Raw genomic sequence first — 54,609 nt, 5'->3', positions numbered from 1 at the left:
TGGGCGACATCCAGCGGGCTTGAATTGCGCAGGCGCGCCAACGTCACATGCGGCATGAACTTGCGCGGGTCGGCGGGAATGCCGAGCCGCTGGCAGATGCGCTCGATCTCGCCCTGGAGCGCGTTGAGGTCCGGCGAGGGGACGGCGCCGGCCCACACGGCATGCGGCTTCTTCTGGCCGAAAGCACCGACGCCGGACAAGGTCAGCGAGAAGGAGGGGCGATGGACCCGGTCGAGCGCATTGGCGATCTCGTCGGCGACATGGCCCTCGACATCGCCGATGAAGCGCAGCGTCAAATGGTAGTTTTCGACATCGATCCAGCGGGCCCCGGGCAGGCCGCCCCGCAGCAGGGACAGCGAAAGGGCAGCGTCACGCGGAATTTCGAGGGCGGTGAAAAGACGCGGCATGAAGAGCCTCCCTTCCTCGAATCGAACTGTCACCCATAGCGAATCATCGATAGTCAAACGGAGCAAGAGGTATATTGGTCACAGGCTTTGCTAAATATTTCCCTTAGGGAAGGAAGTTTTCTCCGGTTTCACGAGCCTCCCGGCGCCGCCGTGATGAGCTTCTCGACCGTCGGCAGGATGCGCTCGACCATCAGGTCGACCCCCTTTGCGTTCGGATGCAGGCCGTCCTCGAGCTGCAAAGCGGGCTGGCCGGCGACACCGTCGAGGAAGAACGGGTAGAGAGCGACGTCGTATTTCTTGGCCAGATCCGGAAAGACGGCGTCGAAGGCGCTTTGGTAATCCGCGCCGAGATTGGGCGCGGCGCGCATGCCGGCGAGCAGCACGGCAATCTTGCGCTGTTTCAGCTTGCCCAGCATCTCGTCCAGGTTCTTCCTTGTGATGTCGGGCGAGATGCCGCGCAGCATGTCGTTGGCGCCGAGTTCGAGGATGACCAGTTGCGTGCCGTCTGGCACCGACCAGTCGAGCCGCGCCAAGCCGCCGCTCGACGTATCGCCCGAGACACCGGCATCGCTGACGGAGACGTCATGGCCCTTGGCGCGCAGCGCTGCCTGCAGCTTGTCGGTAAATCCATCGCCGGGCCCGAGGCCGAAACCCGCCATCAGGCTGTCACCGAAGCCGACGATCTTGAATGGCCCGGCCCGCGCCGACGAAATGGCGCCGCAAATGGCAAGGAAAAGGATCAGGCCTGCGGCAAATCGGCGTTTGAAAGACATGCGTCAGGCCCCATATGACCAAGAGATTCTTTCGGGCGGCGGCTTCCGGTAAGCAACGCCTTCATCCTCCATATAGGACGCTTTCATTTTGACAGAAGCGGTCATCGCGCTGAAAGACGTATCGCTGACGCTCGGCGAAGGCGCTTCGTCGGTCCATGTACTGAAAGGCGTCAGCCTCGAGGTGGCGCATGGCGAGGCAACCGGCATCGTTGGCCCTTCGGGCTCCGGCAAGTCGACTCTCCTGATGGTGCTGGCAGGACTGGAAAGGGTCGATTCGGGCACGGTACGAATCGCTGGCGAGCTGCTCAACGGCAGGAGCGAGGATCAGGTCGCTTCGTTTCGTGGCCGAAACATTGGCATCGTGTTCCAGTCCTTTCATCTCATCCCCAACATGACGGCGCTGGAAAATGTCGCGGTGCCCTTGGAGCTGGCCGGCCATGCCGATCCGTTTTCGGTGGCGGAACGGGAACTGGCGGCGGTGGGCCTGAGCGACCGCGTCACCCATTACCCCGGCGAATTGTCGGGCGGCGAACAGCAGCGCGTGGCGATCGCCCGGGCGCTGGCGCCTTCCCCACGCATTCTCATCGCCGACGAGCCGACCGGCAATCTCGACCAGGCGACGGGGCGGCAGGTCGCCGACCTTCTGTTCGCCAAGGCGGCCGAACGTGGCATGACGCTGGTGCTGGTCACCCATGATCCGGCGCTGGCGGCGCGCTGCTCGCGCCAGGTTTCGATGCGCTCCGGCCGGATCGAGGCGTCGGAGCCGTTGAAGGTCACCGCCTGATGCCGTTGGCGCGGATGTTGAAGCTTGCCGTCCGCTTCTCGCTGCGCGAGATGCGCGGCGGCCTGTCCGGCTTCCTGATCTTCCTCGCCTGCATCGCACTCGGCGTCGCGGCGATCGGCGGCGTCAATTCGGTGGCCCGCTCGATCACCGCCGGCGTTGCCAATCAGGGCCAGACGCTGCTTGGTGGGGATCTCCGTTTCCAGATCAACCAGCGCGACGCCAGCCCGGCGGAGCGCGGTTTCCTCGACGGGCTGGGCGCTGTTTCGCGCACCGCAAGCATGCGCTCGATGGCGCGGCTGGCCGACGGAACCGACCAAGCGCTGGTCGAGGCCAAGGCGGTCGACGATGCCTATCCGCTCTATGGCGCGCTGGAAACTGAACCGAAGCTGACGAAGCAGGAACTTTTCGGCGAGGAATTCGGCGTCTTTGGCGCGGCCGCACCCGATCTGCTGTTCGAACGGCTGCATCTCAAGCCTGGTGACCGGCTGAAGCTTGGCACCGCCACCTTCGAACTGCGCGCCAGGCTGGTGACCGAGCCGGACGCCGTGTCCGACGGTTTCGGCTTCGCGCCAAGGCTGATGATCTCGACCGAAGGCCTGGCGGCCACCGGGCTGGTCCAGCCGGGCAGCCTGGTCGAAAATGCCTACAAGATCCGGCTGCCCGCCGATGCCGACGAGGCGCGGCTCAAGGCCATCCAGGACCAGGCCGCCAAGGATTTCCCCGAGGCCGGCTGGTCGATCCGCACGCGTAGCAATGCGGCACCCGCGCTGTCGTCCAACATCGAGCGCTTCTCGCAATTCCTGACGCTGGTCGGGCTGACGGCTCTGGTGGTCGGCGGCGTCGGCGTCGCCAATGCGGTGCGCGCCTATCTCGACGGCAAGCGCGGCGTCATCGCGACCTTCAAGAGCCTGGGCGCTTCCGGCGGCTTCGTCTTTGCCGTCTATCTCGTGCAGATTCTCATAATCGCCCTGCTCGGCATTGTCCTTGGCCTGGTGCTCGGAGCGCTGATGCCGTTCGTGGCAAGTGCCGCGCTGCAGTCCGTCATTCCGGTGCCGGCGCAAGGCGGCTTCTACCCCGGCGCGCTCGCCATGGCGGCGCTGTTCGGGCTGCTGGTGACGCTGGCCTTCGCGCTTTTGCCGCTCGGGCGCGCCCGCGACGTGCCGGCAACCGCGCTGTTCCGGGAGATGGGCCTGGAAGGCCGCGGCTTTCCGCGCCCGATCTATGTCGCGTCGGCGATCGGCATCGCGCTGCTGCTGGCGGCGCTCGCCATCCTGTTCTCCGGCGACCAGCGCATCGCCTCGATCTTCGTCGGCGCCACTATCTTCGCCTTCCTGGTGCTGCGCCTGGTCGGCGGGCTGGTGCAATGGGTGGCAAGGAAGAGCCCGCGCGTGCGCTTCGTGGCGCTCAGGCTCGCCGTCGGCAATATCCACCGGCCAGGCGCCTTGACGCCGTCGGTGGTGCTGTCGCTGGGGCTTGGGCTGACGCTGCTGGTGACGCTGGCGCTGATCGACGGCAATCTGCGGCGGCAGATCTCCGGCAGCCTGCCGGAGCGGGCGCCGAACTTTTTCTTCGTCGATATCCAGGGCAGCGATGTCGACGCGTTCTCCACGCTGATCGGCAAGGAGGCGCCACAGGGGACGCTGGTCAAGGTGCCGATGCTGCGCGGGCGGGTGATGGCGCTCAACGGCGTCGATGTCGACAAGGTCAAGGTCCCGGCCGAAGGCGCGTGGGTGCTCAAAGGCGATCGCGGCCTGACCTATGACGCCAGGCAACCGGTAAACGCGACGCTGACCGAGGGCAATTGGTGGCCGGACGAGTATACCGGCGAGCCGCTGGTCTCGTTTTCGGCGCGGGAGGGCAAGGAGATCGGGCTGAAGCTCGGCGATACCGTCACCGTCAATGTGCTCGGCCGCAACGTCACAGCCAGGATCGCCAATTTCCGCCAGGTCGAATGGGAGACGATGGGCATAAATTTCGTCATGGTGTTCTCGCCCAACACCTTCGCCGGCGCGCCGCATGGCTGGATGGCGACGCTGACCGAAAAGAGCGCCACCACGGCCGACGATGCCCGCATCCTCAATGCCGTCACCCGCGCTTTCCCGGCGGTGATCACGGTGCGCGTCAAGGACGCGCTCGATGTCGTCAACCGGCTGGTCGGCCAGCTCGGCACCGCGATCCGGGCGGCGGCCGGCGTGGCGCTGATCGCTTCGGTGCTGGTGCTGGCCGGCGCGCTCGCCGCCGGCAACCGGGCGCGTATCCACGATGCGGTGGTGCTGAAGACGCTGGGCGCCACCAGGAGAACGCTGATCACGGCATTCTCCCTGGAGTACATGCTGATCGGATTGGCCACGGCGATGTTCGCGCTGGCGGCCGGCGGGATCGCGGCCTGGTACATCGTCGCCCACATCATGACATTGCCATCGCATTTCATGCCCGAGGTGGCGGTGGCGACCATCCTGTTTTCGCTTGTCATCACCGTCGGCATCGGCCTCGCCGGCACCTGGCGGGTGCTCGGCCACAAGGCGGCACCCGTGCTGCGCAATCTCTGATTCGCCGGTCGGCGCGCCCTGTCTCGGGTTAAATCTTGGTAAGAATGCCGCCTGAAGGCACTGATGGAGCTGGATTTCGTGCTTTCACGAACCGTTACACGCCGTTACGGTCTTGTTCTCGACGCGAATAACCATCATATTTCGCCACAGGCATGCTGGAGCCCCGCCAGCGGCGCCTGGGTTCGGCGGATGTATATCCGGCAGGACCCGCACCGGACGGGGCAGAAGCAATAGAGGACTACAATGGCTGATCCCATTCGCAATTATCAGACGCGCGCCGTGCCCGGCGCCGCCGTCGATATCGACCAGGGCCTGCGCGCCTACATGATCAAGGTCTACAATTTGATGGGGCTTGGCCTCCTCATCACCGGCCTTGCCGCCGTCGGCACGATCATGCTGGCGACCACGACCGATCCGGCCTCGGCTGTCGCCACGCTGCCGAGCGGCGAGATGCTGACCTCGTTCGGCTACGCGATCTTCGGTTCGCCGCTGCGCTGGGTGGTGATACTGGCGCCGCTCGCCGCCGTGTTCTTCCTGTCGTTCCGCGTCCAGTCGATGAGTGTTTCGGCGGCGCAGACCACATTCTGGGTCTATGCCGGCCTGGTAGGCCTGTCGCTATCTTCGATCTTCCTGGTCTACACCACGGCAAGCATCTCGCAGACCTTCTTCGCCACCGCCGCCGCCTTCGGCGCGCTGTCGTTGTACGGCTACACGACCAAGCGCGACCTGACGGCGATGGGCTCGTTCCTGATCATGGGCGTGTTCGGCATCATCATCGCGTCGGTGATCAATATCTTCCTGCAGTCGTCGGCGCTGTCCTTCGCCGTCTCGGCGATCGGCGTCCTGGTCTTCGCCGGCCTCACCGCCTATGACACGCAGAACATCAAGGAGATGTATTTCGAGGGTGACGCTTCCGACGTCGCCGGCCGTAAGGCGATCATGGGCGCGTTGAGGCTCTACCTCGACTTCATCAACCTGTTCATGTTCCTGCTGCAGTTCATGGGCGACCGCCGCTAAGGCTTCGTCCGCGGTCCCACTGGACCATCGACTTCCGGAAGCGCGGCCCAACGGCCGCCCTTTCCTTTTGTGCCGGTCTTTGCTGTTATTGAAGGCAGATGAAAGGCTTGCATAAAAAATGAGCATTACCATGATTCGGCCGGCGACCGCGGCCGACCTCGACGCCGTCACCGAAATCTATGCCGACGCAGTAACCAACGGCACGGCGAGTTACGAGTTGGAGCCGCCCGGCCGCGCCGAGATGGGTGCGCGATTCGAAACGCTCGCGGCAGGCGGCTTCCCCTATCTGGTGGCGGAAAAGGCTGGCATCGTGCTCGGCTATGCCTATGCCGGTCCCTTCCGGCCGCGCCCGGCCTATCGTTTCATCGTCGAGGATTCGGTCTATATCGCGCCCGACGCCAAGGGCCAGGGGGTCGGTCTCAAGCTGATGCAAAGCCTGATCGCGACGGTCGAGGCGGTCGGCTTCCGCCAGATCGTCGCGGTGATCGGCGACGGCCATGCCGACAGCGCCTCGGTCAGGCTGCACGAAAAGCTCGGCTTCCGCCATTCAGGCCGCCTCGAAGGCTCCGGGTACAAGCACGGGCGTTGGCTGGACACGGTGTTCATGCAGTTGCCACTGAATGGTGGAGCGTCACTGCCGCCTGATCCGGCTTCCCTACCGGAGCGTAGATTTCAGCAGCAGAAATAAGGCATTGATTTCTTTACGCAATTCCGGACGGAAAACCGCTGCGCACTTTTCCTGGAATTGCTCTAGCTAGGCCTGCACCAGCTTCAGCTTGCCATCGAAGACGCCGAGCACGCGGCCAAGCTCCTGCCCGCGCTTGAGGATGCGCCCTCCCGCCGCGATGACGGCGAAGGCACCCTGCTTGCGGGCCAGCTTCGGATCCTTGACGATCTGGAACAGCGGCACTTCGCTGGCGCGGCGGAAGACGGAAAACACGGCTCGGTCGGTGAGATGATCAATGGCGTAGTCGCGCCATTCATTGGCGGCGACCATGCGCCCGTAGAGCCTGAGGATCTGATCCAGTTCCCGCCGGTCGAAGCGCACCGGCTGGTCGAGGCGGTCACGTCGCGCCTCGTGCAGCGGGATCAATATTGCGGATGCGTCACCATCCCCCGACCCGCCGCTGTCATCAGTCATGCCTCGATCCTTCAAAATGAATCTTTGCCAACCAAAGTTGGCCCCTTCGCGTTACAATTGCAAGAGCCGGCGAGGAGAGCGGCGATGCGCCTTTTTCGGACACGTCCAGTCACTTTTGTAATGCGTTCTGTTGGAATTGGTGATGCTTCGCCACATTTCTGCCTTTTTTTATCCGCGCTCATGCCCCAATGTCCGACGAATTTACCGGCGTTGCCTGAGACGGTTCGGTCCGGCACCGGCTCGTAAACCCCAAGCCCCCCGCCCACGGGTCTGCGTCGGATCGAACCAACCTCGGTTTTTCTTGGAGAAATCGGGTGCGACGATCCCAAAATACCTGAATAACCGGCGTCAGAAGCAAGCTGACGTCGGTTTTTTCATGCCCGTGGTTTGGCGTGCCGGTTCCGGTCTCTCCCGAACAGCTCAGACTCCTGTTGCAATCGGCAAAGCAATTCCAGGAAGTGTGAAACGGTTTGCGCCCGGAATTGCGTTGAAGACGGCGACAGGTTCAGCGTCTTCGTGAACCGATGAACCGTTCGCTAAGGCCGTCAGGGCCTGTGAATGAAAGCGGCACCCAGGATAGGCCCCGGCATGCCGTCCTTGCCGACGGACTGCAGCAGCACGGCGCAACCGCCCCTCTTGGAAATCTCGCTCAGCGGCAATTCATAGCGTTGCGCCTTGCCGTGCCACATGCCGGCCGTCTGGATGTCGGTGACCGCGTTCCAATAGGTCATCTTGCGGCCGGTGTTCTCGCCCTGGGCGATCTTGATCGTCTGCGGCGGCTCGAAATAGACGATGACGATATGGGCATCGCTGGGGCCGGCGCCGGCGTCGCCGGCGTCGATGATCACACGGTCGCCGCTCCGACTGACCTTGACAGGGACCCGAATGCCTTCGCCACCCCTGGCCATGCGGGCGAGCGCGCCATTGACCTCGCCGCGGTTGGCGCCGTTGACATGGATGCGGCCGTTGATGACCGCCTGCGGCGTATAAACGGACCGGCTGCCGAAGGCGCGCATATAGTCATTCTGCCGCTCGGTGTTTTCCTTGCGGCTCAGCGTGTCCTTCCAGCCGAGATAGTCCCAATAGTCGACGTGATAGGCGAGCGCGACAATGTCTTCCTTGTTGGCAAGTTCGGCGAAGAAGGCGTCGGCTGGCGGACAGGAACTGCAGCCCTGGCTGGTGAAAAGTTCGACCACGCCGAGAGGCCTGTCGGGTTGGGATTTTTCGGCCTGGACCCTCTCGGGTTCGCCGGCATGGCCGGCACCGGCAAACGCCGAGAAGGCCAGCGCAAAGGCTGCCAGCCACAGTGATCTTCGCCAGGCCATGACCATTCCAATTCCCGCCGGTGGTGCCGGCTTTGTTCTGATTTGCGGAAATATGTGGCAGAAGCGCAAGTCAACGGGAAGTCACGTTGCGGTGAAATTTTTTGCATCGCAGCCGCAGATAAGGCCGCAATAGGAGCGGCACTGCATTTCACGACGCGGTTCGATTCGGGGGTGGCATCACCACCACGTGCCAAACTCTCTTGCCCGCGTCGATCTCTATTGCGGGCGAATCAGGCCGGAACTTGGGCCGAGCCCGCTAATGCTTTGAGCAGTCTGGCTTTTATTGCAGGGCAGTAGGGCAGTAGGGCAGTAGGGCAGTAGGGCAGTAGGGCAGTAGGGCAGTAGGGCAGTAGGGCAGTAGGTACTGTCTTCCCTACTCCCTTACTGCCCTATTCCCTTACTGCCCTATTCCCTTGCTGCCTCAGGCAGCGAGATCGCGCAGCACGTATTGCAGGATGCCGCCGTTCTTGAAGTAGTCGAGCTCATCCAGCGTATCGATGCGGCAGATGATCGGCACGTTCTTCACCGTGCCATCGCCATAGGTGACCTTGGCGTTCATCGTCTGGCGCGGCTTGATCGCATTCAGGCCGTCGATCTCGACGAGCTCGTCGCCCTTCAGGTTGAGCGAGGCCCAGGAGGTGCCGTCCTCGAAGACGAAGGGGATGACGCCCATGCCGACAAGGTTCGAGCGGTGGATGCGCTCGAAGGACTGGGCGATGACCGCGCGGACACCAAGGAGATTCGTTCCCTTGGCCGCCCAGTCACGCGACGAGCCGTTGCCGTATTCGACCCCGGCGAAGATGACCAGCGGCACGCCTTCCTTCTTGTACTCCATCGCCGCGTCGTAGATCGATTCCTCTTCCTTCGACGGGTAGTGGATCGTGTAGCCGCCCTCGCGGCCGTTCTCGCCCAGCATGTGGTTGCGGATGCGGATGTTGGCGAAGGTGCCGCGCATCATCACCTCATGGTTGCCGCGCCGCGTGCCGTACTGGTTGAAGTCGGCAACGCCGACGCCGTGGTCGGTGAGGTACTTGCCGGCTGGCGAAGCGGCCTTGATCGACCCCGCCGGCGAGATGTGGTCGGTGGTGATCTTGTCGCCGAACAGGCCGAGGATGCGCGCCCCCTTGATGTCGCCGATCTTGCCGAAGCCTGCTGTCATGCCGGCGAAATAGGGCGGGTTCTGCACATAGGTCGAATTGTCGTCCCAGGCATAGGTCTGGCCTTCCGGCGCCTTGACGTTCTGCCAGTATTCGTCGCCCTTGAAGACATCGGCATATTTGCGGGCGAACAGCTCGCGGGTGACGTTCTTCTCGATGAACTCCTGGATCTCGGCCGAGCTTGGCCAGATGTCCTTGAGGTAGACCGGATTGCCATTGCTGTCCTCGCCAAGCGGCTCTGACGTCAGGTCCTTGGTGACGGTTCCAGCCAAGGCGTGGGCAACGACCAGCGGCGGCGAGGCGAGGTAGTTCGCCTGCACGTCGGGCGAGACGCGGCCTTCGAAGTTGCGGTTGCCGGACAGGACCGCGGCGGCAATCAAACCTTTATCGTTGATGGTCTTGGAGATCGGCGCCGGCAGCGGGCCGGAATTGCCGATGCAGGTGGTGCAGCCGAAGCCGACCAGGTTGAAGCCGATCTGATCGAGTTCCTTCTGCAGGCCGGATTTCTCCAGATATTCCGCCACCACCTGGCTGCCGGGCGCCAGCGAGGTCTTCACCCACGGCTTCTGCTTGAGGCCAAGGCGATTGGCGTTGCGGGCGAGCAGGCCGGCGCCGATCAGCACGCTCGGGTTCGAGGTGTTGGTGCACGACGTGATGGCGGCGATGACGACGTCGCCATGGCCGAGATCATGATCGGTGCCTTCGACGGCGTAGCGCTTGGAAATTTCCGCCGCCTTCCTGTATTCGGTGTCCATCGCCTTGGCGAAGCCGGCCGGAATGCCTTCGAGCGCGACACGGCCTTCGGGGCGCTTGGGGCCGGCCATCGATGGCACGACATCGCCGAGATCAAGCTCGAGCAGGTCGGTGAAGACGGGGTCGGCGGAACCTGCCTCGCGCCACATGCCTTGCGCCTTGGAATAGGCCTCGACCAGCGCGATGCGGCTTTCCTCGCGGCCGGACATTGTGAGGTAGCGGATGGTCTCGCTGTCGACCGGGAAGAAGCCGCAGGTGGCGCCGTATTCCGGCGCCATGTTGCCGATGGTGGCGCGGTCGGCCAGCGTCATGTTGGACAGGCCGGGGCCGAAGAACTCGACGAACTTGCCGACGACGCCCTTCTTGCGCAGCATCTGGGTGACGGTGAGCACGAGGTCGGTGGCGGTGACGCCCTCCTTCAGCTTGCCGGTGAGGCGGAAGCCGATCACTTCGGGCAGCAGCATGGAAACGGGCTGGCCGAGCATGGCCGCCTCGGCCTCGATGCCGCCGACACCCCAGCCGAGCACGCCAAGGCCGTTGATCATGGTAGTGTGCGAATCGGTGCCGACGCAGGTGTCGGGATAGGCTGTCGTTTCGCCGTCCTCGGTGTTGGTCCACACCACCTGGCCGAGATATTCGAGGTTGACCTGGTGGCAGATGCCGGTGCCGGGCGGCACGACGCGGAAGTTGCGGAACGCCTGCTGACCCCATTTCAGGAACTTGTAGCGTTCCTCGTTGCGTTCATATTCGAGTTCGACATTGCGGGCGAAGGCCATCGGCGTGCCGAACTCGTCGACGATGACGGAATGGTCGATGACGAGGTCGACCGGCACCAGCGGGTTGATCTTCTGCGGGTCACCACCGAGCGAGGCCATGGCGTCGCGCATGGCGGCGAGGTCGACCACCGCCGGAACGCCGGTGAAATCCTGCATCAGCACACGCGCCGGGCGATAGGCGATCTCGACGCCGGCGGTGCCCTTGTCGGTCAGCCAGCCGGCAACCGCCTGGATGCTGTCCTTGGTGACGGAGCGGCCGTCCTCGTTGCGCAGCAGGTTCTCCAGCAGCACCTTCATCGAATAGGGCAGCTGGGCGATGCCGGTGAGGCCGTTCTTCTCGGCCTCGACGAGATCGAAATAGGCATACTCCGCACCGCCCGCGGTCAGCGTGCGGCGGCAATTGAAACTATCCAGGGATTTTGACACGTGCGATCCGTCCTTGTCTGTTCAGCCTGAAAGGGAACGGACGCCGATGGCATGCAATCACGCGCAAAGGTGCGGGTACGGCCATTTCCGCTGTCCGTTCCCAAGCAACCCGAGCCGTTCAAGGCGGCGCGTGCGCTGGTTCGGCGCAAATTCTGTTCCCGCGCCGACCGCTGGCACGGATGCACCGCATATAGAGAATTTTCTGGAATAGTTCTAGACAGTTGCGGAGCAAATTTGTGCGACGCGGCAGCGGTCGCGAAACATTGTTTTCAGGGCAGGCGAGGGATGCGGCTTATCGCCGAAAATCTGGGCGGCGAACGCGGCGGCGAATCGGTTTTTTCCGGCATTGGCTTCGCGCTCGACCAGGGCCAGGCGCTGGTCGTCACGGGGCCGAACGGCGCCGGCAAATCAACCCTGCTCCGGATCATCGCCGGGCTGCTGCCGAAGGCCGAGGGCGGTCTGTTGCTCGAGGGCGGTGGTGAGGCGTTTCCATCCATCGCTTCGGCCTGCCATTATCTCGGTCATCAGAACGCGATGAAGACCGCGCTCAGCGTGGCCGAGAATTTGCGCTTCTGGCGGGAGTTCGATGGCAGCGGAGATGTCGGCGTCGAAGAGGCGCTGGAAACGGTCGGGCTGGGTGGCATCGGCCATCTGCCGTTCGGCTATCTCTCGACGGGGCAGCGGCGCCGCGCGGCGATCGCGAAACTGCTGGTCAGCCATCGGCCGTTGTGGCTGCTGGACGAGCCGACGGCGGGGCTGGACAAGGCTTCGGAAGCGCGGTTCGCGGGGCTGATGCGGAGGCATCTGGGGGACGGAGGGATTGTTGTGGCGGCGACGCATCTGCCGTTGGGTATCGAGGGGGCAAAGGCGCTGCGGATGGGGGAGGCCGGCTGATGTCCGGGCTCTACGGCGCCCCCCTCTGCCCTGCCGGGCATCTCCCCCGCAAGGGGGGAGATCGGCTGTCATCTCTGCTTTCGCCAATCGCTAACGCTGCAGAAAGAATACTCCCATCGAAGCTGCCAATCTCCCCCCTTGCGGGGGAGATGTCCGGAAGGACAGAGGGGGGTGTGACAGAACGCCATCGTTGGGATGGTAGATCCGCACGGGCGCTCCGCTCATGCTAGCCCTCTTCCTGCGCGACATCCGCCTCTCGATCCGCGCCGGCGGCGGCGCGCTGACCGGCGTCATCTTCTTCCTTGCCGTCATCGCCACCATTCCGTTCGGTGTCGGGCCGGACCTGAAGCTGCTTTCCCGCATCGGCCCGGCGATCCTTTGGATCGGGGCGCTGCTGTCCTGCCTGCTGGGGCTCGACCGACTGTTCCAGGCCGACCGTGAGGACGGTTCGCTCGACCTGCTGGTTCTCGGCAACGACCGGCACATGCTGGCTCTGACGGTGTTGGTGAAATGCCTGGCGCACTGGGCCGGAAGCGTGCTGCCGCTGGTGGTCGCAGCCCCCTTGCTCGGCCTGTTCATGAACATGGAGCCGCTGGCAATCGGCGCCACGGCGCTCACTTTGCTGGTCGGCACGCCGGCGATCACCTTTATCGGCGCCGCGGGGGCGGCCGTGGCGGTGGCGCTGCCGCGCGGCGGGCTGCTGATCTCGGTGCTGGTGCTGCCGCTGACCATCCCGGTGCTGATCTTCGGCGTTTCGGCGAGCTACGGCGCGACGGCCAATCCCGACCCGTTCCTGCAACCCTTCCTCATTCTTGCCGCGCTGACGCTGTTTCTTGCCGTGCTGGGGCCGGTCTCGGCGGCACTGGCCTTGCGCCATGGTACGGATTGAGTGACGTCGGCCAGGGGGTTTGCGCGACATCAATGCGTCGGGGCGGCGACCATGCAGGTTTGGGACCGCGGCGCGGCAGCCGATTGCGAAGCCACGGGCAGGCCGTTAAGGGAAAAGCATGATCGAGCGAGGTGAAACGGTCCGGCCGGAAAAAAGGACGTCGATGGAGCGGCCGGCATGAGCGCGCATGCCCTCTATGTCACCGCTGCCTATGGCATCACCGCCGTGGTCCTGGCCGGGCTGATCGGCTGGATCCTGCTCGACCAGCGGGCGCGCAGACGCGAGCTTGCCGAACTCGAAGCGGCCGGCGTGCGACGCCGTTCCGACAAGGCCGGGACACCGAAGTCATGAGCAGTGAAAGCGAAACACCGCCCCCCCGTCGGGGCCTGTTCGTGTTTCTGCCGCTGCTGGTCTTCCTCGGCCTGGCGGGACTGTTCCTGTCGCAGCTGCTGTCGGGACGCGATATTTCGGAAGTGCCCTCGGCGCTCATCGGGTTGCCGGCGCCGCAAACCAGCCTGCCGGCGCTGGAAGGGTCAAACCTGCCGGGGCTCGATTCGAAGGCCTTCGCCGGCAAGGTCACGCTGGTCAACGTGTTTGCCTCATGGTGCGCGCCGTGCCGGGAAGAGCATCCGGTGCTGCTGGCGCTGGCGCAGGACAAGCGCTTCGCCATGGCGGCGCTGAACTACAAGGACCGGCCGGAAAACGCCCGCCGCTTCCTCGGCGACCTCGGCAATCCGTTCCAGGCCATCGGTGTCGACGAAGCCGGCCGCACGGCGATCGACTGGGGTGTCTATGGCGTGCCGGAAACCTTCGTCATCGGCAAGGACGGCAGAATAGCCTACAAGCATGTCGGCCCGCTGACGGCGGAGTCGGCGAGGGATCTCCTGCTGCCGCAGATCAAAAAGGCACTGGCGGCGCCGGGTTAACGCGGCCCCTTCGGTCGTCATTCCAGGGCGAAGCAAGGAGCGAAGCGACGCGGCGCAGACCCTGGAATCCATTCCGTGACATTCGTTAGAAGTGCGGTTCGAAACGCGCACAAGTCCTGCACCGCAGTAACTCTCGAAAATCACGGCACGGATCCTTGGGTCTTCGCTCCGCTACGCGTCGCTACGCCCAAGGATGACGAACGTGATTGGCCGACCGAATACTAGCCGTAGATCTGCTTGTGGATCTGGTAGAGCATTTCCGAGCGGTCGGCGCGCATGTCGGCCAGATCGCGGCTGGAGAAGCTGTCGATTTCGGCGACGAGGCGGTTGTACTGCTTGCGCTTGGCGATGCTGGTGCGAGCGCGGGTCATGAGATCGTTGAAGATCATGGCAAGGTTCCTTCTATGCCGCATTTGTCGCGGCCGGTTCTTCCTCCCTTGATCGGTACGGAGCATGACATAGGAATGGTGCATTGCAAAAAGAAGATGTTGCAATGCACCATTGCGCGCAGCGCATAGCCGGTTAATGGCGTCCTAAAGCGTCCTCCGCACGTCGGACCCCGCCAGCGCGAAAGGCTGGCCCAATCCGTTTTGTCTTACAAATGCGAAATCCACGGCTTGCCAGATCGATCGCGGGCTGGCTTGATCCCGGCGTCACGTGATGCCGGGAGGAAATGCATGGCGGCCGCAGATTATTACGAAGTTCTCGATCCGCGCTTCGCGCGCCTGTTCAATGGCAGCGCGCAGGTGGAGAAGCTGTTCACCGGATGCCGCTGGGCGGAAGGGCCGGCCTGGTTCGCCGCCGGCCGCTACGTCGTCTGGTCGGACATCCCGAACAACCGCATGCTGCGCTACGACGAGACCGATGGCAGCGTCAGCGTCTTCCGCCAGCCCTCGGGCAATTCCAACGGCAACAGCGTCGACCGGCAGGGCCGGCTGGTCACCTGCGAGCATTCGGGCCGCCGCGTCAGCCGCACCGAGCATGACGGCTCGGTCACCACGATTGCCGCCAAATGGAAGGGCAAGCGGCTGAACTCGCCCAATGACGTGGTGGTGAAATCCGATGGTTCGATCTGGTTCACCGATCCGAGCTATGGCATCGACACCGACTATGAGGGCGACAAGGCCGAGAGCGAGATCGGCGCCTGCCATGTCTACCGCGTCGATCCCGAGACAGGCGAGATCGAGGCCGTCATCACCGACATGGTCAGGCCGAATGGGCTCGCCTTCTCGCTCGACGAGAGCCTGCTCTATGTCGTCGACACCGGCCGCACGCATAGCGCCGAGAATCCGGCGCATATGCGCGTGTTCAACGTCGGCAAGCATGGCAAGAAGGTTTCGGGCGGCAAGGTCTTCGCCGACTGCACCGCTGGCCTGTTTGACGGCTTCCGGCTCGACGCGGACGGACGCATCTGGACCAGTGCGGCCGACGGCATCCATTGCTACGATCCGGACGGGACGCTGATCGGCAAGGTCAAGGTGCCCGAAGTGACCGCCAATTGCGTGTTCGGCGGCGCCAAGCTGAACTGCCTCTACATCGCCGGCACCACCTCGCTCTATTCGGTGCGGCTGATGGTCAACGGGGCCAAGACCTATTGAGGCTACTGGAAACTTTTCTCTGGCGGCCTCTGCTGGCGTTTCTGCGCCTGTCTGCCGCGCCCGCCGCGCCACGGGTACCGGAACCACCGCCATGCGGTTTGCCGGAGCGAGTTTCGAAACAGTTGCCGGGCGGCAACCGGCAGAATCCAAGGGGAGGACGACATGCCATTCGTCAACATTCGCATCGTCAAGGAAGTGATCGCCGCCGATCCGGCCGGCAAGAAGGCTGACATCGCCAGGAAGGTCACGGCCGCCATCATGGACGCCACCGGCCTCGGCAATGACGATGTCTGGGTGGTCTTCGAGGAGGTCAACGCCCGCGACTGGTATGTCGGCAAGACCGATGTCGAGACGCTGCGGAAGGGGTAGAGCGGGTTACGTTCGAGTGTGGGGCCCTCCTTCGGTAACGTCAGGAGCGCCCTTCCGTTCGTCATCCTCGGGCTTGACCCGAGGATCCATTCCGTGACGTTCGACATGGAGTGCAGCGGCGCGGAATTCCGTAACCGTTGCAACGCATTGGCGTCACGGCATGGATCCCATGGTCTGCGCGCGTCGCTGCGCTCCTTGCTCCGCCCTAGTATGACGACGTTACGTTTTGCCCGCGGATAGAGCCGGCGAAAGCCCGCACGGCCTCGCGCATCGCCTGCCGGTTCGCCTCCTCATCGAGGATCATCTCTATCTCGGCCGGCTTCTTGCCGAGCAAGGCAATCTCCAGCCCGCCGCCAAACAGCGCGAACGACATGGTGCGCATGATCTCGGCCAGCGCCGCCCGCGCATAGAGCGAGCGCGGCGAGGCGTGCACCAGCATCGCCGGCTTGCCCACGGCGGCCTCGCCCGACACCAGCCAGTCGAGCGCGTTCTTCATGCCGCCGGGCATGCCATGCGCATATTCCGGGCAGGAGACGATGACGCCGTCCGCGCGGGTGATCATCTCGATCAGGCGTGCCGCTTCGGAAGGCGTGCGCTCGCCTTCCTCGTCGGGATTGAAGATCGGGAGCCGGCCGAGGCCGTCATAAAGCTGGACGCGGCAGTCCGCAGGCGCGTTGGCGGCCAAGGCCGCCAGTAGGGCCGAATTGGTCGAGGCGGCGCGCAGGCTGCCGGAGATGGCGATGATGTTGAGCACGGTGAAGAAGGCCGGTTCGGACGAATCGTGTCCGTACGAGCCTACCACATGGTCTGCCGGTAATCGTCGTCCAGCCAGCGGTCGGTCGCCTCGGCGGAGTCGGCCAGTGCCAGCTGGTCGCGCAGGATCTGGCCGAGCGTTGGCAATGTCGTGCGGTCGTACCAGCTCTCCGGCTTCCACAAATCGGAGCGCATGAAGGCCTTGGCGCAATGCATGTAGGTGGCCTTGACTGACACCACGATGACGCTTTGCGGCTCCTTGCCGTCGACGGCAAGGCGCTCGCGCAAGGTTGCGTCGACAGTGATACGGGCATCGCCGTTGACGCGCAGCGTCTCGTTCATGCCGGGAATGAGGAAGAGCAGCCCGATCGAGGGATTGCGCAGGATGTTCTCCAGCGTATCCAGCCGGTTGTTGCCGGGCCGGTCGGGAATGGCGATGGTGCGGTCGTCGAGAATGGCGGCAAAGCCGGGCTTGTCGCCTTTCGGGGTCACGTCGGCGTTGCCTTCGCCGTCGGAAGAGCCGATCAGCACGAAGGGGCTCTTGCCGATGAAGGAACGACAGTGGCCGTCGAGTGCCTTCAATTCCTTGCGGATCGAACCGTCGGTCGGGCGAGGCGTCTTGTAGATCGTCCTCAGCTCCTCGCGCGTGGTGACGAATTCCATGGCTCTCCCCCCTTATTCGCAGGCCTTATTTGCCAGCCTTCTCTTCCCCGCCGGTCTTGTCGTCCAACGAATGGCGCAGGATCAGCGGCATCTGGCTGAAGGTGAACAGGAGCGTGATCGGCATGATGCCCCAGACCTTGAAGGTAACCCAGGCATCGGTGGAGAAATTCCGCCACACCACCTCATTGACGAGGGCCAGAAACAGGAAGAACAGGCCCCAGCGGAAGGTGAGCTTGCGCCAGCCTTCCGCATCGAACCGGAACGCCGAATCGAAGACATAGCCGAGCAGCGACTTGCCGAAGAACAGGCCTCCGAGCAGCACGCCGCCGAACAGCGTGTTGGCGATGGTCGGTTTCATCTTGATGAAGATATCATCCTGCAGATAGAGCGTCAGCGCGCCGAAGATGAGGACGACGACGCCCGACACCATCGGCATGATCGGCAAGGTGTGGGTGAGCAGCCACGAGACGGCAAGGGCGATGACGGTTGCCGCCATGAACAGGCCGGTGGCGACAAAGATCGGCCCGCCGAATTCGGCCAGCACCGGAAATTTCTGCGTCAGCCATTCGCCACGCGCATTGGCGAAGAAGAAGACCATCAGCGGCCCGAGTTCAAGCACCAGCTTGAGCACGGGATTGATGCCTTCCTTCTTCTCTTTCTGCGGATCGGAGGGATCGCGCTCGAGGATAGGTGGGTTCATGGGGTCTCTTTCTTACGCGCTCCAAAAAGCCAGCGGCTTCCTGGGATATGCTTGTCAGGCCACTCCAGCGATCGCCCTGGCGAATTCGCTTGCCGAGAAAGGTTCGAGGTCGTCGACCTGTTCGCCGACGCCGATGAAATAGACCGGCAATTTGTGCTTTGCCGCGATCGCCACCAGAATACCGCCGCGCGCCGTGCCGTCCAGCTTGGTCATCACCAGGCCGTTGACGCCGGCGACATTGCGGAAGATCTCGACCTGGTTGAGCGCGTTCTGGCCGGTGGTGGCGTCGACCGTCTGCAGCACGGTGTGCGGTGCTTCGGGATCGAGCTTGCCGAGCACGCGCACGATCTTTTCCAGCTCGGCCATCAGTTCGGTTTTGTTCTGCAGGCGGCCGGCGGTGTCGATGATCAGCACGTCTGAACCCGCCTCCTTGGCCTTCTCGAAGGCGTCATAGGCGAGGCCGGCGGCGTCGGCGCCAAGCTTCGAGGCGATGACCGGCGATTTCGTCCGCTCGCCCCAGATCTTCAGCTGTTCGATGGCCGCGGCGCGGAACGTGTCGCCGGCGGCCAGCATCACCGACAGGCCGCCATCGGTCAGTTTCGCCGCCAGCTTGCCGATGGTGGTGGTCTTGCCGGTGCCGTTGACGCCGACCACCAGGACGACATGCGGCTTGTGCGAGAGATCGAGCTCCAGCGGCAAGGCGACGGGTGTCAGCATCTTCTCGACCTCGGCCGCCATGATGGCGCGCACTTCGGTGTCGGAGACATCCTTGCCATAACGGCTGGAAGCCAGCGCATCGGTGACGCGCAGCGCCGTCTCCATGCCGAGGTCGGCGCGGATCAGCACATCCTCCAGATCCTGCAGCGTGTCCTCGTCAAGCTTGCGCCGAGTGAAGACGCCGGCGATGTTGCCGGTAAGTTCGCGCGACGAGCGGGCAAGCCCGTCCCGCATGCGCTGGAACCAGGAACGTCGCGGCGCCGGCTCCGGCGCTTTCACCGGCTCGGCCTTCTGCTCGACCTTTTTGGAGACAGTTACCTTGCCCTGGGCGGGTTTCGGTTCCGATGCCGGTTGTAGGGCTGGTGGCGGGACCGGCTGTGGTTCAGGCGCGATCTCGGCAAGGACAGGCTGTGCTTCGACCGGGGATGGTTGGCGAAGGGGAGGCGCGATTTCCGCTGGTGGGGCGGCAATCGTCGGCGAAGCTTCGGCGGTTGGTGCGGAACTTTCCGCAGGTTGGCGCCGCCCCTCACCCTTACCCTCTCCCCGTAAAGTACGGGGAGAGGGGGGCGTCAGCGTCGAGGCTTCTTCTTCGGTATCAGCAACAGGGGTTCCGGCGTCGCGATCAGCGCCCTTCTCCCCGTTCCTATACGGGGAGAAGGTGCCGGCAGGCGGATGAGGGGCGGCGCTGACTTCCGGGGGAAGCCTTGCTGACGGGATCGCCGACGGCGTCTCGACCGGTGCCGGCACTTCGGCGGGCGCTGGCTCTGGCAGTTCCTCGGGTTCCGGCGCGATCCCTGGCCGTTCAGGTGCCGGAATTTCCCCTGGCGCAGGTTCCGGGAGGCGTTCCGGCACCACCGGCACGTCGGGGGTTTCTGGCGGCGCTGGCTCTTCGGCGGGTATTTCGGGCGCCGGTGGCTTCGGGGCGGGTTCGACCGGCTGCGGTTCTTCGGCCGGAGCAGGCTCAGGCTGGATTTCGGGCTCGGACGGAACCGTCGGCTCCGGCGCCGGTGGGATAGTCGGAATGGGCTCGGGTGCCGGCTCCTCGACAGGCGCCAGCGGGGACGCGTCCTTTACCTCCCCCTTGATGGGGGAGGTCCCGAGCGCGGCTCGGGGGTGGGGGTGATCGGCGCCAACGCCGGCGCTATCACCCCACCCCGCCGCTTCGCGTCGACCCTCCCCATCGAGGGGAGGGTGGGGAGCGAGCTCGCCCGAGCTTGCCGCCGCGGTCTCTGCTGTTGGCTGCGCCTCCTCGCGCTTCAAGAATTCCGGCACGGCCTGCTCGGCCGCCGGCTTTAGCGCGTCCAATGCTTCCCATTTGATCGGCGGCAGCGGGGCGGTCTCGTCGATCCGCTCCTCGACAACCTCTTTCTTGCCGAACGAAAATATCTTCTTGAAAAAACCAGCCATGCTTTGCGTTCTCAGGCGGCGCGGGCCGCAAGGGGTGTCGCGACCAGCCGGATACCATCATGGCCCGATATGTCGGCCTCGACGATTTCGCCCGGCGCGCCCGTGCCCAGCGCGGCAAGCGTGAACCCTTCGGTGCGGCCAAGACCATCGCGTTCGATCAGGATCGACTGGCGTGTTCCGGCAAGCGAGGCCAGATGGCGCCGATAGGCCGCCTCGCCGGCGGCGCGCAGCCTTGCGGCGCGCTGCTTGACCACTTCGCGGCGCACTTGCGGCATGCGCGCGGCGGGCGTGCCTTCGCGCGGGGAAAACGGGAAGACGTGGAGGTGGGTCAGGCCGCACTCCGCGACGATCTTCATCGAGTTCTCGAACATGTCGTCGGTCTCGGTCGGGAAGCCGGCGATGATGTCGGCGCCGAAGACGATGTCCTTGCGCAGCTTGCGCACATCCTCGCAGAAGCGGATCGACTGGTCGCGCAGATGGCGGCGCTTCATGCGCTTCAGGATCATGTCGTCGCCCGACTGCAACGAGAGGTGCAGATGCGGCATCAGCCGTGGTTCGGTCGCGATGGCATCGAGCAATTCGCCGTCGGCCTCGATCGAATCGATCGAGGACAGCCGCAGGCGTTTCACGTCGGGCACCTGCTTGAGGATGGTTTTCACCAGTTTGCCGAGTTTCGGCGCGCCCGGCAGGTCGGCGCCGAAAGACGTCATGTCGACACCGGTCAGCACGACCTCGGCATAGCCGTTGCCGGCAAGCCGCTTGACCTGCTCGACCACCGCGCCCATCGGCACCGAGCGCGAATTGCCGCGGCCATAGGGAATGATGCAGAAGGTGCAGCGATGGTCGCAGCCATTCTGCACCTGGACGAAGGCGCGGGTCCGGCCCTCGATGGCGTCGACCATATGACCGGCGGTCTCGCGCACCGAAAAAATGTCGTTGACGCGCGCCTTCTCGGTATCGTTGACGCCGAAATCCGGCAGCGCACGGTAGGAGTTCGCCTTCAGCTTCTCCTCGTTGCCGAGAACGAGATCGACCTCGTCCATTGCCGTGAAATCCTGTGGCGCGGTCTGCGCGGCACATCCGGTGACGATGATGCGCGCGCTAGGGTTGTCGCGGTGGGCCTTGCGGATCGCCTGCTTGGCCTGGCGGACCGCCTCGCCGGTGACGGCGCAGGTGTTGAAGATCACGGCGCCGCCGGCCAGCGTGCCAAGGCCGGCGCTTTCGGCCTCGCGCCGCATCACCTCGGATTCGTAGGTGTTCAGCCGGCAGCCGAAGGTCACCACGCCAATGCCATTGGAACGGGGAGCCTCGGAGAGGGGGCCCTCGAAGACAGGGCTCTTGGACAGAGCCGACATCAGGCCGCGCTTTCGGTGTCGCGGGCCCAGGTGCCGTTGGACGGATCGAAGCTGCCGGAAAACTCCCATTCGGCCGCACCGGTCAGGATGACGTGGTCGTCGTCGCGCCATTCGACATGCAGCGTGCCGCCGCCGGGGGTCAGCAGGTTGACGCTGCGCCCGGTCCGCCTGGTGCGGGCCGCCGCCACCACGGCGGCGCAAGCCGCCGAGCCGCAGGCCTTGGTCAGGCCGGCGCCGCGCTCCCAGGTGCGGATGATCATGGTTTCGGGCGACGTCACCTGCGCGATGGTGATGTTGGCGCGCTCGGGGAAGATCGGGTGGTTTTCGAGCAGCGGGCCGAAGCGCTCGAGTTCATAGGACCAGACGTCGCGGTCGACCCAGAAGATGGCGTGCGGGTTGCCCATCGAGACGGCGGAGGGCGAATGCAGCACAGGCGCGTCGATCGGCCCGATCTGCAATTCGATCATGCGGGTGTCGCGGAATTCTTCGGCCAGCGGAATTTCCTGCCAGCTGAAACGCGGCATGCCCATATCGACCGAGATCAAGCCGTCGGCATGCTCTTCTGCAGTGAGAATGCCGGCGCGGGTCTCGAAGGTGAACGTCTTCCGGCCGGTCTCGGCGGCAAGCGCCTGAACGACGCAACGCATGCCATTGCCGCAGGCCTGCGCGCCCGAGCCGTCGGAATTCAGGATGTCGACATAGTAGGCAGTGCCCGGCGTCTTCGCGTCATGGATCGCCATGATCTGGTCGAAGCGGGTCGCGGGATCGGCGTTGAGCGCGATCGCCGCCGCCGCCGTCACCCGGTCGGCACGGCTGCGCATATCGGCGACGATGATCTCGTTGCCGATGCCGTTCATCTTGGCGAAGGGGGCAATGCCTGCCATTTCTTGCGGTCGTTCCATATCCGTTTGGCGCTATATGGCGGAAACGGGCGGGAATTACCAGTCTGCCGGCGTGTTCAGCCGCGCCGAGGCGTCGGCCTCACGTCACCGCGAAGATGCCAAGCACCACCAACAAGAAGATGATCAGAACGATGCCGATGAGGACGCGCGCGCCGGTGGCCGCGGCTCCCGCGAGCGCCGGCATACCGAGCAGGCTCGCCGCGGCGGCGATGATGAGAAGAATGATGATCCATTTAATCATGGGGATGCCTCAGACGTCGGATTTTTGAAACCGTTTGAAAACGTCCCCATGGCATTTGGGTTCCAGGCTACGAAATTAGCCGGCGATCTCGATGTCGGTGCTGAACGGCGCCGTCTTGGCCGAATTCTCGTCATGCATGAGGAAGTCGCAGCGATATTTGCCGGGCGGCAGGCCATCGAGCGAGAGGTCCAGCTTGAAGAACAGCTCGCGGTTGTGCGAGCGCGAGGCGACTTGCACACGGCCAACCTTCTCCATCGTGCCCAGCGTTTGTCCCGCGGCGGAGACGACGGTGATGTCAACCGAAAGCGCAATGGAGCTGTTGCCGAGCCCGTCCGAGCCATAACCATAGCCGACGGGTTCCATGTACAGGACGATCTTCTCGCCGGGCTTGTAGATGTGATTGGCTCGTTCGCCGTAGATGCCGAAGCCGGTGGCGCTGTCCACCTGCTTGAGGTTCAGCACGCCAAGCGGCATCGCCTTCCAGAAGGCTTCCTCGGCGCTGTTGAATTTTTCCATCGCGCCGGGGCCATCCCCCGACTGGAGCAACTTCTCGGCCTCGGCGGCCCGGTCGCTGATTTCGCTAGCGAAGGCCGCCGGCGTGCAGATGGCGGTGGCGAGCAGGGCTGCCAGGATTGTTTTCACGAGACGCGTCTCCGTTCCTTTGAGCCGGCATGGTGGGGCAAAACAGCCACGGCGTAAATGGCAATCGCCGATGCGCCTCAAGGCACGTCCCAGACCTCGCCGGGCCGCAAGGCGCGAAAGCGCTCCGGCGCGATGCCTTGATCGTCCAGCGCCTCGGCCAGCTTGCGAACCGGCTCGTCGAATGGCTCGTCGGTGAGCTGGAAAGTGCCCCAGTGACAACCCGCGGCCAAGGCGGCGTTGCACAAAAGCATGCCTTGCACCGCCTCCTCAGGGTTCTGGTGCTGCGGCGCCATGAACCAGCGCGGCTCATAGGCGCCGATCGGCAGGATGGCGAAGCGGAAGCCGCCATGCTTCCCGGCGATCAGCCGGTAGTTAATGCCTTCATGGAAGCCGGTGTCGCCGGCGAAGTAGATCTTTCCGCCCGGTGTCTCGATGACGAAGCCGGCCCACAGCGCCATACGTCGGTCCCGGGCGCCGCGCGCCGACCAGTGATGCGCGGGTTCGACGTGGATGGCGATGCCATCTCCAACGGCGACCCTGTCGCCCCAGTCATGCGCCGTCAGCCGCATGCCCGGCACGGCGGCGTTGATGATGGTGTCGTTGCCGAGCGGTGTCATCACCAGCGGGTCGTGCTTTTCCTTCAGCCGCTTCAGCGTGGCGAGGTCGAGATGGTCGTAGTGGTTGTGGCTGACCAGCACGAGGTCGATCGGCGGCAGGTCGGCGAAAGCGATGCCTGGCGGACCGACGCGTTTGGGACCGGCGAAGGAAAACGGCGACGAGCGCTGCGACCAGACCGGATCGGTGAGGATGTTCAGGCCAGCCGTTTGGATCAGCAATGTGGAATGGCCGACCATGGTAACCTTCAGATCGGAGCCTTCCACCCGTGCAGCCGGCCTTGCCGGCTGAAACGGGCTCGGCTGCGCCGCCGGCCATTTCGAGCGCCGGCCATTCAGCTTCCATTTCAGGAGATCGGCAAAGCGGCCAGGCGGCTTGCCATCGGGATTGAAGAACAAGGTGCCGTCGAAATGGTCGCTGGTCGGGCCGCTGTAGTAGCGATTGGCGGCTCTCTTTCTCGCGATCAAGTCTTTGCTCCGGCAGGATTCGTTTCCCTGACATAGGCCCTGCCTCGCCTGGCGCAAGCGTTTGCCGGCCGAATGCCATCGGTCAGGGCGGCACCTTGGCTACTTCGGGCCTGCCAACTGGCCATACGTCGCTCGGGATCATTTGACGCATGCCGTTGTCCCAAAACCGCTGCGCATTTTTGGCGACACGCATTATGTGATAAATCTGCAACAAATCTTGCTGCAAACCCTATTTTAACCATATCGGGTTGAAATTTCGCCACCTTCTCCATTTTGGTGGAGGTGAGATTGCGCGGACGGCGTTCCCCCCAGCCGGATCCGACGGAGGTGGTAATGAATTTTTCGAAAAGCGGCCTGGCGGCCGTATCCCTGGCTGCCCTTTTTGCAAGCGGCTGCACGACCTCGCGATTCTCGTCGATGGACGAACAGCAGCCAGCGCCGCTGCAGCCGGCGCCTTCCGGCCAGGTGACCTCCAACCAACTGCCGCCGCCGGCTTCGCCCGGCACCACCGATCCGTCGCAATTCCCGACCGCGCCGCAGAATACGCAGGTGGCTTCGCTGCCGCCGGACGGCTCCGCGCCCGCCGGTGCCGCGGACCTTAGCGCGGCAAGCGTCGCGGGCGTGTGGAACGCCAGCGTTTCCGGCCAGAGCTGCAAGATCGCGACGCCGCAGACCAAGTTCGGCGCCGGCTTCCGCGCCGGGCCGCTGCACTGCCCGGCGCCGATCGACGGCATCAAGTCGTGGAACGTCACCGGCAAGCAGCTGACGCTTTATGACGAGAATGGCGGCTCGCTGGCGCGGCTCTATTCCTCGGGCGGCTCGAAATTCGACGGCCAGACTTCCAATGGCCAGCCGATTTCGCTTACAAGGTAGCTAGTGTGCCGATATTCAGGTGATGCCGGCCTGCGAACGGCGGCTTTCTGCGCTTCCGGTGCTCACGTACCCAAAAGTACGCTCCGCTCCGGTTCTCGAAAGCCGACATTCTCGGCTCGGCCTGACCTGAATCTCAACACACCTAGTCCTCCCCGGAGCATCCTGCTCTGAACAAACGACGTGACCGATGCATCTGCGCGACGGCCTCCAGACCCATGTGACCGTCAGGCAGCGCTACGACCATCTGGTGGAAACCGGCGTGATCGGGCGCGATGCTGCGCAAGAGAGAATCGCCGCCGCGCTCGACCGATTGATCGACGAGATCTCGGCCAAGCGGCTGGCGCAAAAATCCAGTGCGCTGGGCTGGCTGTTTGCCCGCAAGCGCGACACGCATGCGGCCGTCAAGGGCCTCTACATCCATGGCGGTGTCGGCCGCGGCAAGACCATGCTGATGGACATGTTCTTCGAGCTGGTGCCGGTCAGGCGCAAGCGCCGCGTCCATTTCAACGACTTCATGGCCGAGGTGCAGGACCGCATCCAGAAGCACCGGCAGGCGCGCAAGAACGGCGACGTCAGGGAAGACGATCCGATCCCGCCCGTGGCCAAGGCGCTCGCCGAGCAGGCCTGGGTGCTGTGCTTCGACGAGTTCTCGGTCACCGACATTGCCGACGCGATGATCCTGTCCAGGCTGTTTTCGGCGCTGTTCACCAATGGCGTGGTGCTGGTCGCCACCTCGAACGTGGCGCCGGAAGACCTCTACAGCGACGGGCTCAACCGCCAGCTCTTCCTGCCCTTCATCGGCATTCTGGAACGACACGCGCAGGTGCTGTCGCTCGACAGCGACAAGGACTATCGACTGGAAAAGCTTGCCCGCACGCCGGTCTATGTCACGCCGGCCAATGCCGCGGCCGACCGGGCGCTCGACGAGGCCTGGCGGACGATGACGCGCGGCGCGCCGACAGCGGCGACATCGCTCACGCTGAAGGGACGGCAAGTGGCGGTGCCGGCCGCAGCCGGCGACGCGGCGCGGTTTTCCTTCGCCGACCTCTGCGAAAAGCCGCTCGGCGCGCGCGATTTCCTGGCCATCGCCGGGCGTTTCTCGACCGTCTTCATCGATCATGTGCCGGTGCTGGGCGAAGGCAAGCGCAATGAAGCCAAGCGCTTCATCCTCTTGATCGACACGCTCTACGACCACCATGTCCGGCTGGTGGTGAGCGCCGAGGCGCCGCCGCAAGAGCTTTACGTGGCCAAACGCGGTGTCGAGGTGTTCGAGTTCGAACGCACGGCGTCACGGCTTATCGAGATGCAAAGCCGCGACTGGCTGGAGGATTGGGCGGAGCGGCGGAAGGCGCGGACGATACCGGCGGAAGCGGGGCGGGCGCAGGCGTAGACATCAAAAGCCGGTCTGTCGCGTTCCGTCCCACCCCCCTCTATCCCGCCAGCATCAGAACTACAGCTGATACACGTACATCACAAAACTCTCCGCCTCGCCACGCCGTTCCTTCCGCGATTCATGAAGCGCCCGCGCCGGAAGATTGTCCGGCTCGGTGCCGACCCAAGCCTCCTCGCAGCCATTTTCCCTGCCGATCGCGAACACGGCGTCAAGCATTTTTCGGGCGATGCCCTGGCGCTGGAAAGCTGGCGAGACGCCGACCTCGCCGATGTAGAGTTCGGCCGGCTTGTCGGATGGATGACCGCCGCGCATCGGCCGACGACAGCGCCCTCGGCCACGGCCATGATCATGAAATAGCCCGATTGCGCGAGATAGCTGGCAAGGCGATCGGGCCCCACCGGCTCATCGAACACCTCGCCGGCCATCCGTATCACAAGGGCGTCATCGCTGGGAAAGAGCCTTCTGATCTCGATCGTCATTGTGTAAATTCCCTCAAACGGCTTGTGAACTTTGACGTTTACGTAAGTCCCAACTGGTCTAACCGATTGAAAATGCTCGCTTCAAAATAATCGGTTGAATTTATCTTGCGCCGAGGCTATGGGTGCGGCGAAATTTCGCGGTTCCCGCATCCTTCCAGCCTCTTCCTCGACGCCGTCATCAAGTCGTCAAAGATTTGGGCGCAGTCACAGACAAAGGGACATCATCCTCACATGGCACGCAACAAGATAGCGCTTATCGGCTCGGGCATGATCGGCGGCACGCTCGCCCACATGATCGGCCTCAAGGACCTTGGCGACGTGGTGCTGTTCGATATCGCCGAGGGCATTCCGCAGGGCAAGGGGCTCGATATCGCGCAGTCGTCGCCGGTCGATGGTTTTGACTCCCGGCTGACCGGCGTCAACGACTATGCCGGCATCGAGGGTGCCGATGTCTGCATCGTCACCGCCGGCGTGCCGCGCAAGCCGGGCATGAGCCGCGACGACCTGCTCGGCATCAATCTGAAGGTCATGGAACAGGTCGGCGCCGGCTTGAAGAAGTACGCGCCGAAGGCTTTCGTCATCTGCATCACCAACCCGCTCGACGCCATGGTCTGGGCGCTGCAGAAGTTTTCCGGCCTGCCCAAGACCCACGTGGTGGGCATGGCCGGCGTGCTCGACTCTTCGCGCTTCCGCTATTTCCTGGCCGAGGAATTCAAGGTCTCGGTCGAGGACGTCACCGCCTTCGTGCTGGGTGGCCACGGCGATTCCATGGTGCCGATGATCCGCTATTCGACGGTCGCCGGCATCCCGCTGCCCGACCTCGTCAAGATGGGCTGGACCTCGAAGGAGAAGCTCGACCAGATCGTGCAGCGCACCCGCGACGGCGGCGCCGAGATCGTCGGCCTGCTCAAGACCGGCTCAGCCTACTACGCGCCCGCGGCCTCGGCGATTTCGATGGCGGAAGCCTATCTGAAGGACAAGAAGCGCGTGCTGCCATGCGCGGCGCACCTCTCCGGCCAGTATGGCGTCAAGGGCACCTATGTCGGCGTTCCCGTGGTGATCGGCGCCGGCGGTGTCGAGCGCATCATCGAGATCGACCTGTCGAAGGCCGAGCAGAAGATGTTCGACAGTTCAGTGGCGGCGGTGCAGGGCCTGACCGAGGCCTGCGTCAAGATCGCGCCGCAACTCGCCTCGAAGTAAACCCCGCCAAAACGATCTGGAGACAGTTCCCCATGAACATCCATGAATATCAGGGCAAGGCGCTGCTGAAGAGCTTTGGCGCGCCGGTGGCCGAAGGCGTGCCGGTGTTCAAGGTAAGCGAGGCGGAAGCCGCGGCACAAGCGCTGCCCGGCCCGCTCTATGTGGTAAAGAGCCAGATCCATGCCGGCGGCCGCGGCAAGGGCAAATTCACTGAACTCGGCCCCGACGCCAAGGGCGGCGTTCGGCTGGCGAAGTCGGTGGCCGAAGTGGTCGCCAACGCCAATGAGATGCTCGGCCACACGCTGGTGACCAAGCAGACTGGCCCGGCCGGCAAGCAGGTCAACCGGCTCTATATCGAGGACGGCGCCGACATTGAGCGCGAGCTCTATCTGTCCATCCTGGTCGACCGCTCGGTCGGCCGGATCGCCTTCGTCGTCTCGACCGAGGGCGGCATGGACATCGAGGCGGTCGCGCATGACACGCCGGAGAAGATCATCACCGTCGCCATCGATCCCGAAAAGGGCGTGACGGCGGACGACGTGGAGAAGCTGAACGACGCTTTGAAGCTCGACGGCGATGCGGCCACCGATGGCGCCACACTGTTCCCGATCCTCTACAAGGCATTCGTCGAGAAGGACATGAGCCTGCTCGAGGTCAATCCGCTGATCGTCATGAAGAACGGCCGGCTGCGCGTGCTCGACGCCAAGGTGTCGTTCGATAACAACGCGCTGTTCCGCCATCCCGACCTGATGGAGCTGCGCGACACCACCGAAGAGGACGAGAAGGAGATCGAGGCGTCGAAATACGACCTCGCCTATGTCGCGCTCGACGGCAATATCGGCTGCATGGTCAACGGCGCCGGGCTTGCCATGGCGACGATGGACATCATCAAGCTCTACGGCGCTGAGCCGGCTAATTTCCTCGATGTCGGCGGCGGTGCGTCGAAGGAGAAGGTGACGGCGGCGTTCAAGATCATCACCAAGGATCCGGCCGTCGAAGGCATCCTGATCAACATCTTCGGCGGCATCATGAAGTGCGACATCATCGCCGAGGGGGTGATCGCCGCGGTCAAGGAAGTCGGGCTGAAAGTGCCGCTGGTGGTGCGCCTGGAAGGCACCAATGCCGAGCTCGGCAAGAAGATCATCAATGACAGCGGCTTGAATGTCGTCTCGGCCGATGATCTGGACGATGCCGCCAAGAAGATCGTCAAGGCGGTGAAGGGCTGAGCGGATGCCCCCGCGCAAGATAAACCTGGTCGAGGCGGCGGACCGGAAGATCAGCAAGGTCTTCGATCCGCATATTGCCGGCGACGTGAACGACAGCCAGGCGAAGGTCGCCAAGTTCGGTGAGGTTTTCGATTGGCACGCGCATGACCATGAGGACGAGGCCTTTCTCGTGCTGCGCGGGCGCATTGCCATTGATTTCCGTGACGGTCCCGTCGAGCTTGGCGAGGGCGATTTCATCGTCGTGCCGCGCGGCGTCGAGCATAGGCCGCGATCGCTCACGGCGGAGCCGGTGGTGTTGATGTTCGAGCCGGCGACGACGCTCAACACCGGCAATGCCAAGAGCGACCTCACCGTCTCTGACCTGAAGCGGCTCTGACCATGAACGCCGCATCCTTCTCTTCGCTCTCGTCCGGTCATCAGCGCCTGCAGGCGCTGATCGGCGCGTGGCGCGGCGAGGAAGAGGTGGCGGGCACGCAATGGACCGACGCCGGCACGGCGACCGCGGATGTGCTGGCGGAGGCGCAGTTCGGCGGCCTGTTCGTGCTGCAGCGCTATCGCCAGCGCCGCGACGGCACGGTGTCCTTCGGCGCGCACACCGTGTTCGGATTCGACCAGCAAAACAGCGTCGTGACCATGCACCAGTTCGACTCGACGGGGTTCGTGCCGGCCTTGCCTGCGTCCGGTGCCTGGAACGGCGACGAACTCACTCTGGATCGGTCGTCACCGCGTGGCTCGGCGCGCGTGGCTTATATCTTCGACGATGCCGACACCTACCGCATGCGACTGCACTTCAAACCCGCTGGCAGCGATGCCTGGCAAGACATGGTGAGCGGCATCTACCGGCGCGTCTCGCCTTCCTCGATCAACGGTTTTTAGAAAAGGGCTCCGATGTCCATTCTCGTCGACAAGAACACCAAGGTGCTGGTGCAAGGCCTGACCGGCAAGACCGGCACGTTCCACACCGAACAGGCGCTGGCCTATCACGGCACCAAAATGGTCGGCGGCATCCACCCGAAGAAGGGCGGCGAGACCTGGACCGGCGCCAAGGGCGAGACCTTGCCGATCTTCGCCAGTGTCGCCGAAGGCAAGGAAAAGACCGGCGCCAATGCGTCCGTCGTTTATGTGCCGCCGGCGGGTGCTGCCGAAGCCATCATTGAAGCTATCGAGGCAGAGATCCCGCTGATCGTCTGCATCACCGAAGGCATTCCCGTCATGGACATGGTCAGGGTCAAGGCGCGGCTCGACCGCTCGACCTCGCGACTGATCGGTCCGAACTGTCCGGGCGTGCTCACCCCCGACGAATGCAAGATCGGCATCATGCCCGGAAACATCTTCCGCAAGGGTTCGGTCGGCGTTGTATCGCGCTCGGGAACGCTTACCTATGAGGCGGTGTTCCAGACCACCAATGTCGGTCTCGGCCAGACGACAGCCGTCGGCATCGGCGGCGACCCCGTCAAGGGCACCGAGTTCATCGACGTGCTCGAGATGTTCCTCGCCGACGACGAGACCAAGTCGATCATCATGATCGGCGAGATCGGCGGTTCGGCGGAGGAAGACGCCGCGCAGTTCCTCAAGGACGAAGCCAAGCGTGGCCGCAGCAAGCCGATGGCCGGCTTCATCGCCGGGCGCACGGCGCCGGCCGGCCGCACCATGGGCCATGCGGGCGCGGTCATCTCCGGCGGCAAGGGCGGCGCGGAAGACAAGATCGCGGCGATGGAATCGGCCGGCATAAAAGTTTCGCCATCGCCGGCACGGCTTGGCACGACACTGGTCGAGGCGATCAAGGGTTAGTGAGTAGTCAATAGTGAGTAGTGAAAAGGGAAGAACGTATGAGTAGTCGCTGAGTCGGAAATTTCCATTTTTCTACTCACTACCGACTACTCACTATTCCCCTTGAAAAGGAGACGAAGCCAAGGCTTCGACAATCACATGGCACGACAAGATCAGGCCAACGATCAGTTTTCGCTCACCTCTTTCCTCTATGGCGGTAACGCCGACTACATCGACGCGCTCTACGCGGCGTATGAGGACGATCCCGCCTCGGTCAATCCCGAGTGGCAGGAGTTCTTCGCCGGGCTGAAGGACGATGCCGGCGATGTGCGCAAGAACGCCAAGGGTGCGTCCTGGGCCAAGCCCTCCTGGCCGCTGCAGGCCAATGGCGAACTGGTGTCGGCGCTCGACGGCAATTGGGGCATCGTCGAAAAGCACCTGGAAAAGAAGGTCAAGGACAAGGCGGTCACCAACGGCGTCGTGCTGTCCGACGCCGACGTGCACCAGGCGACGCGCGATTCGGTGCGCGCCATCATGATGATCCGCGCCTTCCGCATGCGCGGCCATCTGCACGCCAATCTCGACCCGCTCGGCATCGCCAAGCCGCTCGAGGATTATAACGAGCTGTCGCCGGAGAATTACGGCTTCACCGCAGCCGATTACGACCGGCCGATCTTCCTCGACAATGTGCTCGGGCTCGAATTCGGCACCATCCGGCAGATGCTGGAGATATTGACCCGCACCTATTGCTCGACGCTGGGCGTCGAGTTCATGCACATTTCCGATCCCGAGGAGAAGGCCTGGATCCAGGCGCGCATCGAGGGCGCCGACAAGGAAATCTCGTTCACCGCCGCCGGCAAGAAGGCGATTCTGTCGAAGCTGGTCGAGGCGGAAGGCTTCGAGCAGTTCATCGACGTCAAGTACAAGGGCACCAAGCGCTTCGGCCTCGACGGTGGTGAATCGCTGATCCCGGCGCTGGAGCAGATCGTCAAGCGCGGCGGCCAGCTCGGCCTGAAGGAAATCGTGCTCGGCATGGCCCATCGTGGCCGCCTCAACGTGCTCTCCCAGGTGATGGCGAAGCCCCATCGCGCCATCTTCCACGAGTTCAAGGGCGGTTCGGCCGCCCCCGACGAGGTCGAGGGCTCGGGCGACGTCAAGTACCATCTCGGCGCCTCGTCGGATCGCGAGTTCGACGGCAACAAGGTGCATCTGTCCTTGACCGCCAACCCGTCCCACCTGGAAATCGTCGACCCGGTGGTGATGGGCAAGGCGCGCGCCAAGCAGGATTATCTGTTCGGCCGCGGCCGCGAGGAGATCGTGCCGCTGGAGGAGCGGGCCAAGGTGCTGCCTCTGCTCCTGCACGGCGACGCCGCCTTCGCCGGCCAGGGCGTGATCGCCGAAATCCTCGGCCTGTCCGGCCTGCGCGGCCACCGCGTCGCCGGCACGCTGCATTTCATCATCAACAACCAGATCGGCTTCACCACCAATCCGCGCTTCTCGCGCTCGTCGCCCTATCCGTCAGACGTAGCCAAGATGATCGAGGCGCCGATCTTCCACGTCAATGGCGACGACCCGGAAGCCGTGGTCCATGCCACCAAGGTGGCGATCGAGTTCCGCATGAAGTTCCACAAGCCGGTGGTCGTGGATATGTTCTGCTACCGCCGCTTCGGCCACAATGAGGGTGACGAACCGGCCTTCACGCAGCCGATCATGTACCGCAACATTCGCACCCACAAGACGACGGTGCAGATCTATGCCGACCGCCTGATCGCCGAAGGCCACATCGCCCAGGCCGAATTCGACAAGATGAAGGCCGACTGGCGCGCGCATCTGGAATCCGAATGGGAAGTCGGCCAGCACTACAAGCCCAACAAGGCCGACTGGCTGGACGGCGCCTGGTCGGGCCTGCGCACGGCCGACAATCAGGATGAGCAAAGGCGCGGCAAGACCGCCGTGCCGGTCAAGACGCTGAAGGAAATCGGCAAGAAGCTGGCCGAGGTGCCGAAGGGCTTCGAGGCGCACAAGACGATCATCCGCTTCCTTGAGAATCGCCGCGAGGCGATCGAGTCCGGCGAAGGCATCGACTGGTCGACGGCCGAGGCGCTGGCTTTCGGCGCCATCCTGCTGGACGGCAATCCGATCCGCCTGTCGGGGCAGGATTCCGAACGCGGCACCTTCTCGCAGCGCCATTCCGTGCTCTACGACCAGCGTGACGAGACCCGCTACATCCCGCTGAACAATCTGTCGGCGGCGCAAGCCGGCTACGAAGTCATCAATTCGATGCTGTCGGAAGAGGCGGTGCTGGGCTTTGAATATGGCTACAGCCTGGCCGAACCGAAGGCGCTGACCCTGTGGGAAGCGCAGTTCGGCGACTTCGCCAACGGCGCTCAGGTGGTGTTCGACCAGTTCATCTCGTCGGGCGAGCGCAAGTGGCTCAGAATGTCGGGCCTCGTCTGCCTGCTGCCGCATGGCTATGAAGGCCAGGGCCCGGAACATTCCTCGGCCAGGCTGGAGCGCTTCCTGCAGCTTTGCGCCGAAGACAACATGCAGGTGGCGAATTGTACGACGCCGGCTAACTATTTCCACATCCTGCGCCGGCAACTGAAGCGCGACTTCCGCAAGCCGCTGATCCTGATGACGCCGAAGTCGCTGCTGCGTCACAAGCGGGCGGTGTCGACGCTGCCGGAAATGTCGGGCGAAAGCTCGTTCCACCGGCTGCTGTGGGATGACGCCCAGCTGTTGCCGAACCAGGCGATCAAGCTGGTCAAGGACAGCAAGATCCGCCGCGTCGTGCTGTGTTCGGGCAAGGTCTATTACGACCTCTACGAGGAGCGCGAGAAGCGCGGCATCAATGACATCTACCTGCTGCGCGTCGAACAGCTCTATCCGTTCCCGGCCAAGGCGCTGATCACCGAATTGTCGCGCTTCCGCAATGCCGAGATGGTGTGGTGCCAGGAGGAGCCCAAGAACATGGGCGCCTGGTCGTTCATCGACCCGTATCTGGAATGGGTGCTGGCGCATATCGACGCCAAGCATCAGCGGGTGCGCTACACCGGCCGACCGGCGGCCGCGTCGCCTGCGACCGGATTGATGTCGAAGCACCTTGCCCAGCTCGCCGCCTTGCTCGAAGACGCGCTTGGCGAATAGACCTCAGGAACAACGGACAGGCACAATGGCTACCGAAATCCGCGTCCCCACTCTCGGCGAATCCGTCACCGAGGCGACCATCGGCAAATGGTTCAAAAAGGTCGGCGATGCCATTGCCGTCGACGAGCCGCTGGTCGAGCTCGAAACCGACAAGGTGACGGTCGAGGTTCCGGCCGCCGCCGCCGGCACGCTTGGCGAAATCACGGCCAAGGAAGGTGAGACGGTCGGCGTCGGCGCATTGCTGGGCTCGATTTCGGCTGGAGGCGCGGCCGCGCCGGCGGCCAAGCCGCAGGCCGTGGCGCAGGCGTCGAGCCCCGACGCGGCGCAGACCACCAAGCAGGCCGCCGCCGAGACCGCCAAGATCGCCGGCGATGCCGGGCCGGTCGAGCCTCGCACCATGCCGCCGGCGCCGGCGGCTGCGAAACTGATCGCCGAGAACAATCTGTCGGTCGACCAGCTTTCCGGCTCGGGCAAGCGCGGCCAGGTGCTGAAGGGCGACGTGCTCGACGCCATCTCCAAGGGGGCGCCATCGCAGCCGGCAGAGACACCGAAGGCGGCACCGGCTCCCGCCGCCCCTGTCGCCGCCCGCGCGCCATCCTCGGGAGACGATGCATCACGCGAGGAGCGCGTGCGCATGACCAAGCTGCGCCAGACCATCGCGCGCCGGCTCAAGGAAGCGCAGTCGACCGCCGCCATGCTGACCACCTTCAACGAGGTCGACATGAGCGCGGTAATGGCGCTCCGGACCAAGTACAAGGACGTGTTCGAGAAGAAGCATGGGGTGAAACTCGGCTTCATGGGCTTCTTCACCAAGGCCGTCACCCACGCGCTGAAGGAAATCCCGGCGGTCAACGCCGAGGTCGACGGCACCGACATCATCTACAAGAACTTCGCCCATGTCGGCGTCGCCGTCGGCACCGAGAAGGGGCTTGTCGTGCCGGTGGTGCGCGATGCCGACCAGATGTCGATCGCCGAGATCGAAAAGGAGATCGGCCGGCTGGGTATCGCCGCGCGCGACGGCAAGCTGTCGGTCGCGGACATGCAGGGCGGCACGTTCACCATTTCCAACGGTGGCGTCTACGGGTCGCTGATGTCGACGCCGATCCTCAATGCGCCGCAGTCGGGCATCCTCGGCATGCACAAGATCCAGGACCGGCCGGTCGTGGTCGGCGGCCAGATCGTCATCCGGCCGATGATGTATCTGGCGCTCAGCTACGATCACCGCATCGTCGACGGCAAGGAAGCGGTGACCTTCCTGGTGCGGGTCAAGGAAAGCCTGGAGGATCCGGAACGGCTGGTGCTCGATCTGTGATCGGAGCTGATCCGCAATGGGCAACTGGGTAGAGGAGTTAGGGTTCAGGCTAGGCCGTGTGCTGCGGATGTTGCGGCGTGAGCCCTGGACTTCCATGACCATGCCGACCGCGTCGGCCGAATGGAATCCGGCGCAAGCGAGCAGCAATCTCGGCCTCTTCGACCTGAGCGAAGCGCAAATGGCGGAGCGAGAGATAACCGTCACAGCGATCGGCGAGTTGAATTTGCCGACAGGCGAAATCATCGCCTGCGATCCGCTGACTACCGGAATCGACTGGCCAGCATTGAGCCGCAAGATCAAACCGGGGCGCTACCCGGTCTCGCTGCTTGAGGCACAAGGCCGTGTTGCCGCGGCAGTCCTGTGTTTCCGGCCCGGCAAGCCAATTCGCTGGGAACTGGCAACCTTGCCCGGCCAGGATGCATCGACCTTGAAGGGCGACGAGGTATTTGGCTATCCCGTCGATGCCGGCCTTGGTTCGTTCATGGACAGGATGGCGATGGCGTTGATGTCGGATCAGCAAGACAAACTTGAGGCCGACCAGAATTACTATGACGACGTGCTCGCAACCGAGTTCGCGCCCAACCAGGACCGGTTCGTCATGCACTATCCCGTTGCTGGTAACCCGATCAACGTTGCGATGTTCTGGAGTGGTTGGGGTGACGGGATCTATCCGTCTTTCTGGGGATTGAATGCGGCCGGCGAGCCGTTGCTTTTGATGACGGATTTCGGCGTGCTGGAAAACGCCGACGGCCGCGAAAGCCACTAGGCCGCTATAATGCAACGCAACGCGCTGGCATCCCTCATGATCAAATGTGCCGCTGGGGTGCCAGCGATCCTGTTCACCGGCTCGACAGCCTTCGCCACCTGCCCGATCGAGCTTGCCATCTATGGTGATGCCCAAGGCGGTGCCGAGACGAGCGGCGCCGAGATCGATTTCACGCCGGCCGGTACCTCGGCGACCGTCACCAACACGTTTCGGTTGATCCTCGACAACAATGTCGTGCTGAACGGCATCGTCATGTGGACGCAAGGGGTTCCTCGGCCGAACGGTTCCTTGATGTACAAATGCCCGGAGGGCGATGCCACCGGCCAGGAGCTTGCCGCCTGCACGCTGTGGAATGGCGTCATCTACACGTCTGACGACAAGGGCAATATTGGGCTTTTGCCGGCCGAAGGCATCGAGGCGCCGAAAACCCTGGTCCTGGCTGACCTCGGGCCGGTGCTGCGGCAATCCCGCGCCTTTGGCGGCGGCGGCTTTTCGAAAGTGCCGTCGGATGTATTTGCCCTGAAGGGATGCCAGGAATGAGCGGGAAGGTTCTGCTGGTCACCGGAGGCAGCCGCGGCATTGGCGCGGCGATTTGTCGGCTCGGGTCGAAGGCCGGCTATCGCGTCGCGGTGAACTACGCCTCGAACAAGGCTGCCGCCGAGGCGCTGGTCGCCGAGATCGAAGCCGGCGGCGGCGAGGCGTTTGCCCTCAAAGCCGATGTCGGCAGCGAGGCCGATATCATGGCCATGTTCGGCGCAGTCGATCGCGCCTGCGGCGGGCTCGACGCGTTCGTCAACAATGCCGGCATCGTCGACGTCAAGGCTCGTATCGACGAGATGAGCGCTGAACGGCTCGAACGCATGATGCGCATCAACGTCGTCGGTTCGTTTCTCTGCGCCCGCGAGGCGGTGAAGCGCATGTCGACACGCCACGGCGGCAAGGGCGGGGCGATCGTCAACATCTCGTCCGCCGCCGCCAGGCTCGGTTCGCCCGGCGAATATGTCGACTACGCCGCCTCCAAGGGCGCGATCGACACCATGACCGTCGGCCTGGCGCGCGAGGTGGCGCTGGAGGGCATCCGCGTCAATGCGGTCAGCCCCGGCATCACCGACACTGAAATCCATGCCTCCGGCGGCCAGCCCGATCGCGTGGCGCGGATGCAGGACATGCTGCCGATGAAGCGGGCGGGCACGGCCGATGAAGTCGCAAGCGCGGTTCTCTACCTTCTGTCGGATGCGGCTTCCTATATAACGGGCGCGATCCTGAACGTAAGCGGCGGCCGCTGAGCGCCAAGCAAAAGGAAAACATGGATGGCTTATGACGTCGTTATTATCGGATCGGGACCGGGCGGCTATGTCTGCGCCATCAAGGCGGCACAGCTCGGGCTGAAGGTCGCGGTGGTCGAGAAGAACGCAACCTTCGGCGGCACCTGCCTCAATATCGGCTGCATCCCGTCCAAGGCGCTGCTTCATGCCTCCGAGATGTTCGCCGAGGCTGGCCATTCCTTCGATACGCTGGGCGTCGAGATACCGGCACCGAAGCTCAATCTGAAGAAGATGATGACGCACAAGGACACGACCGTGGCGTCGAACGTCAACGGCGTCGCCTTCCTGTTCAAGAAGAACAAGATCGACTCCTTTCGCGGCACCGGCAAGGTGATTTCGGCCGGCAAGGTGTCGGTGACCGGCGAGGACGGCAAGGTCGAGGAGATCGAGACGAAGAACATCGTCATCGCCACCGGCTCCGACGTCGCCGGCATTCCCGGCGTCAAGGTCGATTTCGACGAAAAGGTGATCGTGTCGTCGACAGGCGCGCTGTCGCTGGAAAAGGTTCCCGGCCATCTCCTGGTGGTCGGCGGCGGCGTCATCGGGCTCGAGCTCGGCTCGGTCTGGGCACGGCTTGGCGCCAAGGTCACGGTCGTCGAATTCCTGGACACGATCCTCGGCGGCATGGACGGCGAGGTCTCCAAGCAGTTCCAGCGGCTGCTCTCCAAGCAGGGTTTCGAGTTCAAGCTCGGCGCCAAGGTCACCGGCGTCGCCAAGGCCAAGAAGGGCGCCAGCGTCACCTTCGAGCCGGTCAAGGGTGGGGCGGCCGAGACGATCGAGGCCGACGTCGTGCTGATCGCCACCGGCCGCCGCGCCTATGCCGACAGTCTCGGCCTCAAGGAGGCCGGAGTAGAGGTCGACGAGCGTGGCCGGGTCAAGACCGACGGTCATCTCAGGACCAATATGCCTGGCATCTATGCCATCGGCGACGTCATCGCCGGACCGATGCTGGCGCACAAGGCCGAGGACGAGGGCATGGCGGTGGCCGAAACCATTGCCGGCCAGGCCGGCCATGTGAACTACGACGTCATTCCGAGCGTCGTCTATACCAGCCCGGAAATCGCCTCGGTCGGCAAGACCGAGGAAGAGCTGAAGAAGGCCGGCATCGACTACAAGGTGGGCAAGTTTCCGTTCAGCGCCAATGGCCGGGCACGCGCCATGCTGCACACGGACGGTTTTGTGAAGATCCTGGCCGACAAGGCCAGCGACCGCGTGCTCGGCGTGCATATCGTCGGCTTCGGCGCCGGCGAAATGATCCATGAGGCGGCGGTGCTGATGGAGTTCGGCGGCTCGTCGGAGGACCTCGCCCGCACCTGCCACGCACATCCGACGATGTCGGAAGCGGTGAAGGAAGCGGCGCTGGCGACCTTCTTCAAGCCGATCCATATCTAGGGGCAACGGTTCGCCGGGCCATGCTTCGCCCGTCCTGCTCCGTGGCGCTCGCAAGAGTTTGTCAGCGTCGCGCTGCCCCTCATCTGGCTGCCGCCATCTTCTTCCCGTGAACGGGGAGAAGGACGCTGTCGTCGGCGGTTTCGCCAATTGTCAGCGTTGCAAGGAAGAAGCGCCGGCGCTGGCACCAGCCTCTTTCTCCCCGTTTACGGGGAGAAATGCCCGGCAGGGCAATGAGGGGCGGCACTGCCATTGACGGTATCCCGTAGAGGCAGTTCCCGTCCGGGTTGCCGCATGCTCCAAAACAAGACGGCCCGCTTTTCAGCGGGCCGTCTCGGATTTGGCACTGAGCCGCTTACTGGGCGGGTGCTGGCGCCGGGGCTGGCGCGGGTGCCGGAGCCGGGGCTGGCGCGGGTGCTGGCGCAGGAGCGGGTGCTGGAGCTGGAGCTGGAGCCGGGGCGGGAGCAGGTTCGGCTGGCTTGGCCGGTTCAGCAGGCTTCATCGGTTCAGCCGGTGCGGGCGCCGGGGCCGGTGTGCTGGCGGCCGGTGGCTCGGCGGGTGCCGGATGTTCACCTCTTCTTCCGAAAACGTAATACGCTACAACCGCCAGGATGACCACGACCAGCGCAATCAGCCAAGTGCTGCCGCCGCCGCTCGGCCGTGGAGCATTGGTGGTCGAATTGTACGGGTCGTTTGGATTTGGTGCGTTCGCCATAAATCTGTCCTCCGAGAAAATGAAAATGATCAATCAACATCCATCAACGCGCAACCGTTGAATGGGTTTCACGCTAGGGGAGGAAAACGCCGGAAACGCGGCGCTTGGTTCCCTCCGCTGCCATCCGACTCAATTGACGGCGGTGACAGTATAACCGGCTTTGCGGAAATCTTCGACCAGCCCCTCTGGACCGGGAAGGTGCAGGGCGCCGACCGCCATGAAGGCATTGCCCTTGGCCAGGATCGGTCCGGCGTGGTCGACCATCACCTTGTTGCGGCTAGTGATCATGGTTTCCTCGAAGGCCGCATAGCCCGCGGCGTCGTTCTGCTCTTCCGGCATGGCGGCGCGGAACAGCGGCCAGAACATGCCGGTGTCGCCGCGCTGGTAGAGCACGATCATGGTCTCGTTGATATCGTTGACCTTGTCGCCCAGTTTCAGCGTGTCGACCAGACCCTTCATGTGAAAGGCGAGCGGTAGCGAGGCCATGGCGCGCAACTGGCTCTCGGCCGTTTCCAACCCTTCCACCGGCTTGCCGGCCGCCTTGGCGCTCTCCGCCAGCTTGACGTCGAGCACCGGCGCTCCGCCGGACTGGCGGGCGAGTTCGCAAGCCGGAAGCGCCATCATGGCCGACAACATCCAGGGCTTCATCTTGGCGACCGTTGCCGGCGGAATGCCGCGCGCGTCGAGTGCCGCATTCATCGCCGCCGCTTCGTCCGGCGACAGCAATGACGACAGCGTCGTGGAGTCCGTGAACATCATCAGATCAGGCTCCTTGAGCATCGCCGTCATCATCTTCTGCTTATCGAGCACATCAGTGGTTTCGATGATGAGGGTGCCTGATGCATCGAAGGCCTTCTGCGCTTGCGGCGGCAGCGTGGTGACACGTTGGTCGGTCATGTGCATGGTGCCAAATAGGTAGGACGGCTGTTCGCCTGATTTCTCCAGTTTCCACAACAGGCCCTTACCATTGAGCGTGGCGGCGGCGTCCGCCTCGATCTTGCTGTAGGTGGCTGGGCTGTTCTTCTGCAGGGCCGACAACATGTCGGCGCCGGTGCAGGTCGGCATTTCCGCATGCGCCCTGCCGGCCGCGAATAAAAGGACAGCCAGGAAGGACAGGAAAAACAGGACGTTGAGCGCGACAAGCAGCTTCAGCGACACGGACGCTGCACGGTCGGCGATAACAATGATGCGTTTCATGGTCTTTTTCCTAAGACCAAAAAACGGCGAAACGGTTAACTGGCGTTACGAAATTGTCCTAACCGGCTACCGCCCTCAGAGCTTCACGCTCTCGGATGAGCCGATTCGTAGATTTCCAGCAGCCTTGCGGTGTCGACGCCGGTGTAGATCTGCGTCGTCGACAGGCTGGCGTGGCCGAGCAGTTCCTGGATGGTGCGCAGGTCGCCGCCACGGCCGAGCAGATGCGTGGCGAAGGAATGGCGCAGCGCGTGCGGCGTCGCGGTGTCGGGCAGGTTGAGCACCGAGCGCAATTTCGCCATCTCGCGCTGGACGATGGCCGGGTTGAGCGGGCCGCCGCGCGCGCCGCGAAACAGCAGGCCCTTCGGATCGAGATGGTAAGGACAGAGCCGGCGGTATTCGGCGATCGCCTTGAGCGCGACCGGCAGCACGGGCACCAGCCGCGTCTTGCCGCCCTTGCCGGTGATGCGCAGCACGGTGTCGGCCTCCGAAGCCAGATCGGCTCCGGCGAGGCCGAGTGCTTCGGAAATGCGCAGGCCAGAGCCGTAGAGCAGCGTCAGCACGGCAGCATTGCGGGCGGCGATCCAGGGTTCCTCTGCCAGTTGGCCTTCCACCGACACGACATGTTTGGCGTCGCTCGCCGTCAGCGGTTTTGGCAAGGATTTGGGCTGGCGCGGGGCGCGCAACGCGGCGGCGCCCGCCGCGTTGGCGAGGCCATTCCGTTCGAGCAAACGCAGAAGCGAGCGGATGCCGGCGAGACCTCGGCCGAGGGTGCGGGCGCCGGCGCCGGCGTTGCGGCGGGCAGCGAGGAAACCGCGCAGGTCGGCCGGGCGCAGATCGGCGATGTCCGAAATGCCTGGCGGCCCGCCGAGATGACCGGTGAGGAAATGCAGGAACTGGCGCGTGTCGCGCTCATAGGCCTCGACGGTTTCCGGCGACAGCCGGCGCTCGCGCGTCAGCATCTTCAGCCAGCTTTCGCGCGCCGCCTGTAGATCGGGTTTTGCCGGGATGAGAAATTCCTGCATGGCGCCTGTTCCGGTTCGCCGCCATTTTCCGCCGGTCGGGTTAGGAAGCGGTGAAGAGCCCGTCATTGAAATGCTGGCCCGGCGGGGCTAGGAGATTGGCTGGAACGACACCGGTGAGCCTCTTCTGAATTGCCGTGTGTTTTGGTCACCGTAACGGAATGGATCCTCGGGTCTGCGCAGCCGCTGCGCGCCTGCTGCGCCCGTGGATGACGAAGGTAAAAGCGCCGATGAGCAAACCGCAAAATCCCGTCCAGATGGCCGTTATCGGAGCCGCCCACGGCATCAAGGGCGAGCTCAGGGTGAAAACCTTCACCGGCGAGCCGATGGCGCTGGCCGACTATGGGCCGCTCTATGCCAGGGATGGCCGTGCCTTTCAGATAACAGACATAAGGCCCGCCAACACCGTCGTCGTGGTCCGTTTCAAGGGCGTCAATGACCGCAATGCCGCCGAGGCGCTGGCCGGCACCGAACTGTTCGTCGACCGCTCGATGCTGCCCGACGATGGCGAGGAGGACGAATTCTACCATGCCGACCTGATCGGGCTGGAAATCCGGGATGATACGGGTGCGGCCATCGGCAAGGTGGTCGCGGTGCACAATTTCGGTGGCGGCGACATCCTTGATGTGACGCTTGCCGGGCGCAAGGGCGTGCTGATCCCGTTCACGCAGGCAGCCGTGCCGCAAGTGTCGATCGCCGAGGGTTTTGTCCGCGTCGACCCAGTGGCGGCCGGACTGGTCGAGGACGAGGATGGCGCCGCGCCGCGCGAGGAAGGCTTCGATCCGAAGGGCAGGCCACGTGGACCGCGCGATGCCGGGGGCAACCGGTGAGTTTTGCCGCCTCGGTCCTGACGCTCTATCCCGAGATGTTCCCGGGCGCGCTCGGCCTGTCGTTGGCCGGGCGGGCGCTGGAGGCCGGAACCTGGTCGCTGGACGCGATCCAGATCCGCGACTTCGCCACCGACAGGCACCGCACCGTCGACGACACGCCGGCCGGCGGCGGCGCCGGCATGGTGATGCGCGCCGATGTGTTGGCGAAGGCGATCGACCATGCCTCGCCGGAGGGCGATGTGCGTCCGCGCCTGCTGATGAGCCCGCGCGGCAAGCCGCTGAACCAGGCGCGTGTGCGGGAACTCGCCGCAGGTCCCGGCGCCGTTATCCTGTGCGGCCGTTTCGAAGGCGTCGACCAGCGGCTGATCGAGGCGCGGGCATTGGAAGAAATATCGATCGGCGATTTCATCCTCTCCGGCGGCGAGCCGGCAGCCCTGGTGCTGCTCGACGCGGTGGTGCGGCTGTTGCCCGGCGTCATGGGCAACGCGGTGTCGGGCGAGGAAGAGAGTTTCGAGAACGGCCTGCTTGAACATCCGCACTACACGCGCCCGCAGGAATTCGAGGGCCGCGAGATTCCCGAAGTGCTGATTTCGGGCAATCACAAGAAGATCGCGGCTTGGCGGCGGGAACAGTCCGAGAGGCTGACGAAGGAGAGGCGGCCCGACCTGCTCGCCCTTCAGCCCTTGCCGAAGTAGTAAAAGGCGAGAAACAGGCCGACGGCGATGACGAAGCCGCGCACCACATTCTGCGGCACGCGCTTGGCGATCCAGACGCCGGCATAGCCGCCGAGCGCGCCGCCCGGGATCATCACGATCGCCTGCGGCCAGGCGACGACGCCGCCCGAGACGAAGACGACGATGGCGACAGCCGCGATGACGATGGCCAGCATGTTCTTCAGCGCGTTCAGCCGGTGGTAGTCGCCGGCCTGGGTGAGGCCGAGCGTCGCCAGCATCATCACGCCCATGCCGGCGCCGAAGAAGCCGCCATAGATGGCGGTGACGAATTGCGCGAGCGAACCGGCGAATGAGCCTACCGACGCTTCATGGCCGGGTTTCGGCGCCGGCTTCAGCCAAGGTCCGGCGGCGAACAGCGCCGTTGCGCCCAGAAGCAGCCACGGTACCAGGATCCGAAAGGACGGATTGTCGAGCGCCAGCAGGATCAGCGCGCCCGCCAGCGCGCCGACCGCCGAGATCAGGCTGAGCAGCAGGGCACCGCGCCAGAAATGCCTGATGTCGTCCCAATAGGCCAATGTCGAGGTGATGTAGCCTGGAAATTGGGTGACCGAGGAAGTTGCGTTGGCGACGATCGGCGGCAGGCCGACCAACGTCATGGCGCCGAAGGTGATGAAGGTGCCGCCGCCGGCGACCGCATTGGCGGCGCCTGACAGGAAGCCCGCGAAGAAGAGAAGGATGGCGTCGAAGAGAGACATGGGTGCGGCCGCTTGGAATTGTGCTACCGCTGGCTTAGAAAGCTTGTCGAACGTATACAACCCGGCACGGCGCGATTACGATGGTGCCATGCTGGCGAAAAATACAGCGTTCGGGCGTGACAAAGCGCCGAAATAGCTGTATGTGCCCGCCCGTACTGGCTGGAAAACCCGCCGGACCCGTCAACGATGGCGGTGTAGTCGCCCCTGTCCGATGTCTTGGAGGCAAATGTCTCAGGGACAAAGGGCATAGCCGAGCGGTCGATGGTACTGCAAGGCAAGTGTTGGACGCTCTGACTGTCGGAAGAACAAGAAGTGGATTATTGAGATGGATCTCATCCGTCAGCTCGAGGCCGAACAGGCCGCCAAGATCGAAGCCAAGCGCAAGCTTCCCGAATTCCAGCCCGGCGACACCGTGCGCGTCCAGGTCCGCGTGACCGAAGGCACCCGCACCCGCGTCCAGGCCTATGAGGGCGTCGTCATCGCCCGCTCCGGCGCCGGCTTCCAGGAAAATTTCACCGTCCGCAAGATCTCCTATGGCGAAGGCGTCGAGCGCGTGTTCCCGGTCTACTCGCCGATGGTCGAAGGCGTCGAGATCGTCCGTCGCGGCAAGGTGCGTCGCGCCAAGCTCTATTACCTGCGCGATCGTCGCGGCAAGTCGGCCCGTATTTCGGAAAACACCGGCGTGCGCGCCCGCAAGCTCAATGACGAAGAGCGCGATGCGCTGAACGCCGAGAAGGCCCGCATCGAGGCCGAGAAGGTCGCCGCCGCCCAGGCGCTGGCCGCCGAAACGGCCGCCAAGGAAGCCGCCGAGAAGAAGGCAGCCGCCGAGGCAGCCAAGGCCGCTGAAGCGACCCCCGCCGAATAAGCTTTCGACGAACGGTTTTTGAAAAGGCGGCTTCGGCCGCCTTTTTTCGTTTCACCAGACCGTGAACGCCTTCATCTAAGGAAGCTGGACCCGGGTGTTGACGGCAGATTATCTTGTGTACTAAATAATAGTACAATATAATTTGGAGAAACACGATATGGCACTCTACACGGCACAGGCTCACGTCACCGGCGGCCGCGCCGGCCACGGCGAAACCAGCGACGGCCTACTGAAAGTCGATCTGGCCATGCCCAAGGAACTCGGCGGGCCGGGCGGCGCCACCAATCCCGAGCAGCTTTTCGCCATCGGCTACGCCGCCTGCTTCGAAAGTGCCATCCGCTTCGTCGCGCGCAAACAGAAGCTGCCGCTTCAGGACGCAGCGATGACCGCCACCGTCAGCCTGCTCCCCAATGGCGAGGGCTTCAAGCTCGGCGTCGCGCTGGCGGCTGAAACGAAAGGCCTTGATCAGGCGGCGGCGGAAGCGCTTGTATCGGAGGCGCACAAGATCTGCCCCTATTCGAACGCCATCAGGGGAAATGTCGATGTGGCGCTTTCGGTAAAGGCGGCATGACGACAAAGGTCGAAACGAGAGCCAAGGATGTCCCGGCGAAAGCCGCCGGGGCGATCCCGGTTCCGCGTCTCGACCAGCAGCTCTGCTTCGCGCTCTATTCGGCGAGTGGGTTGATGACCAAGGTATACCGCCCGCTGCTCGAGCCGCTTGGCCTGACCTATCCGCAATATCTGGTGATGCTGGCGCTGTGGGAGCGCGCGCCGAGCACGATCGGCGAGCTTGGCGAAGCGCTTGGGCTTGATTCGGCGACGCTGACGCCGCTGCTCAAGCGGATGGAGGCAGGTGGCCTCGTTACCCGCCGGCGTGATGCCGCCGACGAACGCCGGGTGCTGGTCGAGCCGACGGCCAAGGGCCAGGCCCTGCGCGCCCGCATCAAGGATGTGTCCTCGGCGCTTGCTTGCAGCGTGCCTCTGGGACCGGCCGAGGTGGACGCCCTGCACGCGACGCTCACGCGTCTTGTCGCCGACCTGCGTAAGGCAACGGTCGATGACCGGCTGGTAGATAGGGAGTCGTCGGTTCCCGACCTGGGATAAACTCACGCCATCACTGGGTACGGGCTGTCCCCGAATTTCCGCGTTGATGGCATCCAAATCCGTTTTCGCGTGAGCTGACGCAGCGGACCGTCTTGCATGGCGCTTGCGGAAAGCTAAAGTCGGCGCCGGATTTCCTGCAGGCCCGGCCGACGTCCGGGCGCTTTTAATTTCCGGGGGTGTGTCATGACCAAGTCGAAACTGCTGCTGGCCGGGCTGCTTGCCCTCGTCCTGGCGCCCGTCGCCGCTTTTGCCCAGGGGCTGCCGGATCTTGGCGGCAAGAAGGTGGTGGTGGTGACCGAAAACGCCTACCCGCCGCTGCAATTCATCGACGCCAAGACGGGAAAGCAGATCGGCTGGGAATATGACGCGATGAACGAGATCGCCAAGCGGCTGAATTTCAAGGTCGAGTACCAGAACACCTCGTGGGACGCGATGATCCAGGCGGTTTCCGACAACCAGTACAATATCGGCATGACCGGCATCACCATCAAGGACGACCGCAAGGAGAAGGTCGATTTCTCCGACCCCTATATGCGCTCGGAGCAGTTCATGCTGGTGCGCGGCGACGAAAGCCGCTTCACCGACGCCAAGACATTCGGCGCCTTCAAGGACGGGCTGATCGGCGCGCAGCCGGGCACGACGCCTTTCTACACCGCCGTCTACAGCGTGCTCGACGGCAATGAGCAGAACCCGCGCATCAAACTGTTCGAGACCTTCGGAGCCACCGTGCAGGCATTGAAGTCGGGCGACGTCGATGTGGTGCTCACCGACGGCACCGCCGGCAAAGGCTATGTCGATGCCTCGGAGGGCAAGCTGAAGCTGATCGGCGGTCCGCTCGGCAGCGAGGATTTCGGCTTCATCTTCCCGAAAGGCTCGGATCTGGTGAAGCCGGTCAACGCGGCGATTGCCTCTCTCAAGGCGGACGGCACTTTCGACACCCTCAACAAGAAGTGGTTCCTTGATTACAAGATGGGGCAGTGAGCTCGTCTTGGCGAGCGCTCCACTGCGTGAGGACCATGTGCTGACTTTCCGACGGACGGAGTTTCTTCCCACCCCGGAACGCGACCTTCGCAACCATCCCGCTGGCGCTGCCTGATGCCTGCCGGACCGTCTTCCTCCAAATCCGAATTCCCGTGGTGGCTCGCCGTTGCCGCCGTCCTCGCACTGGCGGCGGCGTTGTTCATCGCCGCCAGCGATCTCTATGCCCAGGTCTTCGCCACCGTCGCCAAGGGCATCGGCATTACCGTCTTCGTCACGGTGGTCGCCTTTGCGCTGGCCTCGATCATCGGCCTCGGCATTGCGCTGATGGGCCTGTCGGGTTCGCCCTGGTTGCGGCAGATCGCCCGCTTCTATGTCGAGATCATCCGTGGCGTGCCGATCCTGGTGCTGCTGTTCTGGATCGCCTTCGCCGGCGCGCCGGCCTTTGTCGCGGCCTGGAACACGCTTACCGCGCCGCTGCAGAGCGCCGGTCTGCTCGGCGAGCTTCTGGTGCGGGATGTCTCGCTCTTGTGGCGCGCCATCATGGCGCTGACAATCGGCTATTCGGCCTTCATTTCGGAGGTTTTCCGGGCCGGCATCCAGGCCGTCGCGAAAGGCCAGATCGAAGCGGCCAAAGCGCTTGGCCTGAGCCGCTCGCAACGCTTCCGGCTCATCGTTTTTCCGCAGGCGATCCGCACCATCCTGCCGCCGCTGGGTAACGACTTCGTCGCCCTGGTCAAGGATTCCTCGCTGGTCTCGGTGCTCGGCGTCGCCGACATCACCCAGATGGGCAAGGTCTATGCCGCTGGCTCCTTCCGCTTCTTCGAGACCTATTCGATCGTTGCCTATATCTATCTCATCCTGACCGTCGGCCTGTCGCTGTCGCTCAGGGCGCTGGAGCGGCGCTTGCGCCGCCAGCACGAGGAATAGTTTTTGAGCGAAGGCGGGGTTATCTTGCCTTATGCATGTCGTTGTCCCAAAACCTCGACGCACTTCTGGGCGGCATGCATGAGCGGGGAGACTCACGACCGATGATCGTCGACAAGGCCAATGCGGCGCTGGATTCCGTCTATGGAGCCGACACGCCGGAAACGCTGGCGCATGCCTATGCCGCATGGGCCGCGACCTATGACAGCGAGACCGCATCACTCGGTTATCTGCTCCCTTTCCTCATCAGCGCCTGGGTGGCGCGCCACGTGCCGGCGGGCGAAGGGCCGCTGCTCGACGCCGGCTGCGGCACCGGCCTGTCGGGGCCGTCGCTCAAGGCGCTGGGTTACGGCGATATTGCCGGGCTCGACCTGTCGGACGACATGCTCAAGATCGCCGGCAGCCGCAATGCCTATAGCGAGCTGAAAAAGGCGATGCTGGGCGGCCCTCTGCCGTGGCCGGATGGCCATTTCCGCGCCTTTTTCTCGACCGGTGTCTTCACCATCAGCCACGCGCCGGCGTCGGGCCTGCACGAGCTGGTGCGCATCACGGAGAAAGGCGGCCACGCCATCTTCACCGTGCGCGACCAGGTTTTTGAAAGCGGCGGTTTCCAAGCCGTGTTCGACGAACTCACACAGGCAAGGAAATGGCGCCTGGTCGAGCAAAGCCCGTGGTTCCGCTGCTATGCCATCGCCGAGCCTGATGCGCTGGTGAAGACGTTTGTGTTCGAAGTTCTGTAGGGTCTCAAATTCGCGGAGTCGCGCTGCCCCTCATCGCCCTGCCGGGCATTTCTCCCCGTATAGAGACGGGGAGAAGGGGCTGGCCGCAACGCCGGCGCCCCTCCTGTAACCCTGACGATTGGCGAAATCGGTGACGACAGCGCCCCTCTCCCCGTCCCTATACGGGAAGAGGATGCCGGCAGGCAGGTGAGGGGCGGCGCCAACGTCTGGATGGGTTGAGGGATAATTCAAAACCTGAGCGGTTGCCTGAGTCATCGGATCAACCAATTGCCGAAAAGGCAAAACATTGCTATTTACCCCGCCATGGAAGAGCTTTTTGGCGATCCAGCCTATAAGGGTTTCGTGCTGCAGGACAGAAAACGCCTGCCGTCGCGATTTTCCGCGCGCGTGTCCGGCGCCCTGACCAGCCGACTTCGCTGATCCCCGACGCTCGGCCGCAGGCTTGCGGCATCTGCTCCTTTCCTCATTCTCATATCGACGGATTTACGCACATGAGCGCACCGCGCACCCTCTACGACAAGATTTTCGACGACCATGTCGTCGACCGCCAGGACGACGGCACCTGCCTGCTCTACATCGACCGCCACCTCGTCCACGAAGTCACCAGCCCGCAGGCCTTCGAGGGCCTGCGCATGAGCGGCAGGAAAGTCCGGCATCCGGAAAAGACGCTGGCCGTGGTCGACCACAATGTCTCGACCTCGCCCGAGCGCAAGTTCGGCATCAAGAACGAGGAAAGCCGGATCCAGGTCGAGGCGTTGGCCAAGAACGCCAAGGATTTCGGCGTCGAATATTATTCCGAGAACGATATCCGCCAGGGCATCGTCCACATTATCGGCCCGGAGCAGGGTTTTACCTTGCCCGGCATGACCATCGTCTGCGGCGACAGCCACACCTCGACGCACGGCGCTTTCGGCGCGCTGGCGCACGGTATCGGCACGTCAGAGGTCGAGCATGTGCTGGCGACGCAGACGCTGATCCAGCGCAAGGCCAAGAACATGCTGGTGCGCGTCGACGGCCAGTTGCCGGAAGGCGTAACCGCCAAGGACATCATCCTTGCAATCATCGGCGAGATCGGCACCGCCGGGGGCACCGGCTATGTCATCGAATATGCCGGCGAGGCGATCCGCTCGCTGTCGATGGAAGGCCGCATGACCATCTGCAACATGTCGATCGAGGGCGGTGCCCGCGCCGGCCTGATCGCCCCCGACGAGACGACCTTCGCCTATGTCAAGGACAAGCCGCGTGCGCCGAAGGGCGCGGCGTGGGACGCGGCGCTCGAATACTGGAAGACGCTGCAGTCCGACGAAGGCGCGCATTTCGACAAGGTGATCGTGCTCGACGCTGCGAAACTGCCGCCGATCGTCTCCTGGGGCTCCTCGCCGGAAGACGTCGTATCGGTGCAGGGCGTGGTGCCAAATCCGGAGGAGATCACCGACGAGAACAAGCGCACCTCGAAGATCCGCGCGCTCGACTATATGGGGCTGACGCCGGGAACCAGGATCACCGACATCGAACTCGATCGCGTCTTCATCGGCTCCTGCACCAATGGCCGTATCGAGGACCTGCGCGCCGCCGCCAAGGTGGTCGAGGGCAGAAAAGTCAATCCGCGTGTCAACGCCATGATCGTGCCGGGCTCCGGTCTGGTCAAGGAACAGGCGGAAGCCGAGGGTCTCGACAAGATCTTTCTCGCCGCCGGTTTCGACTGGCGCGAGCCGGGCTGCTCGATGTGTCTTGCCATGAACGACGACCGACTGAAGCCACATGAGCGCTGCGCCTCGACCTCGAACCGCAATTTCGAGGGCCGGCAGGGCTTCAAGGGCCGCACCCATCTGGTCTCGCCGGCCATGGCGGCGGCGGCGGCGATCGCCGGCCACTTCGTAGACATCCGCGACTGGAAATAATCCAGCCCGGGCGGAGCCCGGGCCGCGCGGCCCGGGTCAAGCCTTCCCGTCGCGCCGGATGAGTTCGTGGAATTCCTCCCGGTGCCCAGGTTCGTCGGCCGCGACGACAAGCGCCAGTTGCTGCTCCTCAAAGATCTTGAACCACTCGTCCCACTCGACGAGCTCATAGCCACCGGCATTGACCGGCCGTTCCGGTTGGTCTTGATCCTGATAGGCGTGCTGGCCAAAGACCAGCCTCAACATCGGCTGCGTTCCCGCCTCGGGCGATATGTCGACGATTGCCGGAAAGCCGGCGCGCCCGGCAGTCCATGAACGGATTGCATCGTGGTCGGTCAATGTGATCGTGTCGGCCATGATCTGCTCCTGATGGTGAATGCATGAACGCCGCCGAGAGCGCCGGGTTCCCCCCCAACACATCGTGGCGACACCCCAAGTTTAACCGCTTGTTTGCGCTTGCCCTCTAAGCTCTTCCCCGACGTCAAGCAAGGGGAAGTCACCGTCCTTTGGACACCGGCCTGCTGATAGCGCTGCTCAATCCGACGATCGCGCTGGCCCTCGGCGCGGCCTTCCTCGTGCTATGGACCTATCAGCGCCACCGTCCTTATCTTGCCGTGCTGGCGTTCAGCTACTGTGTTTCGGCACCCGGCTTTCTGTTCCAGTATTTCACCTTGCCCATTGGCATGGCGCTGACCAAGCTGGTGTCCAACATCTGCTTCACCATCGCCGGCTGTTGCCTGTCGGGCGCCATCGTCGCCCGCTACGGCCGCAAGGTGCCCTATCTGGGTATCGGCATGCTGGCAGGGGGTGGCCTGGCATCGTTCTGCTGGTTCCTGTTCGTTGAGCCGGACCTCACCTGGCGTATCCTGGCGATGAATTTCGCCCTCGGGGGCATCAGTCTTCTGGTCGGCGCCGAATTGCGGCCGGTTCGCAACAACGGCCCGACAGAGAAAATCCTGTTCGTGCTGTCGCTGCTGTCGGGCCTCAATTTCTTCGTGCGCACCCTTATCGTCGTCATCGCGCACGGGCCGTTCACCACCTATGACGGGTTCTATGATTCGTCCTACTGGACGACGGCGCTGCTGTCGCATGCGCTGTTGTCGCTGCTGATCGCGCTTTGCCTGTTCACCGCCGCGGCACTCGACGTGATGAAGGCGCTGAAGGCCGAGACGCACACCGATCCGCTGTCGGGCCTGCTCAACCGACGCGGTTTCGAGGAGCGCGCGGCCCTGCTGCTGGACCGTTGCGCGGCGGCGAAGTTCCCGGTGGCGCTGGTGCTGGCCGACCTCGACCATTTCAAGGCGCTCAACGATATGCACGGGCATGCCGCGGGCGATCGGGTAATCGCCGACTTCGCCGACAAGCTCCGGTCGGCAGCCGGTGCGCGCGGCGTCGCCGGGCGTATCGGTGGCGAGGAGTTCGCGGTGCTCTTGCCCTTGAGCGATCTTGCCGCGGCGCGATTGCTGGCGGAAGCCGTACGCACGCTCTACTCGGCCGGCCGTATCGACGGATTGCCCGCCGGCATCAAGGTCACCGCCAGCTTCGGCGTCGCGGCCCGCACCGGTGACGAGGCCTTGGGGCCGTTGATGCGCCGCGCCGACGAGGCGCTCTACAAAGCCAAGAAGACCGGCCGTGACAGCGTGCGGCTCTCCTATGAACGACCGGAAACGGTGTTCATGCCGGAGTCGGTCAGGTCCGGCTGACACCGCGTATCCCAGCTCACGTTAACGTCTTTTTCGCCCGTCCATGGTTAGCTGACGCCCCGGGGGATCGAAACAGATATGAGCGGCGCCAACTTCATCCTGTTGATCAATTTGTCGGCTGCCGGCCTGCTGGCGGCGGCCTTCATGGCGGTCGCGTTCCATGATGCCGGCCGTGTGCCGGCCCGCTGGCTGGCATCAGGCTATCTCCTGGGCATAGCCTATTTCGCCATCGAATTCAGCATCCCCGCCTTTGCCGATGCGCGGTTTCCGGTGGTCACAGCCTTTGCCGTGTTCCTTGGCGCCACCATGGCCTTCAATGCCGGACTGGCCCGCAAATATGGCGTGGCGCCGCCATGGTCGCCAATGCTGTTCTTCCTCTTCGCCACCACCATCGTCGTCTATTGTGTGCAGGACCTGCCGCGCCAGTCGCTGGCTCGCATGATGGCCTATCAACTCCCCTACGCCGTCATGCAATTCGTCGCGCTCGCCATCGTCTGGTCCTCAAGGCAGAGGCTGGCCGGTCTCGACCGCATCCTGATGGCCGTGCTGGCGCTCAGCGGCATGCAGTTTGCCTCCAAGCCGTTCATCGCGCATGCGCTCGGCGGCTGGGGTGCTGATCCGCAGGCCTATCTGCAAAGCAACTACGCACTGGTGTCGCAATCGCTCGGTACCATCTTCGGCCTTGCGCTGGCGCTGCTGATGCTGGCGATCCTGGTTCGCGACGTGCTGGCTGAAGTGACGTCGAAGTCGGAGACCGACACGCTCTCGCGGCTGCTCAATCGCGGCGCCTTCACGCGCCGGGCGGAGCAGGCGGTGCTTGGCGCCACGCGGCAAGGCGTGCCGGTCGCCCTGGTCATCGCCGATCTCGATCATTTCAAGGCCATCAACGACAGTTTCGGCCATGCCTCGGGCGACCTTGTCATCGAGACCTTCGCCGGCCTGCTGCGCGAGGCCGCCGCCGGCCACCATGTCGCGGGCCGTATCGGCGGCGAGGAGTTCGCCATCATCCTTCCGGGGACCAACCTTGCCGCCGCCCGGCTGTTCGCCGAAGGCACCCGCAGCGCGTTCAGCGCGCTGCCCATCGACGGGCTGCCGGCGGACAGTCGCTGCACGGCGAGCTTCGGGGTCGCCGAACTTCATGCAAGCGAAGATGTCGCCGATCTCATGCGGCGCGCGGACGAGGCGCTCTATCAGGCGAAGAATGCAGGGCGTGATTGCGTGCGCGTCGCGCCCGTCGAAGCCCGATTGTCAGGCGAGGCCGAAGCCAGCTCCAACTCTCTATTTTGACGCAATTCCTAACGGAAATCGCTACGCATTTTTCCTGGAATTGGTCTAGCGGCAAGGGCTGAGTTGCGGCATCTCGCCGTCGGACAGCCCGTACATGTAGCTGCGGCCCTTCACGAACACCGGCGGGCGGTAGCAATCGCTGTAGCCCGTGATCTCGTCGGCTTCGTTCTGATAAATCACCTTCGGCTGGCCGGCGCTGGTGTAGGCCGACAGCTGCTTGGCCAGTTTGCCCTCGCCTACGATGATGCGCTTGTAGCCGGCGGCACTGTCGATGACGAGATTGCCGAAGGAATCGGCGTAGACTCGGTCCTGATGCTGTCCGGCGCATGCCGGCGCAGTGAAGCCGACGGCCATGGCCGCAATCGCCGCGAGGCAAGCCAGCACTGAATTCGAACGCATTTTGTCCTCCTTTCACCGGCGTGACCTTAGGGCCTCGGCCCGGACTTCGTCCGAATCGGAAATTAACCCTTTCTTAACCTTTGTTAAGGGGCGGACGGCCTTCGGCGGCAGATCTTGATGAACATGGTTAATTTCACGGGATGGGCCGCAGGCATCCGCTTGCCTGTTCCGACCTGCTGACTCCAGGTGAACTTGATCTTGCCGCGCCGCATGGCTAGAGCATTCCGCTGTTTCACGGAAACGGCGGAATGCTCTATCTCTTTGTTTTGACGCAATTCCGGACGGGAAACCGCTCACACTTTTCCTGGAATTGCTCTAAGGCTTGTTGAGATTCATCGCGAGTTGATGACGGCGGCTGCGAGAAGGATGATGGCTGCGAAGCTCTGGTCGGT

Annotated in this window: 56 protein-coding genes (1 of these 56 only partly in view); 35 read left to right on the top strand and 21 right to left on the bottom strand. The window is 63.9% G+C overall.

The window, feature by feature from the left end; genetic code table 11:
* On the bottom strand, positions 1-407 hold the 5' portion of the coding sequence (thpR, locus tag FJ930_RS14030) for an RNA 2',3'-cyclic phosphodiesterase (RefSeq protein WP_141838387.1). It extends 190 nt beyond the left edge of the window; only the first 407 of its 597 coding nucleotides appear in the window; the start codon lies at positions 405-407; its stop codon lies off the left edge, out of view.
* 128 nt (positions 408-535) lie between these two features.
* Entirely contained in the window at positions 536-1,180 is a 645-nt protein-coding gene (locus FJ930_RS14025) for an arylesterase (protein WP_141838386.1), read from the bottom strand.
* 88 nt (positions 1,181-1,268) lie between these two features.
* On the opposite strand from FJ930_RS14025, the gene FJ930_RS14020 reads away from it, so the two are divergent.
* The 4 genes from FJ930_RS14020 (at position 1,269) to FJ930_RS14005 (ending at position 6,218) form a co-directional block, all read left to right on the top strand.
* Entirely contained in the window at positions 1,269-1,964 is a 696-nt protein-coding gene (locus tag FJ930_RS14020; RefSeq protein WP_140740255.1) for an ABC transporter ATP-binding protein, read from the top strand.
* Positions 1,964-4,513, top strand: a complete 2,550-nt coding sequence (locus tag FJ930_RS14015) for an ABC transporter permease (RefSeq protein ID WP_141838384.1) — start codon at positions 1,964-1,966, stop codon at positions 4,511-4,513. Before FJ930_RS14020 ends, FJ930_RS14015 begins: the two co-directional genes overlap by 1 nt.
* A 243-nt stretch (positions 4,514-4,756) precedes the next feature.
* Positions 4,757-5,530: a Bax inhibitor-1/YccA family protein gene (locus tag FJ930_RS14010; protein ID WP_140695999.1), complete on the top strand. Its 774-nt coding sequence runs from the start codon at positions 4,757-4,759 to the stop codon at positions 5,528-5,530.
* Between the two features lie 118 nt (positions 5,531-5,648).
* Entirely contained in the window at positions 5,649-6,218 is a 570-nt protein-coding gene (locus FJ930_RS14005) for a GNAT family N-acetyltransferase (RefSeq protein WP_141838381.1), read from the top strand.
* Positions 6,219-6,284: 66 nt separating this feature from the next.
* On the opposite strand, the gene FJ930_RS14000 is transcribed toward FJ930_RS14005, so the two are convergent.
* The 3 genes from FJ930_RS14000 to acnA all read right to left on the bottom strand — a co-directional run bounded on the left by FJ930_RS14000 (position 6,285) and on the right by acnA (position 11,108).
* Positions 6,285-6,671 carry a DUF2794 domain-containing protein gene (locus FJ930_RS14000; protein ID WP_141838380.1) on the bottom strand — a complete coding sequence of 129 codons (387 nt, stop codon included), beginning with the start codon at positions 6,669-6,671 and terminating at the stop codon, positions 6,285-6,287.
* A 545-nt stretch (positions 6,672-7,216) separates the two neighbouring features.
* Positions 7,217-8,002: a thioredoxin family protein gene (locus FJ930_RS13995; protein WP_141838378.1), complete on the bottom strand. Its 786-nt coding sequence runs from the start codon at positions 8,000-8,002 to the stop codon at positions 7,217-7,219.
* 415 nt (positions 8,003-8,417) lie between these two features.
* Complete coding sequence (gene acnA / locus FJ930_RS13990; protein WP_141838376.1) at positions 8,418-11,108, bottom strand: aconitate hydratase AcnA; 2,691 nt, start codon at positions 11,106-11,108, stop codon at positions 8,418-8,420.
* A 285-nt stretch (positions 11,109-11,393) separates the two neighbouring features.
* On the opposite strand from acnA, the gene ccmA reads away from it, so the two are divergent.
* The 4 genes from ccmA (at position 11,394) to FJ930_RS13965 (ending at position 13,817) form a co-directional block, all read left to right on the top strand.
* On the top strand, positions 11,394-12,002 hold the full coding sequence (gene ccmA / locus FJ930_RS13985) for a heme ABC exporter ATP-binding protein CcmA (RefSeq protein WP_141838583.1): 609 nt from the start codon (positions 11,394-11,396) through the stop codon (positions 12,000-12,002).
* Positions 12,003-12,225: 223 nt separating this feature from the next.
* On the top strand, positions 12,226-12,891 hold the full coding sequence (ccmB, locus tag FJ930_RS13975) for a heme exporter protein CcmB (protein ID WP_141838372.1): 666 nt from the start codon (positions 12,226-12,228) through the stop codon (positions 12,889-12,891).
* A gap of 177 nt (positions 12,892-13,068) precedes the next feature.
* Complete coding sequence (ccmD, locus tag FJ930_RS13970; protein ID WP_140740229.1) at positions 13,069-13,242, top strand: heme exporter protein CcmD; 174 nt, start codon at positions 13,069-13,071, stop codon at positions 13,240-13,242.
* A complete protein-coding gene (locus tag FJ930_RS13965) occupies positions 13,239-13,817 on the top strand; it encodes a DsbE family thiol:disulfide interchange protein (protein WP_141838370.1) in 579 nt (192 codons plus the stop codon). Before ccmD ends, FJ930_RS13965 begins: the two co-directional genes overlap by 4 nt.
* Before the next feature lie 221 nt (positions 13,818-14,038).
* On the opposite strand, the gene FJ930_RS13960 is transcribed toward FJ930_RS13965, so the two are convergent.
* Positions 14,039-14,206, bottom strand: a complete 168-nt coding sequence (locus FJ930_RS13960) for a hypothetical protein (RefSeq protein ID WP_140610188.1) — start codon at positions 14,204-14,206, stop codon at positions 14,039-14,041.
* Between the two features lie 288 nt (positions 14,207-14,494).
* Between FJ930_RS13960 and FJ930_RS13955 the strand changes: the two genes are divergently transcribed.
* Together FJ930_RS13955 and FJ930_RS13950 are read left to right on the top strand one after the other, a co-directional pair.
* Entirely contained in the window at positions 14,495-15,415 is a 921-nt protein-coding gene (locus FJ930_RS13955; RefSeq protein WP_141838368.1) for an SMP-30/gluconolactonase/LRE family protein, read from the top strand.
* Positions 15,416-15,577: 162 nt separating this feature from the next.
* A complete protein-coding gene (locus FJ930_RS13950) occupies positions 15,578-15,784 on the top strand; it encodes a 4-oxalocrotonate tautomerase family protein (RefSeq protein ID WP_127280266.1) in 207 nt (68 codons plus the stop codon).
* Positions 15,785-15,989: 205 nt separating this feature from the next.
* Here FJ930_RS13950 and FJ930_RS13945 read toward each other — a convergent pair whose 3' ends face one another.
* The 9 genes from FJ930_RS13945 to FJ930_RS13905 all read right to left on the bottom strand — a co-directional run bounded on the left by FJ930_RS13945 (position 15,990) and on the right by FJ930_RS13905 (position 24,246).
* Entirely contained in the window at positions 15,990-16,538 is a 549-nt protein-coding gene (locus tag FJ930_RS13945; RefSeq protein ID WP_141838581.1) for an NADPH-dependent FMN reductase, read from the bottom strand.
* Between the two features lie 41 nt (positions 16,539-16,579).
* Positions 16,580-17,200, bottom strand: a complete 621-nt coding sequence (locus FJ930_RS13940; protein ID WP_141838366.1) for a pyridoxamine 5'-phosphate oxidase family protein — start codon at positions 17,198-17,200, stop codon at positions 16,580-16,582.
* Between the two features lie 25 nt (positions 17,201-17,225).
* The gene (locus FJ930_RS13935) at positions 17,226-17,900 is read right to left on the bottom strand and encodes a septation protein A (protein ID WP_141838365.1); all 675 of its coding nucleotides are present in this window, start codon (positions 17,898-17,900) and stop codon (positions 17,226-17,228) included.
* A 54-nt stretch (positions 17,901-17,954) separates the two neighbouring features.
* Complete coding sequence (gene ftsY, locus FJ930_RS13930) at positions 17,955-20,024, bottom strand: signal recognition particle-docking protein FtsY (RefSeq protein WP_141838363.1); 2,070 nt, start codon at positions 20,022-20,024, stop codon at positions 17,955-17,957.
* Between the two features lie 11 nt (positions 20,025-20,035).
* On the bottom strand, positions 20,036-21,382 hold the full coding sequence (mtaB, locus tag FJ930_RS13925; RefSeq protein WP_181763380.1) for a tRNA (N(6)-L-threonylcarbamoyladenosine(37)-C(2))-methylthiotransferase MtaB: 1,347 nt from the start codon (positions 21,380-21,382) through the stop codon (positions 20,036-20,038).
* Positions 21,379-22,263, bottom strand: a complete 885-nt coding sequence (dapF, locus tag FJ930_RS13920; protein ID WP_141838360.1) for a diaminopimelate epimerase — start codon at positions 22,261-22,263, stop codon at positions 21,379-21,381. The genes mtaB and dapF overlap by 4 nt, the downstream gene beginning before the upstream one ends.
* A gap of 97 nt (positions 22,264-22,360) precedes the next feature.
* On the bottom strand, positions 22,361-22,522 hold the full coding sequence (locus FJ930_RS13915) for a DUF1328 family protein (RefSeq protein WP_140696027.1): 162 nt from the start codon (positions 22,520-22,522) through the stop codon (positions 22,361-22,363).
* Between the two features lie 75 nt (positions 22,523-22,597).
* Positions 22,598-23,164: a hypothetical protein gene (locus FJ930_RS13910; RefSeq protein ID WP_141838358.1), complete on the bottom strand. Its 567-nt coding sequence runs from the start codon at positions 23,162-23,164 to the stop codon at positions 22,598-22,600.
* 77 nt (positions 23,165-23,241) lie between these two features.
* Positions 23,242-24,246 carry an MBL fold metallo-hydrolase gene (locus FJ930_RS13905; RefSeq protein WP_141838356.1) on the bottom strand — a complete coding sequence of 335 codons (1,005 nt, stop codon included), beginning with the start codon at positions 24,244-24,246 and terminating at the stop codon, positions 23,242-23,244.
* 333 nt (positions 24,247-24,579) lie between these two features.
* Here FJ930_RS13905 and FJ930_RS13900 point away from each other — a divergent pair, with 333 nt between their 5' ends.
* Complete coding sequence (locus FJ930_RS13900) at positions 24,580-25,119, top strand: protease inhibitor Inh/omp19 family protein (RefSeq protein WP_140740199.1); 540 nt, start codon at positions 24,580-24,582, stop codon at positions 25,117-25,119.
* 187 nt (positions 25,120-25,306) lie between these two features.
* Positions 25,307-26,509, top strand: a complete 1,203-nt coding sequence (zapE, locus tag FJ930_RS13895) for a cell division protein ZapE (RefSeq protein ID WP_141838354.1) — start codon at positions 25,307-25,309, stop codon at positions 26,507-26,509.
* 60 nt (positions 26,510-26,569) lie between these two features.
* Here the strand turns inward: zapE and FJ930_RS30475 are convergent, their stop codons facing one another.
* The gene (locus FJ930_RS30475; protein ID WP_246676913.1) at positions 26,570-26,824 is read right to left on the bottom strand and encodes a GNAT family N-acetyltransferase; all 255 of its coding nucleotides are present in this window, start codon (positions 26,822-26,824) and stop codon (positions 26,570-26,572) included.
* Between the two features lie 398 nt (positions 26,825-27,222).
* On the opposite strand from FJ930_RS30475, the gene mdh reads away from it, so the two are divergent.
* The 12 genes from mdh to FJ930_RS30100 all read left to right on the top strand — a co-directional run bounded on the left by mdh (position 27,223) and on the right by FJ930_RS30100 (position 39,902).
* Complete coding sequence (gene mdh, locus FJ930_RS13885; protein WP_140612906.1) at positions 27,223-28,191, top strand: malate dehydrogenase; 969 nt, start codon at positions 27,223-27,225, stop codon at positions 28,189-28,191.
* 32 nt (positions 28,192-28,223) lie between these two features.
* On the top strand, positions 28,224-29,417 hold the full coding sequence (gene sucC, locus FJ930_RS13880; protein ID WP_141838352.1) for an ADP-forming succinate--CoA ligase subunit beta: 1,194 nt from the start codon (positions 28,224-28,226) through the stop codon (positions 29,415-29,417).
* Positions 29,418-29,421: 4 nt separating this feature from the next.
* Positions 29,422-29,793, top strand: a complete 372-nt coding sequence (locus tag FJ930_RS13875; RefSeq protein ID WP_141838350.1) for a cupin domain-containing protein — start codon at positions 29,422-29,424, stop codon at positions 29,791-29,793.
* Positions 29,794-29,795: 2 nt separating this feature from the next.
* Positions 29,796-30,293 carry a DUF1579 family protein gene (locus tag FJ930_RS13870; protein WP_140740187.1) on the top strand — a complete coding sequence of 166 codons (498 nt, stop codon included), beginning with the start codon at positions 29,796-29,798 and terminating at the stop codon, positions 30,291-30,293.
* Between the two features lie 12 nt (positions 30,294-30,305).
* Positions 30,306-31,208, top strand: coding sequence for a succinate--CoA ligase subunit alpha (sucD, locus tag FJ930_RS13865; protein ID WP_140740184.1), 903 nt, complete (start codon positions 30,306-30,308; stop codon positions 31,206-31,208).
* A 138-nt stretch (positions 31,209-31,346) separates the two neighbouring features.
* On the top strand, positions 31,347-34,334 hold the full coding sequence (locus tag FJ930_RS13860; RefSeq protein WP_141838349.1) for a 2-oxoglutarate dehydrogenase E1 component: 2,988 nt from the start codon (positions 31,347-31,349) through the stop codon (positions 34,332-34,334).
* A 25-nt stretch (positions 34,335-34,359) separates the two neighbouring features.
* The gene (gene odhB, locus FJ930_RS13855; protein WP_141838347.1) at positions 34,360-35,646 is read left to right on the top strand and encodes a 2-oxoglutarate dehydrogenase complex dihydrolipoyllysine-residue succinyltransferase; all 1,287 of its coding nucleotides are present in this window, start codon (positions 34,360-34,362) and stop codon (positions 35,644-35,646) included.
* Between the two features lie 94 nt (positions 35,647-35,740).
* A complete protein-coding gene (locus FJ930_RS13850) occupies positions 35,741-36,412 on the top strand; it encodes a DUF4241 domain-containing protein (RefSeq protein WP_246676912.1) in 672 nt (223 codons plus the stop codon).
* A 36-nt stretch (positions 36,413-36,448) separates the two neighbouring features.
* The gene (locus FJ930_RS13845; protein ID WP_141838343.1) at positions 36,449-36,952 is read left to right on the top strand and encodes a hypothetical protein; all 504 of its coding nucleotides are present in this window, start codon (positions 36,449-36,451) and stop codon (positions 36,950-36,952) included.
* Positions 36,949-37,698, top strand: coding sequence for an SDR family oxidoreductase (locus FJ930_RS13840; RefSeq protein ID WP_141838341.1), 750 nt, complete (start codon positions 36,949-36,951; stop codon positions 37,696-37,698). Before FJ930_RS13845 ends, FJ930_RS13840 begins: the two co-directional genes overlap by 4 nt.
* Before the next feature lie 24 nt (positions 37,699-37,722).
* Positions 37,723-39,129, top strand: a complete 1,407-nt coding sequence (gene lpdA, locus FJ930_RS13835) for a dihydrolipoyl dehydrogenase (RefSeq protein ID WP_141838339.1) — start codon at positions 37,723-37,725, stop codon at positions 39,127-39,129.
* Between the two features lie 608 nt (positions 39,130-39,737).
* Positions 39,738-39,902: a hypothetical protein gene (locus FJ930_RS30100; protein WP_181176283.1), complete on the top strand. Its 165-nt coding sequence runs from the start codon at positions 39,738-39,740 to the stop codon at positions 39,900-39,902.
* Positions 39,903-39,970: 68 nt separating this feature from the next.
* Here the strand turns inward: FJ930_RS30100 and FJ930_RS13825 are convergent, their stop codons facing one another.
* Both FJ930_RS13825 and FJ930_RS13820 read right to left on the bottom strand, forming a co-directional pair.
* On the bottom strand, positions 39,971-41,038 hold the full coding sequence (locus tag FJ930_RS13825) for a TraB/GumN family protein (protein ID WP_141838337.1): 1,068 nt from the start codon (positions 41,036-41,038) through the stop codon (positions 39,971-39,973).
* 83 nt (positions 41,039-41,121) lie between these two features.
* Positions 41,122-42,060 carry a tyrosine recombinase XerC gene (locus tag FJ930_RS13820; RefSeq protein WP_141838335.1) on the bottom strand — a complete coding sequence of 313 codons (939 nt, stop codon included), beginning with the start codon at positions 42,058-42,060 and terminating at the stop codon, positions 41,122-41,124.
* 227 nt (positions 42,061-42,287) lie between these two features.
* On the opposite strand from FJ930_RS13820, the gene rimM reads away from it, so the two are divergent.
* Entirely contained in the window at positions 42,288-42,887 is a 600-nt protein-coding gene (gene rimM / locus FJ930_RS13815) for a ribosome maturation factor RimM (protein ID WP_141838334.1), read from the top strand.
* Positions 42,884-43,582, top strand: coding sequence for a tRNA (guanosine(37)-N1)-methyltransferase TrmD (gene trmD / locus FJ930_RS13810; protein WP_141838332.1), 699 nt, complete (start codon positions 42,884-42,886; stop codon positions 43,580-43,582). The genes rimM and trmD overlap by 4 nt, the downstream gene beginning before the upstream one ends.
* Here trmD and FJ930_RS13805 read toward each other — a convergent pair.
* Positions 43,564-44,316: a sulfite exporter TauE/SafE family protein gene (locus FJ930_RS13805; RefSeq protein ID WP_141838330.1), complete on the bottom strand. Its 753-nt coding sequence runs from the start codon at positions 44,314-44,316 to the stop codon at positions 43,564-43,566. The genes trmD and FJ930_RS13805 overlap by 19 nt on opposite strands.
* Before the next feature lie 325 nt (positions 44,317-44,641).
* Here FJ930_RS13805 and rplS point away from each other — a divergent pair, with 325 nt between their 5' ends.
* The 7 genes from rplS to leuC all read left to right on the top strand — a co-directional run bounded on the left by rplS (position 44,642) and on the right by leuC (position 50,831).
* Entirely contained in the window at positions 44,642-45,181 is a 540-nt protein-coding gene (rplS, locus tag FJ930_RS13795; RefSeq protein ID WP_140740147.1) for a 50S ribosomal protein L19, read from the top strand.
* A 157-nt stretch (positions 45,182-45,338) separates the two neighbouring features.
* Positions 45,339-45,752 carry an organic hydroperoxide resistance protein gene (locus FJ930_RS13790; RefSeq protein ID WP_140740145.1) on the top strand — a complete coding sequence of 138 codons (414 nt, stop codon included), beginning with the start codon at positions 45,339-45,341 and terminating at the stop codon, positions 45,750-45,752.
* Positions 45,749-46,285 carry a MarR family winged helix-turn-helix transcriptional regulator gene (locus FJ930_RS13785; RefSeq protein WP_141838329.1) on the top strand — a complete coding sequence of 179 codons (537 nt, stop codon included), beginning with the start codon at positions 45,749-45,751 and terminating at the stop codon, positions 46,283-46,285. Before FJ930_RS13790 ends, FJ930_RS13785 begins: the two co-directional genes overlap by 4 nt.
* A 183-nt stretch (positions 46,286-46,468) precedes the next feature.
* Positions 46,469-47,266 carry a transporter substrate-binding domain-containing protein gene (locus FJ930_RS13780; protein ID WP_141838328.1) on the top strand — a complete coding sequence of 266 codons (798 nt, stop codon included), beginning with the start codon at positions 46,469-46,471 and terminating at the stop codon, positions 47,264-47,266.
* 114 nt (positions 47,267-47,380) lie between these two features.
* Positions 47,381-48,193 carry an amino acid ABC transporter permease gene (locus FJ930_RS13775; RefSeq protein ID WP_141838326.1) on the top strand — a complete coding sequence of 271 codons (813 nt, stop codon included), beginning with the start codon at positions 47,381-47,383 and terminating at the stop codon, positions 48,191-48,193.
* A 101-nt stretch (positions 48,194-48,294) separates the two neighbouring features.
* Positions 48,295-48,930, top strand: a complete 636-nt coding sequence (locus tag FJ930_RS13770) for a class I SAM-dependent methyltransferase (RefSeq protein ID WP_141838324.1) — start codon at positions 48,295-48,297, stop codon at positions 48,928-48,930.
* Between the two features lie 491 nt (positions 48,931-49,421).
* On the top strand, positions 49,422-50,831 hold the full coding sequence (leuC, locus tag FJ930_RS13755) for a 3-isopropylmalate dehydratase large subunit (RefSeq protein WP_140740127.1): 1,410 nt from the start codon (positions 49,422-49,424) through the stop codon (positions 50,829-50,831).
* Between the two features lie 36 nt (positions 50,832-50,867).
* Here leuC and FJ930_RS13750 read toward each other — a convergent pair whose 3' ends face one another.
* Positions 50,868-51,185 (bottom strand): hypothetical protein, encoded by a 318-nt coding sequence (locus FJ930_RS13750; RefSeq protein WP_140612882.1) that lies wholly within the window; start codon positions 51,183-51,185, stop codon positions 50,868-50,870.
* A gap of 149 nt (positions 51,186-51,334) precedes the next feature.
* Between FJ930_RS13750 and FJ930_RS13745 the strand changes: the two genes are divergently transcribed.
* Entirely contained in the window at positions 51,335-52,531 is a 1,197-nt protein-coding gene (locus tag FJ930_RS13745; protein ID WP_141838322.1) for a GGDEF domain-containing protein, read from the top strand.
* Between the two features lie 78 nt (positions 52,532-52,609).
* A complete protein-coding gene (locus tag FJ930_RS13740) occupies positions 52,610-53,818 on the top strand; it encodes a GGDEF domain-containing protein (RefSeq protein ID WP_141838320.1) in 1,209 nt (402 codons plus the stop codon).
* Between the two features lie 45 nt (positions 53,819-53,863).
* Here FJ930_RS13740 and FJ930_RS13735 read toward each other — a convergent pair whose 3' ends face one another.
* Positions 53,864-54,217 carry a hypothetical protein gene (locus FJ930_RS13735; RefSeq protein ID WP_141838318.1) on the bottom strand — a complete coding sequence of 118 codons (354 nt, stop codon included), beginning with the start codon at positions 54,215-54,217 and terminating at the stop codon, positions 53,864-53,866.
* Positions 54,218-54,609 lie beyond the last annotated feature (392 nt).

The sequence above is a fragment of the Mesorhizobium sp. B2-4-15 genome (genome assembly GCF_006658505.1).
Classification (GTDB): Bacteria; Pseudomonadota; Alphaproteobacteria; order Rhizobiales; family Rhizobiaceae; genus Mesorhizobium.
This window is presented reverse-complemented; position numbering and strand designations above follow the sequence as displayed.

What these genes read in the sequence shown, in the direction of transcription:
- FJ930_RS13960 (WP_140610188.1), bottom strand. Translation starts at nt 14,206, where the DNA reads ATGATCTTCAACGATCTCATGACCCGCGCTCGCACCAGCATCGCCAAG.
- zapE (WP_141838354.1), top strand. Translation starts at nt 25,307, where the DNA reads ATGCATCTGCGCGACGGCCTCCAGACCCATGTGACCGTCAGGCAGCGC.
- dapF (WP_141838360.1), bottom strand. Translation starts at nt 22,263, where the DNA reads ATGGCAGGCATTGCCCCCTTCGCCAAGATGAACGGCATCGGCAACGAG.
- mdh (WP_140612906.1), top strand. Translation starts at nt 27,223, where the DNA reads ATGGCACGCAACAAGATAGCGCTTATCGGCTCGGGCATGATCGGCGGC.
- FJ930_RS13915 (WP_140696027.1), bottom strand. Translation starts at nt 22,522, where the DNA reads ATGATTAAATGGATCATCATTCTTCTCATCATCGCCGCCGCGGCGAGC.
- FJ930_RS13935 (WP_141838365.1), bottom strand. Translation starts at nt 17,900, where the DNA reads ATGAACCCACCTATCCTCGAGCGCGATCCCTCCGATCCGCAGAAAGAG.
- FJ930_RS13845 (WP_141838343.1), top strand. Translation starts at nt 36,449, where the DNA reads ATGATCAAATGTGCCGCTGGGGTGCCAGCGATCCTGTTCACCGGCTCG.
- FJ930_RS13850 (WP_246676912.1), top strand. Translation starts at nt 35,741, where the DNA reads ATGACCATGCCGACCGCGTCGGCCGAATGGAATCCGGCGCAAGCGAGC.
- ccmB (WP_141838372.1), top strand. Translation starts at nt 12,226, where the DNA reads ATGCTAGCCCTCTTCCTGCGCGACATCCGCCTCTCGATCCGCGCCGGC.
- FJ930_RS30475 (WP_246676913.1), bottom strand. Translation starts at nt 26,824, where the DNA reads ATGCGCGGCGGTCATCCATCCGACAAGCCGGCCGAACTCTACATCGGC.
- rplS (WP_140740147.1), top strand. Translation starts at nt 44,642, where the DNA reads ATGGATCTCATCCGTCAGCTCGAGGCCGAACAGGCCGCCAAGATCGAA.
- FJ930_RS14025 (WP_141838386.1), bottom strand. Translation starts at nt 1,180, where the DNA reads ATGTCTTTCAAACGCCGATTTGCCGCAGGCCTGATCCTTTTCCTTGCC.
- sucD (WP_140740184.1), top strand. Translation starts at nt 30,306, where the DNA reads ATGTCCATTCTCGTCGACAAGAACACCAAGGTGCTGGTGCAAGGCCTG.
- ccmD (WP_140740229.1), top strand. Translation starts at nt 13,069, where the DNA reads ATGAGCGCGCATGCCCTCTATGTCACCGCTGCCTATGGCATCACCGCC.
- FJ930_RS13805 (WP_141838330.1), bottom strand. Translation starts at nt 44,316, where the DNA reads ATGTCTCTCTTCGACGCCATCCTTCTCTTCTTCGCGGGCTTCCTGTCA.
- FJ930_RS13740 (WP_141838320.1), top strand. Translation starts at nt 52,610, where the DNA reads ATGAGCGGCGCCAACTTCATCCTGTTGATCAATTTGTCGGCTGCCGGC.
- FJ930_RS13785 (WP_141838329.1), top strand. Translation starts at nt 45,749, where the DNA reads ATGACGACAAAGGTCGAAACGAGAGCCAAGGATGTCCCGGCGAAAGCC.
- FJ930_RS13965 (WP_141838370.1), top strand. Translation starts at nt 13,239, where the DNA reads ATGAGCAGTGAAAGCGAAACACCGCCCCCCCGTCGGGGCCTGTTCGTG.
- FJ930_RS13940 (WP_141838366.1), bottom strand. Translation starts at nt 17,200, where the DNA reads ATGGAATTCGTCACCACGCGCGAGGAGCTGAGGACGATCTACAAGACG.
- FJ930_RS13770 (WP_141838324.1), top strand. Translation starts at nt 48,295, where the DNA reads ATGATCGTCGACAAGGCCAATGCGGCGCTGGATTCCGTCTATGGAGCC.
- FJ930_RS14015 (WP_141838384.1), top strand. Translation starts at nt 1,964, where the DNA reads ATGCCGTTGGCGCGGATGTTGAAGCTTGCCGTCCGCTTCTCGCTGCGC.
- sucC (WP_141838352.1), top strand. Translation starts at nt 28,224, where the DNA reads ATGAACATCCATGAATATCAGGGCAAGGCGCTGCTGAAGAGCTTTGGC.
- FJ930_RS13750 (WP_140612882.1), bottom strand. Translation starts at nt 51,185, where the DNA reads ATGGCCGACACGATCACATTGACCGACCACGATGCAATCCGTTCATGG.
- FJ930_RS13995 (WP_141838378.1), bottom strand. Translation starts at nt 8,002, where the DNA reads ATGGTCATGGCCTGGCGAAGATCACTGTGGCTGGCAGCCTTTGCGCTG.
- FJ930_RS14005 (WP_141838381.1), top strand. Translation starts at nt 5,649, where the DNA reads ATGAGCATTACCATGATTCGGCCGGCGACCGCGGCCGACCTCGACGCC.
- leuC (WP_140740127.1), top strand. Translation starts at nt 49,422, where the DNA reads ATGAGCGCACCGCGCACCCTCTACGACAAGATTTTCGACGACCATGTC.
- FJ930_RS13860 (WP_141838349.1), top strand. Translation starts at nt 31,347, where the DNA reads ATGGCACGACAAGATCAGGCCAACGATCAGTTTTCGCTCACCTCTTTC.
- FJ930_RS13900 (WP_140740199.1), top strand. Translation starts at nt 24,580, where the DNA reads ATGAATTTTTCGAAAAGCGGCCTGGCGGCCGTATCCCTGGCTGCCCTT.
- FJ930_RS13840 (WP_141838341.1), top strand. Translation starts at nt 36,949, where the DNA reads ATGAGCGGGAAGGTTCTGCTGGTCACCGGAGGCAGCCGCGGCATTGGC.
- FJ930_RS13775 (WP_141838326.1), top strand. Translation starts at nt 47,381, where the DNA reads ATGCCTGCCGGACCGTCTTCCTCCAAATCCGAATTCCCGTGGTGGCTC.
- lpdA (WP_141838339.1), top strand. Translation starts at nt 37,723, where the DNA reads ATGGCTTATGACGTCGTTATTATCGGATCGGGACCGGGCGGCTATGTC.
- FJ930_RS13820 (WP_141838335.1), bottom strand. Translation starts at nt 42,060, where the DNA reads ATGCAGGAATTTCTCATCCCGGCAAAACCCGATCTACAGGCGGCGCGC.
- FJ930_RS13735 (WP_141838318.1), bottom strand. Translation starts at nt 54,217, where the DNA reads ATGCGTTCGAATTCAGTGCTGGCTTGCCTCGCGGCGATTGCGGCCATG.
- FJ930_RS13780 (WP_141838328.1), top strand. Translation starts at nt 46,469, where the DNA reads ATGACCAAGTCGAAACTGCTGCTGGCCGGGCTGCTTGCCCTCGTCCTG.
- odhB (WP_141838347.1), top strand. Translation starts at nt 34,360, where the DNA reads ATGGCTACCGAAATCCGCGTCCCCACTCTCGGCGAATCCGTCACCGAG.
- FJ930_RS13955 (WP_141838368.1), top strand. Translation starts at nt 14,495, where the DNA reads ATGGCGGCCGCAGATTATTACGAAGTTCTCGATCCGCGCTTCGCGCGC.
- ccmA (WP_141838583.1), top strand. Translation starts at nt 11,394, where the DNA reads ATGCGGCTTATCGCCGAAAATCTGGGCGGCGAACGCGGCGGCGAATCG.
- rimM (WP_141838334.1), top strand. Translation starts at nt 42,288, where the DNA reads ATGAGCAAACCGCAAAATCCCGTCCAGATGGCCGTTATCGGAGCCGCC.
- FJ930_RS13870 (WP_140740187.1), top strand. Translation starts at nt 29,796, where the DNA reads ATGAACGCCGCATCCTTCTCTTCGCTCTCGTCCGGTCATCAGCGCCTG.
- FJ930_RS13790 (WP_140740145.1), top strand. Translation starts at nt 45,339, where the DNA reads ATGGCACTCTACACGGCACAGGCTCACGTCACCGGCGGCCGCGCCGGC.
- FJ930_RS13825 (WP_141838337.1), bottom strand. Translation starts at nt 41,038, where the DNA reads ATGAAACGCATCATTGTTATCGCCGACCGTGCAGCGTCCGTGTCGCTG.
- FJ930_RS13950 (WP_127280266.1), top strand. Translation starts at nt 15,578, where the DNA reads ATGCCATTCGTCAACATTCGCATCGTCAAGGAAGTGATCGCCGCCGAT.
- FJ930_RS14000 (WP_141838380.1), bottom strand. Translation starts at nt 6,671, where the DNA reads ATGACTGATGACAGCGGCGGGTCGGGGGATGGTGACGCATCCGCAATA.
- FJ930_RS13875 (WP_141838350.1), top strand. Translation starts at nt 29,422, where the DNA reads ATGCCCCCGCGCAAGATAAACCTGGTCGAGGCGGCGGACCGGAAGATC.
- FJ930_RS30100 (WP_181176283.1), top strand. Translation starts at nt 39,738, where the DNA reads ATGACCACGACCAGCGCAATCAGCCAAGTGCTGCCGCCGCCGCTCGGC.
- ftsY (WP_141838363.1), bottom strand. Translation starts at nt 20,024, where the DNA reads ATGGCTGGTTTTTTCAAGAAGATATTTTCGTTCGGCAAGAAAGAGGTT.
- FJ930_RS14010 (WP_140695999.1), top strand. Translation starts at nt 4,757, where the DNA reads ATGGCTGATCCCATTCGCAATTATCAGACGCGCGCCGTGCCCGGCGCC.